The 56374-nt window shown below is 60.1% G+C and carries 58 protein-coding genes (2 of these 58 only partly in view); 27 read left to right on the top strand and 31 right to left on the bottom strand.

What is annotated here, in order from left to right:
- Positions 1 to 425: the 5' end (the start) of an AsmA-like C-terminal domain-containing protein gene (locus QD409_RS18170; RefSeq protein ID WP_430763271.1), read on the bottom strand. 2995 nt of this gene lie to the left of the window's left edge; 425 of the gene's 3420 nt are visible here — the first part of the coding sequence; it begins with the start codon at positions 423 to 425; its stop codon lies beyond the left edge, outside the window.
- Between the two features lie 130 nt (positions 426 to 555).
- Between QD409_RS18170 and QD409_RS18165 the strand changes: the two genes are divergently transcribed.
- From QD409_RS18165 to QD409_RS18145, 5 genes are all read left to right on the top strand, one after another.
- A complete protein-coding gene (locus QD409_RS18165; RefSeq protein WP_430763270.1) occupies positions 556 to 1038 on the top strand; it encodes a peroxiredoxin in 483 nt (160 codons plus the stop codon).
- A gap of 4 nt (positions 1039 to 1042) precedes the next feature.
- Positions 1043 to 1873 (top strand): ferritin-like domain-containing protein, encoded by an 831-nt coding sequence (locus QD409_RS18160; RefSeq protein WP_430763269.1) that lies wholly within the window; start codon positions 1043 to 1045, stop codon positions 1871 to 1873.
- A 115-nt stretch (positions 1874 to 1988) separates the two neighbouring features.
- Complete coding sequence (locus QD409_RS18155; protein WP_430763268.1) at positions 1989 to 3305, top strand: peptidoglycan DD-metalloendopeptidase family protein; 1317 nt, start codon at positions 1989 to 1991, stop codon at positions 3303 to 3305.
- 197 nt (positions 3306 to 3502) lie between these two features.
- Positions 3503 to 5020, top strand: coding sequence for a DEAD/DEAH box helicase (locus tag QD409_RS18150; RefSeq protein ID WP_092854006.1), 1518 nt, complete (start codon positions 3503 to 3505; stop codon positions 5018 to 5020).
- A 36-nt stretch (positions 5021 to 5056) separates the two neighbouring features.
- A complete protein-coding gene (locus QD409_RS18145) occupies positions 5057 to 5479 on the top strand; it encodes an NUDIX domain-containing protein (RefSeq protein ID WP_092853948.1) in 423 nt (140 codons plus the stop codon).
- A gap of 54 nt (positions 5480 to 5533) precedes the next feature.
- Here QD409_RS18145 and QD409_RS18140 read toward each other — a convergent pair whose 3' ends face one another.
- From QD409_RS18140 to QD409_RS18110, 7 genes are read right to left on the bottom strand one after another with little or no spacing between them, the layout of a single operon-like run.
- A complete protein-coding gene (locus QD409_RS18140; protein ID WP_092853950.1) occupies positions 5534 to 5854 on the bottom strand; it encodes a TfoX/Sxy family protein in 321 nt (106 codons plus the stop codon).
- A gap of 3 nt (positions 5855 to 5857) precedes the next feature.
- On the bottom strand, positions 5858 to 7492 hold the full coding sequence (locus tag QD409_RS18135) for an NTP transferase domain-containing protein (protein ID WP_430763267.1): 1635 nt from the start codon (positions 7490 to 7492) through the stop codon (positions 5858 to 5860).
- Positions 7489 to 8196, bottom strand: coding sequence for an XdhC family protein (locus QD409_RS18130; protein ID WP_430763266.1), 708 nt, complete (start codon positions 8194 to 8196; stop codon positions 7489 to 7491). The genes QD409_RS18135 and QD409_RS18130 overlap by 4 nt, the downstream gene beginning before the upstream one ends.
- The gene (locus tag QD409_RS18125) at positions 8196 to 8525 is read right to left on the bottom strand and encodes an XdhC family protein (protein WP_092853956.1); all 330 of its coding nucleotides are present in this window, start codon (positions 8523 to 8525) and stop codon (positions 8196 to 8198) included. The genes QD409_RS18130 and QD409_RS18125 overlap by 1 nt, the downstream gene beginning before the upstream one ends.
- A gap of 10 nt (positions 8526 to 8535) precedes the next feature.
- A complete protein-coding gene (locus QD409_RS18120) occupies positions 8536 to 9780 on the bottom strand; it encodes a vWA domain-containing protein (RefSeq protein WP_092853958.1) in 1245 nt (414 codons plus the stop codon).
- 3 nt (positions 9781 to 9783) lie between these two features.
- Positions 9784 to 10716, bottom strand: coding sequence for an AAA family ATPase (locus QD409_RS18115; RefSeq protein WP_430763265.1), 933 nt, complete (start codon positions 10714 to 10716; stop codon positions 9784 to 9786).
- 19 nt (positions 10717 to 10735) lie between these two features.
- Entirely contained in the window at positions 10736 to 11230 is a 495-nt protein-coding gene (locus QD409_RS18110) for a flavin reductase (RefSeq protein ID WP_092854007.1), read from the bottom strand.
- Positions 11231 to 11399: 169 nt separating this feature from the next.
- Here QD409_RS18110 and QD409_RS18105 point away from each other — a divergent pair, with 169 nt between their 5' ends.
- From QD409_RS18105 to purB, 4 genes are all read left to right on the top strand, one after another.
- On the top strand, positions 11400 to 12485 hold the full coding sequence (locus QD409_RS18105; protein ID WP_092853962.1) for an ABC transporter substrate-binding protein: 1086 nt from the start codon (positions 11400 to 11402) through the stop codon (positions 12483 to 12485).
- Between the two features lie 80 nt (positions 12486 to 12565).
- Positions 12566 to 13252: a ribulose-phosphate 3-epimerase gene (gene rpe, locus QD409_RS18100; protein ID WP_430763275.1), complete on the top strand. Its 687-nt coding sequence runs from the start codon at positions 12566 to 12568 to the stop codon at positions 13250 to 13252.
- Positions 13239 to 13760 carry a hypothetical protein gene (locus QD409_RS18095; protein WP_430763264.1) on the top strand — a complete coding sequence of 174 codons (522 nt, stop codon included), beginning with the start codon at positions 13239 to 13241 and terminating at the stop codon, positions 13758 to 13760. The genes rpe and QD409_RS18095 overlap by 14 nt, the downstream gene beginning before the upstream one ends.
- Before the next feature lie 102 nt (positions 13761 to 13862).
- Positions 13863 to 15164, top strand: coding sequence for an adenylosuccinate lyase (gene purB, locus QD409_RS18090; RefSeq protein WP_430763263.1), 1302 nt, complete (start codon positions 13863 to 13865; stop codon positions 15162 to 15164).
- On the opposite strand, the gene QD409_RS18085 is transcribed toward purB, so the two are convergent.
- The gene (locus QD409_RS18085) at positions 15161 to 15661 is read right to left on the bottom strand and encodes a low affinity iron permease family protein (RefSeq protein ID WP_430763274.1); all 501 of its coding nucleotides are present in this window, start codon (positions 15659 to 15661) and stop codon (positions 15161 to 15163) included. The two genes, purB and QD409_RS18085, sit on opposite strands and share 4 nt — an antisense overlap.
- Positions 15662 to 15748: 87 nt before the next feature.
- The gene (locus QD409_RS18080) at positions 15749 to 16549 is read right to left on the bottom strand and encodes a DUF2189 domain-containing protein (RefSeq protein WP_092853966.1); all 801 of its coding nucleotides are present in this window, start codon (positions 16547 to 16549) and stop codon (positions 15749 to 15751) included.
- A gap of 166 nt (positions 16550 to 16715) precedes the next feature.
- Between QD409_RS18080 and QD409_RS18075 the strand changes: the two genes are divergently transcribed.
- The 6 genes from QD409_RS18075 (at position 16716) to QD409_RS18050 (ending at position 20483) form a co-directional block, all read left to right on the top strand.
- Entirely contained in the window at positions 16716 to 17270 is a 555-nt protein-coding gene (locus QD409_RS18075; RefSeq protein ID WP_092853967.1) for an RBBP9/YdeN family alpha/beta hydrolase, read from the top strand.
- Between the two features lie 263 nt (positions 17271 to 17533).
- Positions 17534 to 18298, top strand: a complete 765-nt coding sequence (gene purC, locus QD409_RS18070) for a phosphoribosylaminoimidazolesuccinocarboxamide synthase (RefSeq protein WP_004108877.1) — start codon at positions 17534 to 17536, stop codon at positions 18296 to 18298.
- A 17-nt stretch (positions 18299 to 18315) separates the two neighbouring features.
- Positions 18316 to 18558, top strand: coding sequence for a phosphoribosylformylglycinamidine synthase subunit PurS (gene purS, locus QD409_RS18065; RefSeq protein ID WP_037202350.1), 243 nt, complete (start codon positions 18316 to 18318; stop codon positions 18556 to 18558).
- Positions 18559 to 18660: 102 nt separating this feature from the next.
- The gene (gene purQ, locus QD409_RS18060; protein WP_092853968.1) at positions 18661 to 19332 is read left to right on the top strand and encodes a phosphoribosylformylglycinamidine synthase subunit PurQ; all 672 of its coding nucleotides are present in this window, start codon (positions 18661 to 18663) and stop codon (positions 19330 to 19332) included.
- 127 nt (positions 19333 to 19459) lie between these two features.
- Positions 19460 to 19870 (top strand): hypothetical protein, encoded by a 411-nt coding sequence (locus QD409_RS18055; protein WP_092853969.1) that lies wholly within the window; start codon positions 19460 to 19462, stop codon positions 19868 to 19870.
- A 79-nt stretch (positions 19871 to 19949) separates the two neighbouring features.
- Positions 19950 to 20483, top strand: a complete 534-nt coding sequence (locus QD409_RS18050) for an AAA family ATPase (protein ID WP_092853970.1) — start codon at positions 19950 to 19952, stop codon at positions 20481 to 20483.
- 45 nt (positions 20484 to 20528) lie between these two features.
- Here QD409_RS18050 and QD409_RS18045 read toward each other — a convergent pair whose 3' ends face one another.
- Entirely contained in the window at positions 20529 to 20774 is a 246-nt protein-coding gene (locus QD409_RS18045) for a DUF1127 domain-containing protein (protein ID WP_092853971.1), read from the bottom strand.
- Positions 20775 to 20878: 104 nt separating this feature from the next.
- On the opposite strand from QD409_RS18045, the gene QD409_RS18040 reads away from it, so the two are divergent.
- Together QD409_RS18040 and QD409_RS18035 are read left to right on the top strand one after the other, a co-directional pair.
- Positions 20879 to 22297, top strand: a complete 1419-nt coding sequence (locus tag QD409_RS18040) for a PLP-dependent aminotransferase family protein (RefSeq protein WP_092853972.1) — start codon at positions 20879 to 20881, stop codon at positions 22295 to 22297.
- A gap of 118 nt (positions 22298 to 22415) precedes the next feature.
- The gene (locus QD409_RS18035) at positions 22416 to 23030 is read left to right on the top strand and encodes an acyloxyacyl hydrolase (RefSeq protein WP_245298117.1); all 615 of its coding nucleotides are present in this window, start codon (positions 22416 to 22418) and stop codon (positions 23028 to 23030) included.
- A gap of 52 nt (positions 23031 to 23082) precedes the next feature.
- Here QD409_RS18035 and QD409_RS18030 read toward each other — a convergent pair whose 3' ends face one another.
- Positions 23083 to 24072 (bottom strand): nitrilase family protein, encoded by a 990-nt coding sequence (locus QD409_RS18030; protein WP_430763262.1) that lies wholly within the window; start codon positions 24070 to 24072, stop codon positions 23083 to 23085.
- Positions 24073 to 24180: 108 nt separating this feature from the next.
- Here QD409_RS18030 and QD409_RS18025 point away from each other — a divergent pair, with 108 nt between their 5' ends.
- The 3 genes from QD409_RS18025 to QD409_RS18015 all read left to right on the top strand — a co-directional run bounded on the left by QD409_RS18025 (position 24181) and on the right by QD409_RS18015 (position 27710).
- Entirely contained in the window at positions 24181 to 25050 is an 870-nt protein-coding gene (locus QD409_RS18025) for a LysR family transcriptional regulator (protein ID WP_092853974.1), read from the top strand.
- Positions 25051 to 25226: 176 nt separating this feature from the next.
- On the top strand, positions 25227 to 27458 hold the full coding sequence (purL, locus tag QD409_RS18020) for a phosphoribosylformylglycinamidine synthase subunit PurL (RefSeq protein ID WP_092853975.1): 2232 nt from the start codon (positions 25227 to 25229) through the stop codon (positions 27456 to 27458).
- A gap of 18 nt (positions 27459 to 27476) precedes the next feature.
- Positions 27477 to 27710, top strand: a complete 234-nt coding sequence (locus tag QD409_RS18015; RefSeq protein ID WP_092853976.1) for a BolA family protein — start codon at positions 27477 to 27479, stop codon at positions 27708 to 27710.
- On the opposite strand, the gene QD409_RS18010 is transcribed toward QD409_RS18015, so the two are convergent.
- Together QD409_RS18010 and QD409_RS18005 are read right to left on the bottom strand one after the other, a co-directional pair.
- Positions 27696 to 28895, bottom strand: coding sequence for a hypothetical protein (locus tag QD409_RS18010; protein ID WP_092853977.1), 1200 nt, complete (start codon positions 28893 to 28895; stop codon positions 27696 to 27698). The two genes, QD409_RS18015 and QD409_RS18010, sit on opposite strands and share 15 nt — an antisense overlap.
- Positions 28896 to 29118: 223 nt before the next feature.
- On the bottom strand, positions 29119 to 29421 hold the full coding sequence (locus QD409_RS18005; RefSeq protein WP_092853978.1) for a hypothetical protein: 303 nt from the start codon (positions 29419 to 29421) through the stop codon (positions 29119 to 29121).
- Between the two features lie 380 nt (positions 29422 to 29801).
- Here QD409_RS18005 and grxD point away from each other — a divergent pair, with 380 nt between their 5' ends.
- The 3 genes from grxD to QD409_RS17990 all read left to right on the top strand — a co-directional run bounded on the left by grxD (position 29802) and on the right by QD409_RS17990 (position 32803).
- The gene (gene grxD / locus QD409_RS18000) at positions 29802 to 30137 is read left to right on the top strand and encodes a Grx4 family monothiol glutaredoxin (protein ID WP_092853979.1); all 336 of its coding nucleotides are present in this window, start codon (positions 29802 to 29804) and stop codon (positions 30135 to 30137) included.
- A gap of 139 nt (positions 30138 to 30276) precedes the next feature.
- Positions 30277 to 31509, top strand: a complete 1233-nt coding sequence (locus QD409_RS17995) for a multidrug effflux MFS transporter (protein ID WP_430763273.1) — start codon at positions 30277 to 30279, stop codon at positions 31507 to 31509.
- 13 nt (positions 31510 to 31522) lie between these two features.
- Positions 31523 to 32803 carry a multidrug effflux MFS transporter gene (locus QD409_RS17990; protein ID WP_092853981.1) on the top strand — a complete coding sequence of 427 codons (1281 nt, stop codon included), beginning with the start codon at positions 31523 to 31525 and terminating at the stop codon, positions 32801 to 32803.
- An 18-nt stretch (positions 32804 to 32821) separates the two neighbouring features.
- On the opposite strand, the gene QD409_RS17985 is transcribed toward QD409_RS17990, so the two are convergent.
- From QD409_RS17985 to QD409_RS17930, 12 genes are all read right to left on the bottom strand, one after another.
- Complete coding sequence (locus QD409_RS17985) at positions 32822 to 33745, bottom strand: adenylate/guanylate cyclase domain-containing protein (protein ID WP_092853982.1); 924 nt, start codon at positions 33743 to 33745, stop codon at positions 32822 to 32824.
- A 115-nt stretch (positions 33746 to 33860) separates the two neighbouring features.
- Positions 33861 to 34685, bottom strand: a complete 825-nt coding sequence (locus tag QD409_RS17980; protein WP_092853983.1) for an inositol monophosphatase family protein — start codon at positions 34683 to 34685, stop codon at positions 33861 to 33863.
- Positions 34686 to 34702: 17 nt separating this feature from the next.
- Entirely contained in the window at positions 34703 to 35530 is an 828-nt protein-coding gene (locus QD409_RS17975) for an inositol monophosphatase family protein (protein WP_092853984.1), read from the bottom strand.
- A gap of 67 nt (positions 35531 to 35597) precedes the next feature.
- Positions 35598 to 36488: a tRNA 2-thiocytidine(32) synthetase TtcA gene (gene ttcA / locus QD409_RS17970; protein WP_092853985.1), complete on the bottom strand. Its 891-nt coding sequence runs from the start codon at positions 36486 to 36488 to the stop codon at positions 35598 to 35600.
- Positions 36489 to 36647: 159 nt separating this feature from the next.
- Entirely contained in the window at positions 36648 to 37577 is a 930-nt protein-coding gene (locus tag QD409_RS17965; protein WP_092853986.1) for a glutaminase, read from the bottom strand.
- A 72-nt stretch (positions 37578 to 37649) separates the two neighbouring features.
- Positions 37650 to 38267: a 30S ribosomal protein S4 gene (gene rpsD / locus QD409_RS17960; protein WP_092853987.1), complete on the bottom strand. Its 618-nt coding sequence runs from the start codon at positions 38265 to 38267 to the stop codon at positions 37650 to 37652.
- A 231-nt stretch (positions 38268 to 38498) separates the two neighbouring features.
- Positions 38499 to 40016, bottom strand: a complete 1518-nt coding sequence (locus QD409_RS17955; RefSeq protein ID WP_430763261.1) for a helicase HerA domain-containing protein — start codon at positions 40014 to 40016, stop codon at positions 38499 to 38501.
- Between the two features lie 129 nt (positions 40017 to 40145).
- Entirely contained in the window at positions 40146 to 41291 is a 1146-nt protein-coding gene (locus QD409_RS17950; protein ID WP_430763260.1) for an alpha-hydroxy acid oxidase, read from the bottom strand.
- Positions 41292 to 41364: 73 nt separating this feature from the next.
- Complete coding sequence (locus tag QD409_RS17945; RefSeq protein ID WP_430763259.1) at positions 41365 to 41829, bottom strand: GNAT family N-acetyltransferase; 465 nt, start codon at positions 41827 to 41829, stop codon at positions 41365 to 41367.
- A gap of 2 nt (positions 41830 to 41831) precedes the next feature.
- A complete protein-coding gene (murI, locus tag QD409_RS17940) occupies positions 41832 to 42632 on the bottom strand; it encodes a glutamate racemase (RefSeq protein WP_430763258.1) in 801 nt (266 codons plus the stop codon).
- On the bottom strand, positions 42613 to 43467 hold the full coding sequence (locus QD409_RS17935; RefSeq protein ID WP_092853991.1) for an RNA methyltransferase: 855 nt from the start codon (positions 43465 to 43467) through the stop codon (positions 42613 to 42615). The genes murI and QD409_RS17935 overlap by 20 nt, the downstream gene beginning before the upstream one ends.
- 226 nt (positions 43468 to 43693) lie before the next feature.
- On the bottom strand, positions 43694 to 44296 hold the full coding sequence (locus QD409_RS17930; RefSeq protein ID WP_208858702.1) for a hypothetical protein: 603 nt from the start codon (positions 44294 to 44296) through the stop codon (positions 43694 to 43696).
- A 222-nt stretch (positions 44297 to 44518) separates the two neighbouring features.
- On the opposite strand from QD409_RS17930, the gene QD409_RS17925 reads away from it, so the two are divergent.
- Positions 44519 to 45733, top strand: coding sequence for an NADP-dependent isocitrate dehydrogenase (locus QD409_RS17925; RefSeq protein WP_092853992.1), 1215 nt, complete (start codon positions 44519 to 44521; stop codon positions 45731 to 45733).
- 120 nt (positions 45734 to 45853) lie between these two features.
- Complete coding sequence (locus QD409_RS17920; protein ID WP_092853993.1) at positions 45854 to 46480, top strand: glutathione S-transferase family protein; 627 nt, start codon at positions 45854 to 45856, stop codon at positions 46478 to 46480.
- Between the two features lie 49 nt (positions 46481 to 46529).
- Here the strand turns inward: QD409_RS17920 and QD409_RS17915 are convergent, their stop codons facing one another.
- From QD409_RS17915 to recA, 3 genes are all read right to left on the bottom strand, one after another.
- Entirely contained in the window at positions 46530 to 47381 is an 852-nt protein-coding gene (locus QD409_RS17915) for an AraC family transcriptional regulator (RefSeq protein WP_430763257.1), read from the bottom strand.
- Positions 47382 to 47518: 137 nt separating this feature from the next.
- Positions 47519 to 50179: an alanine--tRNA ligase gene (gene alaS / locus QD409_RS17910; RefSeq protein WP_092853995.1), complete on the bottom strand. Its 2661-nt coding sequence runs from the start codon at positions 50177 to 50179 to the stop codon at positions 47519 to 47521.
- 172 nt (positions 50180 to 50351) lie between these two features.
- Positions 50352 to 51437 (bottom strand): recombinase RecA, encoded by a 1086-nt coding sequence (gene recA, locus QD409_RS17905; protein ID WP_092853996.1) that lies wholly within the window; start codon positions 51435 to 51437, stop codon positions 50352 to 50354.
- 240 nt (positions 51438 to 51677) lie between these two features.
- Between recA and QD409_RS17900 the strand changes: the two genes are divergently transcribed.
- Positions 51678 to 52622 (top strand): carbohydrate kinase family protein, encoded by a 945-nt coding sequence (locus QD409_RS17900; protein WP_092853997.1) that lies wholly within the window; start codon positions 51678 to 51680, stop codon positions 52620 to 52622.
- Positions 52623 to 52668: 46 nt separating this feature from the next.
- Positions 52669 to 53595, top strand: coding sequence for a pseudouridine-5'-phosphate glycosidase (locus QD409_RS17895; protein ID WP_092853998.1), 927 nt, complete (start codon positions 52669 to 52671; stop codon positions 53593 to 53595).
- Positions 53596 to 53698: 103 nt separating this feature from the next.
- On the opposite strand, the gene trpS is transcribed toward QD409_RS17895, so the two are convergent.
- Both trpS and cckA read right to left on the bottom strand, forming a co-directional pair.
- Positions 53699 to 54718: a tryptophan--tRNA ligase gene (trpS, locus tag QD409_RS17890; RefSeq protein WP_092853999.1), complete on the bottom strand. Its 1020-nt coding sequence runs from the start codon at positions 54716 to 54718 to the stop codon at positions 53699 to 53701.
- Between the two features lie 326 nt (positions 54719 to 55044).
- On the bottom strand, positions 55045 to 56374 hold the 3' portion of the coding sequence (gene cckA / locus QD409_RS17885; RefSeq protein ID WP_092854000.1) for a cell cycle histidine kinase CckA. It continues 1289 nt past the right edge of the window; the window shows 1330 of its 2619 coding nt (coding positions 1290–2619); its start codon lies beyond the right edge, outside the window — the gene reads right to left on this strand; it ends in the stop codon at positions 55045 to 55047.

Genomic DNA, 56374 nt, shown 5'->3' with positions numbered 1-56374 from the left:
AGCGGATCGAGCTGCATATTGACAGCTGACATGGTCGACAGGTGCTTGCCGCTCTCCTGATCGACGACATTCACGTTGCGCGCCTCCAGTGCCAGTCGCAGGCCGGACGTGAAGCGAACCACGGTTGCGCCGACCTCGGCCTTGTAGCGCGGGCCGATTGCCTTATCGAGGGCCGTTTGTGCCTTCTGCGACAACGGCGTATCGAAGATGCCGCTTTCTATGGTGAAGATCACCGCTCCCAGTATTATGGCCAGGAACGCAAAGAAAACCATGGTCATGCGGCAGACGTGCCAGACATGCGAACGGCTGCGGCTGCTGCGTTCTGGCACATGCACGATAAGGGGGTCTTCGACCTGAGCGGACGGCAGATGGTCGAGTGACACGAGATCCTTTTTGCGGAATATTACCTTTTCGCCTCGGATCACTCCTGTGCGTCCCTTTCATTCTCAGCAATTTTGTTGGTGACGCCGCGTCCTATGTGGACGCCATACCCGATCAGTATATATGGCTCACCCTGTGTGTCATCTAAAAAACCGGCAAAAGAAAGGTTTTATCGTGACGGAAGTCTCCACAATTCAACTGAACCTTGGCGATAAGGCGCCGGATTTTCATCTGCCTCGCGATGGCGGCGGAGATGTGCGCCTTGCGGATTTTGCCGGGAAGGTGCTGGTCGTATATTTCTACCCCAAGGACGATACGACGGCCTGCACGACGGAATCGATTTCCTTCACGGCGCTTGCCTCCGAATTTCATAAGGCAGGCGTTGTCATCCTCGGCGTCTCGCCGGATTCTGTGAAAAGTCATGATAAATTCGTCAAGAAGCATGCGCTTTCCGTCCCGCTGGCCTCGGATGAAGAAAAGACCATGGCGATCGCCTATGGCGTCTGGCGCGAAAAAAGCATGTATGGCCGCACCTATATGGGCGTCGTTCGCTCGACCTTCCTGATCGGCGCCGATGGGCGGATCGCCAGAATCTGGGACAAGGTCAAGGTTGCCGGGCATGTGGAGGATGTTCTGGCCGCCGCGAAGGAGCTTTAACGGCATGGCGGGCAACCCCAACGCGATCATATCGCTCCGCGGTGGCGCTATCGATGCCATCCGGTCGGCCGATCTCGATCGCAAGACCGCGTTGGCCCAGGAATCGGCAACGCGCTGGTTTGCGCGCACCCTGTCTCTGCGCTCGCCGCTCGATCCGCCGCTGGCGGATCGGCCCGGTCGGCCGGAACACCCGGAGCTGGTGCCGCCCAAGCATATGGAAAAGCGCTCCCTGCATACGCTAAAGGGCCGGATCGCCTTGCTGCATGCCATTGCCCATATCGAGCTGAACGCGGTCGATCTCGCGCTCGACATCGTTGCGCGCTTCGCAACCGAGCCGGTTCCAAACTCGTTCTTCGACGGCTGGATGCAAGTTGCCTTCGAGGAGGCTAAACATTTCCGCATGGTCCGGGAAAGGTTGCGCGAACTCGGCGCGGATTATGGCGATCTACCGGCCCATGACGGCCTGTGGCAAGCGGCGCACGCGACCCGCACCGACCTGACCGCCCGCCTCGCGGTCGTGCCGTTGATCCTCGAAGCCAGAGGGTTGGATGTGACACCAGCGCTGCAGGCGAAAATGCGCAAGACCGGCGACATGGAAAGCGCGGCGGTGCTCGATGTCATCTACAACGACGAAAAGGGCCATGTTGCCGTTGGTGCCAAATGGTTTCGCTTTCTCTGCGCCCGCGAAAAGCGCGATCCGGCCCGCACGTTCCAGGAACTGGTTCGCGCAAACTTCCGCGGCTCGCTGAAGGCACCGTTCAACGACATCGCGCGCGCCGAAGCCGGGCTCACGCCCTCGTTCTATCGCTCCCTGACTTCCACAAGCAACGCATGATATACTGATAAAACTCAATTTTTCCGGTAACTACTACTGAAACGGAAAGCATTCATTAACCATAATACCGTGTACTTCCATTGGGTGCCAAAAGGCATCAATTGGGAGAGTCTCGGTGACAGCAAGGCCTCAAAACCGGGTTTTCGGCAAACAGCGGCGGCATCACACCATCATCCTCGCAAGCGGCGATATGGTGCGACATATGACCGTGCGCCCATGGATGGCGGCCCTCGCCGTCTGCATGGTCGGTATCTTTTCGATCGGTTACCTCCTGGCGACATCCTATCTCGTCCTGCGCGACGACCTGATCGGCGCGACCATGGCGCGGCAGGCTCGCATGCAATACGACTATGAAGATCGCATCGCCGCGCTGCGCGCCCAGGTCGATCGTGTCACTTCGCGGCAGCTTCTCGATCAGCAGGTTGTTGAAGAGAAGGTCGATAAGCTGATCGAGCAGCAACAGCAGCTCTCCTCGCGCGGCGGCAAGCTCAACGCGCTGCTCGACCGGGCCGAAAGCTCTGGCCTCAGCGACAAAAGCCCTCACGCGGAGGCAAATGCACCGGCCGGCAAAAACGAACACGCGCAGCTGACGGCACCGAAGGCGATCGAAAAACTTCTTTCCGGCGGCAAGCCTGCTGATGCCACTCCCGACAATTCCACCCTCGGTTATGTCCCTGCCCCCGAAACCGTTGCCGACCGCGCCGATCGCGTCTTTTCCAAGGTGACGCTGTCGCTGAAACACATCGAACAGGACCAACTGACCCGTATCCGCAATCTCACCGCCGATGCCTCCGGCACGGCGAACGAGATTCAGGTGATCATGCACGATGTCGGCGTGAAGGTTCCGAATGCGATCGCGAGCAGCGCAGTTGAGGACGCCGATGGCGGCGTGGGCGGCCCCTATGTCGCGCCGGAAAATGTCGATCAGTTCGAGCAGTCCATGGCCGATCTAGATACGGCGCTGACGCGCCTGGAGACGGTGCGAGGTACTGCCGAGAGCTTGCCCTTCCGCAATCCTGCACCAGGCAAGCTCGTCACCAGCCCCTTCGGCAACCGCAAGGACCCGTTCTTCGGCACGCTGGCCCTCCACACCGGCACCGATTTTCATTTCAGTCCCGGCGAAAAGATCAAGGCGACGGCTCCAGGCAAGGTAGTGTCGGCTGGCTGGACGGGCGGCTATGGCAACATGGTCGAGATCGATCATGGCGACGGCATATCCACGCGCTACGGCCATATGGAACAGATACTTGTCAAAGTCGGCGACAAGGTCGGCCGGGGCGGCGTGGTCGGTCTCGCCGGCAGCACCGGTCGTTCGACGGGGACGCATCTGCACTACGAAGTCCGGGAAAACGGGCATTCGGTGGACCCGATGTATTTCATTAATGCCGGCACGAAGCTCGCAAGTTACATCAGCGGATTAGGCGCAATTTAGCTGCGGAAATTGTGACAAACGCGCAACAAAGATGACACTAATCTAAAAATTGCGCCCCGAATGAACTTCGGGCCTATAGAAGCACCCACTTTCCTTGACTTCGCGGGTATTTGGTTCTATGTCGCGCTGCATTCCGGCACGTTGTTGCGTGTCGATTCATGGTGTTCGACCGAACCAAGACGGAACCAGTTTTCCCTTTGACAACATTTGCTGACCTTGGCCTGAGCCAAAAAGTCCTTTCCGCGGTTACCGACGCGGGTTACACCACACCGACTCCGATCCAGGCCGGTGCCATCCCCTTTGCGCTCCAGCGCCGTGATATCTGCGGCATCGCCCAGACGGGAACCGGCAAGACGGCCTCTTTCGTGCTGCCCATGCTGACGCTGCTCGAAAAGGGCCGCGCCCGCGCCCGCATGCCGCGCACGCTGATCCTGGAGCCGACGCGCGAGCTGGCGGCTCAGGTCGCCGAAAACTTCGAAAAGTACGGCAAGAACCATCGCCTGAACATCGCGCTGCTGATCGGCGGCGTGTCCTTCGAAGAGCAGGACCGCAAGCTCGAGCGCGGTGCCGATGTGCTGATCTGCACGCCCGGCCGCCTGCTCGACCATTTCGAGCGCGGCAAGCTCCTGATGAGCGGCGTGGAAATCTTCGTCATCGACGAGGCCGACCGCATGCTCGATATGGGCTTTATCCCGGATATCGAGCGCATCGCTAAGCTCATTCCCTTTACCCGCCAGACGCTCTTCTTCTCGGCAACGATGCCGACCGAAATCCAGAAGCTGGCCGACCGCTTCCTTCAGAATCCGGAACGCGTCGAAGTCGCAAAGCCTGCGTCGACGGCAAAGACCGTTACGCAGCGTTTCGTGGCCTCGCATGGCAAGGACTATGAGAAGCGCGCTACGCTGCGCGATCTCATCCGCGCGCAGACCGACCTGAAGAACGCCATCATCTTCTGCAACCGCAAGAAGGACGTGGCCGACCTCTTCCGTTCGCTCGAACGCCACGGCTTCTCCGTCGGCGCACTGCACGGCGACATGGACCAGCGCTCGCGCACCACGATGTTGCAGAACTTCCGTGATGGCCAGATCCAGCTTCTCGTGGCTTCCGACGTCGCGGCACGCGGCCTCGATCTTCCCGATGTCGGCCATGTCTTCAATTTCGATGTTCCGATTCACTCGGAAGATTATGTCCACCGCATTGGCCGTACCGGCCGTGCCGGCCGCTCCGGCGCCGCTTTCACCATCGTGACGAAGCGCGACACCAAGCATGTCGACGCGATCGAGAAGCTGATCGGCGAAGATGTCCAGTGGCTGAACGGCGACCTGTCGGCGCTGCCGCCGGCAGACGAGAGCGGGGACGACAATCGCTCCCCCCGCCGCCGTGATCCCAAGAGCCGAGGCCGCGACCGTGATCGCAGCCCCAGAGGCCGGAGTGCCTCGAGTCATAAATCTGATATCGATGTCGAAGATAATGACGTCGTGGCGATCGAAGCAGCACCAGCAAAGGCCGAAAGCGTGAGAAACGAGCGCAAGTCTGAGAACAACAACAAGTCCCACAACGGTTCTCGCAACAACAACCGGCCCTTCCCTGCTGCCAACGACGACAATCGCGAACGCCGTAGCCGCTATCGCGACCATGATGACGGCCCGACGCCGGTCGGCTTCGGCGACGACATTCCGGCTTTCATGCTCATCGTTGCAAATGCGAAGGCCTGATAGGCCCCATTTAGACGCACATCTCGGGATGTACGCATGGGCAAGCCCGGCATCGATTTCCCCGGATTAGGAACCGGTCTCGCAATATTGCGGGACGGGAAGGTTTTGCTCTACCGGCGCCTCAAGGCGCCGGAAGCCGGATTTTGGAGCATTGTCGGCGGCAAGGTCGACCATATGGAGCCCGCCGCCCAGGCCGCCATCCGCGAAGCGGAAGAGGAAAGCGGCCTCTCGATCGGCAAAATCGACCACCTCTGCACAGTAGAGGTGATCGTCGAGGCGGATCGCCAGCACTGGATCTCGCTGATCTATGTCTGCCGGGATTTCTCGGGTGAGCCTAGCCTGATGGAGCCCGACAAGCTCTCCGATTTCGGCTGGTTCGGCCGTGACGACTTGCCAACCCAGCTTTCCGAATTTGCCAAAGCAACCATCGCCCATTTGAGCAAAAAAGACTTCCGCTGACGCCTATAGCGTATCGCTGTCACAATTCAGCTGCGCGCCGTCGCAAGACATCTATTATTTGTCCGAGCGCAGGGCCGCCGCATAGGCCAGCCCTACCCAGCGCGCCATGATGTCAGGATCGTCGAATGCATCGTCGGGCACCGACCAATAGGGCATGTTGATGACCTTGCCCTTCTTTCCTTCGTAAGCCCAGCGCCGTGCACCAGCCGCCTCGAATTCCGCAGCGCTCACGTCATCGGCCTTCAGTAGTATTTCGTCACCCACTTCGAGCGCGAGAATCCGGCCCATATGGTAGATCCCCTTGCCGCCGAACATCCGCTTGATCGTCACCGGCCCAAGCGACTGAAACATGTCTTCGATATCGGTATTGTCCATTCCCTATCCCTTCAAGACGCCGCCGGCTGCCACGACAGCCTCGGGCGTATCCACGTCGAGATGTGCTGCTTCGCCGATCTCGACGTCAATAACAGGAAGCCCGGAAGTTTCAATAATATGCCGGGCGCCCACATCGCCCTCCAGCCGCATCACGGCATTCAACACGGACCTGGGCAGGATGACGGGATTGCCACGTTTGCCGCCCGATACCGCCCGGACGATCGCCTGACCATTCGCTTTGCGAAAAGCCGCAATCATGGTTTTCAAGTCCCCACCGGTGACACCTGGCATATCGGCAAGCATGACAAGAACGCCATCCGCCTTTTGCGCCGCGCGTGTGCCAACGCCTGCCACCAACGAGCTCGCCATGCCGGATGCGTAGTCAGGATTATACACCCGTTCGACAGCAAGATCTCCCAACGCGCGTTCGATGTCGTCGCGACGATGTCCCATCACAGTGACAACGGCGGAGCCCCCGCTTGCCATTGCGGTCAACGCCGATCGACGGACCAGCGGTATGCCGTCGAACTCGGCCAGCAGCTTGTGCGCACCGCCCTCGCCCATGCGGCTGGCTTTTCCCGCCGCCAGCAGCACGACGGCAACCGATATCAACGCCGCAGGCTTGGCGGCGATATCGCGCGGCCGCGGCCGTGACTGAATTTCCATCAGCAATCCTCCGACACCCATGCCGCAGATGTCTCGCGATGTCGGTTGTTCGCCGGCTAAGATGCGATCGAGCACCCAGTCGAAACCGTTTTCTTTCGGGCTGCGGGCGCATCCAGGCGCCCCGACGACATGAACATCGCCCACTCTTCCGAGCACCAGCAGGTTGCCGGGATCGACAGGCATGCCGACCTGAATAACCTCACCGCCGGCAAGCCGGATGGCAGCCGGAATAACGTCACCGGTATCGATGACCGCAGACGCGCCGAAAACAATCACCAGCTTCGGCAACCGGTCAGGCGCCTCCAAGGCACGACAGATCGCCTCTGCCACCGTATTCGCCCGATGAGCGACCCGCTCCTCCCGCTGGAGCGCACTGCCCGCCACTTGCAGCCGCTGCGAGAGGATACGCGCCGTCTTGTCCATGACGGTCGTCTTCAAGGACGGCAGTTCCGTAGCGACGAGCGACACAGCGTGTGGCTGGAACGGCTTGACTTCGAAGACAGTCGTTTGCCGCAGGATATCGACGCCGGCTGCAACCTTCGCCCCGGAGACAGCCAGCGGAATGATCTTGAAGGTCGCAACCATGTCGCCCGATCGCACCGGCACATGATCGGCCAGACAGGCAAGCGTGATTGCCGGATCGACACTATTGAGCCGATCGACGGCGGCTCGATTCGCGACGAAGAGACCATCGACCGCGCTATGGATATTGACGCGCCCGGTCGCAGCCTCGGAAAACGTCAGATGGTCGGGGGCAATCGCCCGCGCCAGTTGCTCGGCCGCCTCATCTTCCATGAGGTCGCCGGGCTCGATACGGGCCGCGATGACGCGGTCGATGCCGGCGGCGATCAGACGATCGATATCGCTGCGATCAAGCTTGTGCCCCTTCGAGAAGCTGCCGTCGGACAAACGAACGGAATGTGCGAGAACCGCACCCTCAGCCTCAGCCGTTTGAAACTCCCCGAAGATCATGGCGGCGCGCCTTTGGGCAACGACACATCACGCCCGCGCAGCGAAGCGATGATCTCGGCCAGAATGGCGACAGCAATCTCCGCAGGGCTTGCGGCGCCGATGGCAAGACCGATCGGTGCGTGGATGCGGCCAAGGTCCGCTTCCGTCAATCCCGCCCGCTTCATACGTTCCAGACGCCCGGCATGCGTCTTGCGGCTGCCGAGGGCGCCGACATAGAAACAGCCCGTTCTCAGTGCTTGCGCGATCGGCTCATCATCGATCTTCGGATCGTGGGTGACGGCAACCAGCGCCATATAGCTATCGAGCGAGCGCTCCTTGAAAGCGTCCACAGGCCAGTCGGCAATTAGATCGATGCCCTCAAAACGTTCCGGCGTCGCAAAGGCAGTGCGCGGGTCGATGATCGTGATATCGAATCCGGCGAGCGCGGCCATGCGTGCCAAGACCTGGCTGATATGGACAGCTCCAATGACGACGATACGCGGCGGCGGCAAATGAACATTCAGGAACAGGCTCTGTCCTTCGATCTCCACCGCCGACGACTTACCGGAACGAAACGCCGAAGCCGCCGCATCTGCCAGGGCACCGTCCATCCTGTCACCCTCGACGATCAGCCTGTCCGGCCCTCCGGCGAGATCGGTCACAAGGATCGCGGCTTGTCGCTTGCGGCGCATTTCATTCAGCCGCGCCAGTATCTGACGATCCATCAGGCGAGCCTTTCCACATAGACGCGGATTCGCCCGCCACAGGACAGGCCGACCCGCCAGGCGGTTTCGTCGGCAACGCCGAATTCCAGCATACGGGACTTGCCGGTTTCGATGACGTCGAGCGCCTCGGTGATGACGGCACCTTCGACACAGCCGCCGGAAACCGAACCATGGAAATTGCCTTCGCCGTCGATCACCAGATGACTGCCGGACGGGCGCGGCGCCGAACCCCAGGTATCGACAACGGTCGCCATGGCCACGTTGCGGCCTGCCGACACCCATTCCTCCGCAATCACGAGCGGATCCAGACTTTCGGGTATATCTGACATCGGAGCCTCATTACTTGCCGAGAAACCGGCGCGGATCATAAGTGCCCGCGCGGCCGGCGGTGAGAGCCGATACGAGATCGGCCAGAGATAATAGATTGTGAACGGGACGGAATTCGTCAACATGCGGCAGCATCGCCTTTACGCCGCGGGCACGCGCCTCGAAGCCATCGAAGCGCAGCAGTGGATTGAGCCAGATGAGCCGCCGACAGGAGCGATGCAGGCGATCCATTTCCTCGCTAAGCAATTCCACGCCTTCGCGCTCCAGCCCATCGGTGATCAAAAGCACGATCGCGCCCTGCCCCAGCACCCGACGCGCCCATAGCCGGTTGAATTCCTTCAGCGTCTCGCCGATCCGCGTCCCTCCGGACCAGTCGCGCACCGCCGCGGCACATTCGTCCAGCGCCTGATCGGGATCCTTGTGGCGCATTGCCCTGGTGACGTTGGTCAGCCGCGTGCCGAACAGGAATGTATGCACGCGCCTCCGCCGCTCGGTCAGCACATGCAGGAAATGCAGGAAGATGCGCGTGTACTGGCTCATCGAGCCCGAGATATCGGCGAGCACCACAAGCGGCGGCTGTATCTCCTTAGGTCGCCGAAAGCGCGGCAGGATCAGTGCGCCGCCGGTGCGCAAGGCAGACCGCATCGTCGCGCGCGGATCGACCTTGGCCGACGTATGCGACGGTGCAAAGCGGCGCGTACGCACGCGATCAAGCGGCAATCGCAGCTTGGCAAGCTCCTTCTTGGCGACGGCGATCTCGACTGCCGACATCTGGGCGAAATCCAGCCGGCGCAGAACCTCGCTGCCAGACGTCGTGAACCGAGCATCGATTTCGATGTCCGGCATCTCGCGTTGCGGGCGCCGGTCGTCACGATCGCCCAATAAGGCATCTCCGGCTCTCGTTTCGCCGGCCTTCGGCTTTTCCTTCTCGCGATTGTCAGGCGCGACCGGCGACATCATGGCGATCATTTTCGAAACAAGATCGCGAGAGCGCCAGAACAGCCGGAATGCCTCGTCGAAAACGGCGAGGTCCTCATGGCGCTTGACGAAGACCGAACACAGGGCGGCGTGGAATTCCTCGCGGGAGCCGATGCCAATCGCCTCGACCGCCTCGACGGCGTCGGCAATGGCCCCAGGCCCGACCTTCAGCCCGGCTTTGCGAAGCGCACGGCCAAACAGCACTATATTATCGGCAAGACGCCCGTCACCGGGCGGTGACGGCGCAATGATGATGCCGTCTTGCGCGCCGGGTTCCATGGCTCACCCCGCCGCAAGCAGTTCGGATTTCACTTCGTCCAGCACACGCTTGCCTTCGCCGCCCTGAATGCGGGCAATATCGTCCTGATACTTCAGGAGTGTCCCCAGCGTGTCGGAAATCGTCTCGGGGTCGAGTGCGAGCCGGTCGAGCTCGGTCAAGGCAGTCGCCCAGTCGATCGTCTCGGCAACGCCCGGATTCTTGTAGAGATCGAGCGTGCGCAATTTCTGCACATAAGCGACGATCTGGCGCGACAGGGCCTCGTTGCTGTCAGGCACCTTGCGGCGGATGATCTCCAGCTCCTGCTCCGCCTGCGGATAGTCGACCCAATGATAGAGACAGCGCCGTTTCAGCGCGTCATGCACTTCGCGCGTGCGGTTCGTGGTGATGATGACGATGGGCGGCTCTGCGGCGCGGATCGTCCCGAGTTCCGGCACTGTGACCTGAAAATCGGACAGCACCTCTAGAAGGAACGCTTCGAAAGCTTCGTCGGTACGGTCCAGCTCGTCGATCAGGAATACCGGTGCCCGGCCACCGACACCCGACAGCGCCTGCAGCACCGGCCGGCGGATGAGATAACGCTCGGAAAAGATATCGGCCTCTATGCGACCGCGATCTGTGAGACCCGAAGCCTCGGCAAGACGGATTTCCAGCATCTGCGCCGGATAGTTCCATTCATAGACGGCCGACGAGACATCCAGGCCTTCGTAACACTGCAGCCGGATCAGCGGCCGGTCGAGCGCCTTGGAGAGTACCTTGGCGATCTCGGTCTTGCCGACGCCGGCCTCGCCTTCCAGAAAAAGCGGCCGCTTCATTTTCAGCGCCAGGAACAGGACCGTGCCAAGCGCTCGGCCGGCCAGATAGTCATGGGCTGCGAGCAATGCCATCGTCTCTTCGATCGAGCCCGGCAGCGAAGTTGATGATTTTTGATCCGCCATGATAACTCCCCTGAAGGGGTTATAGCGCGTGATAGCCCCGGTTCATATACAGCAATGCGGGCTTCGCCTCACTGTAGCGTACGGCCATGACCTCGCCGAAAATGATGTTGTGCGTCGAGGTCTGCTTGATCTCGATCACGCGGCAATCGAAGGCTGCGAGCGCATCCGAAAGCACCGGCGCGCCCGTTGCCAGCGTTTCGAACGTGCCGAAGGCGAAGCGCTCGTCCGTCGTTAGCTGCGTCTTGCCGGAAAAGGCATCGGCGAGCGACTGATGGTGCGCACCGAGCGTATTCAGCGCGAAGATGCCGCTGTTGAAGAAGATCTCATTCTTCTCGTTGCTGTTATTGAGGCAGATCAGAACTGTCGCCGGATTGTCCGACACCGAGCATGCAGCCGTGATCGTCACGCCGCGCCGCTCGCCGCCGAGCGCCGTCGTCACCAATTGCACATGCCCCGCATAACGGCTCATGGCATCGCGATAAAGCGCCGGATCCATACGCTGCCTATCTAGCACCATCATCTCCATTATTCTGTAACACCCCGTCTTTCTCTCAATATGGCGGGCAGATGTTAGCTTTTCTACAATAGCTCAATTGAAAACAGAGCGATTCTGCTGCTTTTTCTTTGACGATCCCCTTCAGACGGATAAATAGAGCAGAAAAATTGTCCGGGATAATCAATCGATGAACGTTCTGCGTCGCCTTCCGCTTCTGTTTGTGCTGCTGTCGGCGGCCGGCAGCAGCCACGCCGCAGGAATCCGCATCGGCGTGGTAGCGCCGCAGGACGGCAATTTTGCAACGCTGGGAGCCGAGATCACTGCCGGCGCCAATTTCGAAATCCAGGCGCAGAAGGACACGGCGACCGTTGTCGACGAACCCTGCACGGAAGACGGCGGCCGTGCCGCCGCCGAAGCGTTGATCGCTGCGAAGGCGCAGATCGCTATCGGCTTCCTCTGCACCGAAACGCTGGAAGGTGCCTTGCCTCGCCTCAAGGATGCCGGCATCCCGGCCATCACCGTTTCCGTGCGTTCCCGCATATTGATGGAAGATGCTCTGAAGAACGGCTTGCCGCTGTTTCGCCTTGCGCCGATGGATAGCGCGGAGGCCGCCATGGCCATTAGCACCATCCTGAAGGATTGGGCGGGCGAACCGATGGCCCTGATCGACGACGGCACGATCCACGGCCGCGAACTGGTCGGCGCGATCCGCAATGCGCTTGAGGAAAAAGGGCTGAAACCTGTCTTCACCGATACCTATCGGCCAGGCCAGGAACAGCAGATCGCCCTCGTCCGCCGTCTCAAGAAGGCGGGCGCGACGCGTGTCTTCGTCGGCGGCGACCGCAGTGACGTCGCGGTCATCGCACGCGACGCCAAAAACGAAAACATTCCGCTGACTCTCATGGGCGGCGACGCCATGCGCGCCGCCGATCAGCCTGTGCCGCTGCTGGAGGGCGTGCAGGCAATCGCGCTCCCTGATTATGCCAGCCTGCCCGCAGCGCAATCGACCGCGCAGGCCATGCGCGCTGGCGGCATCGAACCGGACGGCTACATCCTGCCAGCCGCCGCCGCAGCGCAGGTCGCCAGCCAAGCGGCCGAAAGCGCCAAGGCGGACAGCAACAAACCGATAGCCGACAAGCTCGTCGGCGCGGCTTTCCAGACAGCCATCGGCTCGATCACCTTCGGGCAGAACCACGAACTGACCGAGAATGTCTATCGGCGGCTGGAATGGCGCGGCAACGCTTTCGCGCCGGTGACGACGCCATCGAATTAAGGCGACCAGAGCGGGCTGTTGTTTGCGTGCCGAAGCGGTGCTAATCCAGACCGAAAAATCAGATGGAGCTCAGCTATCCCATGACCCTGCCGATCCGCATTGCCCCTTCCATTCTCGCAGCCGATTTTGCCAAGCTCGGGCAGGAAGTGAAGGATGTGACCGAAGCCGGAGCCGACTGGATCCATCTGGATGTCATGGACGGGCATTTCGTGCCGAACATCTCCTTCGGCCCTGATGTCATCAAGTCGCTGCGGCCCTATACGACCGCCACCTTCGATTGCCATCTGATGATCTCGCCGGCCGATCCCTACCTCGAGGCTTTTGCCAAGGCTGGCTGCGACCGGATCACCGTCCATGCCGAAGCCGGCGTGCATCTGCATCGCTCGCTGCAGACGATCCGCCATCTCGGCAAGAAAGTCGGCGTCACCCTCAACCCCGCTACCCCGCTGTCGATACTGGAAAACGTGCTCGACGATATCGACCTGATTCTGATCATGTCAGTGAATCCGGGCTTTGGCGGCCAGAAGTTCATTCCGGCCATGGCCGACAAGATCCGCAATGCAAAGTCTCTGATCGGTGACCGGCCAATCGAACTGGAAGTCGATGGCGGTGTCTCCACGGAGACGGCCGGCCTGATCACAGCCGCCGGCGCCAATGTCCTCGTTGCCGGCTCGGCGATCTTCAAGGGAGGGTCGGTTGACGCCTACAAGCAGACGGTCGGCGATCTCAGAGCGGCGGCGGAACGAGGTCGGTTTGGAGCAAACTAATCCAACCGGCACTATCGAGGCGGTGGACCGAATTCGGGCCGCCGTTTCCTATTGCCTTGGACTTTTGCGCGACGCAGCCTTTTGGGGCCTAGCCATGGCCGCCTCGGCGCTGGTGGCGCTCTACCTGCGCAATGGCCTTCTGACGAGCCATCTGGCTGCGCTCGTTCTCGTCTACTTCCTGGGCGGCGCCCTCTCCTGGCTCGTCACGGTGCCATTCGCCAGACGCCTTGCCGGACATCGGCCGCCAACGGCGCGCTTTGCCGCGTTCTTCCTGGCGCTATCGATCGGCACCGTAGCCATAACGGCATTCCTCTTCGCGATGGATTATCGCTGGTTCTACGCGCGCTGGCATGCTCCCTTCGGCTCGCTCGTCTGGATATTTCAATTCCTGTTCACCAGCGCCAGCGCCGTTTATCAGTTCGCCGTTCTCGGCTTTACGCTGTTTCTGCCCATCGGTTTGCTTTGCCTGATCGCCGCGTCGGTCTATCTTACCCGACATATGCGTTGAGACGGATCAAAGATTGATCCGTCAAACATTGTGATTGCCGCCCGTCTTTGTTATGGGGGCGCCGAGGTTTCCTTTCCCGTTAGCCAAGAAAGCTTTGAGCCCATGATCCCGCGCTACTCCCGACCGGAAATGGTCGCCATCTGGTCGCCCGAAACCAAGTTCCGTATCTGGTTCGAGATCGAGGCCCATGCTTGTGATGCGCTGGCCGCTCTCGGCGTCATTCCGAAGTCGGCGGCAGACACCATTTGGGAAAAGGGCGGCAAGGCGACTTTCGACGTCTCCCGCATCGATGAGATCGAAGCCGTCACCAAGCACGACGTCATCGCCTTTCTCACCCATCTCGCCGAAATCGTCGGCCCGGATGCCCGCTTCGTCCACCAGGGCATGACCTCCTCCGACGTTCTCGACACGTGTTTCAACGTCCAGCTCGTTCGCGCAAGCGACCTGCTGCTCGCCGATATCGACAAGCTGCTGGAAGCGCTGAAACGCCGCGCCTTCGAGCATAAGGATACGGTTACCATCGGCCGTTCGCATGGCATCCATGCCGAACCCACGACCTTCGGCGTCAAGCTCGCGCTCGCCTATGCCGAATTCGAGCGCTGCAGGCAGCGCCTGATCGCGGCCCGCGAGGAAGTCGCCACCTGCGCCATCTCCGGCGCCGTCGGCACCTTCGCCAATATCGACCCGCGCGTTGAAGAGCATGTTGCCGCCGCGCTCGGCTTGAAGCCGGAGCCGGTCTCCACACAGGTCATCCCGCGCGACCGTCACGCGATGTTCTTCGCCACCCTCGGCGTCGTCGCTTCCTCGATCGAGCGTCTCGCGACCGAAATCCGCCATCTGCAGCGCACGGAAGTTCTGGAAGCCGAGGAATATTTCTCGCCGGGCCAGAAGGGCTCGTCGGCCATGCCGCACAAGCGTAATCCAGTGCTGACGGAAAACCTGACCGGCCTTGCCCGCATGGTCCGCTCTTACGCCATGCCGGCCATGGAGAACGTCGCTCTCTGGCATGAGCGCGATATCTCGCACTCGTCCGTCGAACGCATGATCGGCCCGGATGCGACCGTTACGCTCGATTTCGCGCTCGCCCGCATGACGAGCGTCATCGATAAGCTACTGGTCTACCCGGACAATATGATGAAGAATATGAACAAGTTCCGCGGACTTGTTCATTCGCAGCGCGTCCTGCTGGCGCTGACCCAGGCCGGCGTTTCCCGCGAAGACTCCTATCGCCTTGTCCAGCGCAACGCGATGAAGGTCTGGGAGCAAGGCAAGGACTTCCTCGAGGAACTCCTGGCGGATCAGGAAGTGCGCGCAGCGCTTTCCGAGGCAGATATCCGCGAAAAATTCGACCTCGGCTATCACACAAAACATGTCGACACGATCTTCAAGCGGGTCTTCGGCTAAGATTTGGTGTGATTGGTCTGATTTGACGTTGAGGCGGTGCGGTTGACGCGCCGCCTTTTTCTTTTGTTCGCTGGCTTGGCGACGACCACGCGATCGAGCCCGACGCTATCGCCAGCCTTGCTCTTGTGTCGTTCCTGGTGCTGCTTTGCAGCCTTTTCGACGAGCCTGTCGAGATGTTTGAGATCCTCTTCATCGAGGTTTTCGATCCCAATGAAGCGATTCTCGGCCCCGCTGGTCAGAATCAGCTCGTTGAGCTTGGCTTGGATGGCCCGCGTGTCGCGCGTCTGTGCGCTCTGAAGCAGGAAAACCATCAGAAACGTGACGATCGTCGTGCTGGTATTGATGACCAGCTGCCAGGTGTCCGAATAGTCGAAGATCGGCCCTGTAGCGCCCCACACAGTGACGACGAGCAACGCCAGTACGAAGATGGCCGGTTTGCCCGTCCAATTCGAAACCGTCACCGCAAAACGTGTGAAAATATGCGTGAGCGAAAGCATGATCCGCATCTCCATGATGATGCGGATCAACGTGGAAACTCCGTTGCGGTTCCAACGATCGCCGAGAACCGCTAAAAGCGCGAAGGTCTAGTCTTGGGCTACGACCAGTTTGCGATAGAGATGCCAGGACGCGTGACCGAGTATGGGCATCACGACAGCAAGACCCACAAAGATCGGAATCGTACCAACCACAAGCAATGCTGCCACTATCAGGCCCCAGACCGCGATCGGAACCGGATTGATCAATGTTGCCCTTATGCTGGCATCGACCGCTGCGACGACGCCGACGTCACGGTCCAGCAACAGCGGAAACGTAACGACTGTGGTCGCCAACACGACGAGGGCGAAGACGAAACCGGTCAGATTGCCCCAGAACATCATCGTCATGCCCGCACGCGTCGTCAGAACATTCGACACGAAGGACCAAAGCGTGGGCTGTACACCGTCACCGAAGAAGATGGCGTAAATGTTCTGCGCTACGAAGAGCCAGACGATGAAGAGGCCGAACAGCATCAGGCCCGCAACAACGATCGACGGCAATGCTGGCGAATGGCGCACGTCGAACGCATGGCTCCAGGACGTATCCAGTCCCTTTTCCCGCCGTCGGCTGATCTCGTAGAGACCGATCGCAGCCATCGGGCCTAGCAAGGCAAAGCCCGACATCAGCGGGAATAGTAGCGGCAAAAGGTTCTGGTCTGTGCTCCAGATTGCGAGTGCAATGCCCGCTATCGGATACATCAGGCACAGGAAGACATAATGCGATGGCTTCTCGCTGAAATCGTCCAGCCCCAGTTTCAGGGCGTCGACAAGGTCTGCAATACCAATCTTGCGGATGGCAGGGCGGGTAAATGTATGGTCCGCTCCAGCCATGACGTGAAAGGCCGTCATAATGCTCTCCTCCTCAACCGTGGCACTCGGTTGCGGTGAAAGATGGCGGCAAATTGATCGCCGACATCGTCATTCGCTACCGGCAACGGCGATGCTAGCAAATTTTGCCGCAATTGTCGCCTTTTTCCCTTGACACTTGGGTTCACCTTTTCCACATCGCGCTATCATGAAAGCCTCCGACGCAAATATCCTCATCATCCCCGGCTATACCAATTCCGGCCCCGACCACTGGCAGACACGCTGGGAGCAGAAACTCTCGACAGCGCGGCGCGTGGAGCAGGCCGAATGGTCGAAGCCCGTGCGCGATGATTGGGTTGCCCGTATTGCCGAAGAGGTGAACGCTTCGGATAAGCCTGTCGTACTCGTGGCGCACTCGCTCGGCGTCCCCTCGGTAATCCACGCGATCCCACAATTCCGCAACAAGGTCGCCGGTGCCTTCCTCGTCGCACCGCCCGATGTCGCCAATCCCGGCATCCGGCCGAAGCATCTGATGACATTCGGCCCCTATCCGCGCGATCCCCTGCCATTTCCGTCGGTTACGATTGCGAGCCGCAACGACCCATTCGGCAGCTACGAGCATGCTGACGATGTCGCCAGCAGCTGGGGCTCGCTGCTGATCGACGCCGGCGAGTCCGGCCATATCAACAGCGAATCCGGCCACGGCCCCTGGCCCGAAGGCACGATGGTTTTCGCGAAATTCCTGAGCCAACTGAAGCCGTGACAGCCGGGAAATGCAATGTGCGATGGACGCAGCCGATCTCACTAGCCTGTGAAGTACCGGCCACATTCATTCCATCGTCAGATAAAAACCTGTAAAACAGGCCCTGACAGGATCCCGATTCTCGCCTTGGCGTCCCGCCAAGGCCGGAATTCCGAGGAAGGAGGCGCTGGCGGATTGTGAATTCGCTTCTTATCCGTTATGGGACGCCCACATACGATCCACTTGCGCTATCCCATGAGCGCCAAAGACAGAGAACAATACCAATGAACCGTCGCCGCCGTATCTACGAAGGCAAGGCCAAGATCCTTTATGAGGGACCTGAGCCAGGCACGCTGATCCAGTTCTTCAAGGACGACGCTACTGCCTTCAACAAGAAGAAGCACGAAGTCATCGATGGCAAGGGTGTTCTGAACAATCGCATCTGCGAATATATCTTCAGCCATCTGAACAAGATCGGCATCCCCACCCATTTCATCCGCCGCCTCAACATGCGCGAGCAGCTGATCAAGGAAGTGGAGATGATCCCGCTCGAGATCGTCGTGCGCAACGTTGCCGCCGGCTCGCTCTCCAAGCGCCTCGGCATCGAGGAAGGCGTGGTGCTGCCGCGCTCGATCATCGAATTCTACTACAAGTCCGATGCGCTCGAAGACCCCATGGTCTCCGAAGAGCACATCACGGCTTTCGGCTGGGCCAACCCGGCGGAACTCGATGACATCATGGCGCTCGCCATCCGCGTCAACGACTTCATGACCGGCCTTTTCCTCGGCGTCGGCATCCAGCTCGTCGATTTCAAGATCGAATGCGGCCGTCTCTTCGAAGGCGACATGATGCGTATCATCCTTGCCGACGAAATCTCGCCGGACAGCTGCCGTCTATGGGATATCGAAACCCATGAGAAGATGGACAAGGATCGCTTCCGTCGCGATATGGGCGGCCTGCTGGAAGCCTATTCCGAAGTCGCTCGCCGCCTCGGCATCATCAATGAAAACGAACCCGTGCGCGGCACGGGGCCGGTTCTCGTCAAGTAAGTTCAGGAAGGACAATCGTGATCAAGGCTCGTGTAACCGTCACGCTGAAGAACGGCGTTCTCGATCCGCAGGGCAAGGCAATCGAAGGCGCGCTCGGCGCGCTCGGCTTTGACGGCGTTCATCAGGTCCGCCAGGGCAAGGTCTTCGACCTCGAGCTTGAAGGCACCGACAAGAGCAAGGCCGAGGCGGATCTCAAAGCCATGTGCGAAAAGCTCCTCGCCAACACGGTAATCGAGAACTTCAGCATTTCGATCGACTGATTGTCCTCGTCCGCGAGCCATTCTTCCTTTGCTTGAGGCAATGGAGTATGGCTCTCGAAGCTCTTCCAGCGATCATCCCTAGCCTGTTACGGGACCAGCATCATGAAATCAGCAGTCGTCCAACTCCCCGGCCTCAATCGCGATCGCGACATGATTGCGGCTCTGACCAAGATTTCCGGCCATGCGCCCGTGACCGTGTGGCAGACCGAGACCGAGATCCCGGATGTCGACCTGATCGTCATCCCTGGCGGCTTCTCCTATGGCGATTATCTGCGCTGCGGCGCGATCGCAGCTCGCATGCCGATCATGCAGGCGATCAAGGACAAGGCCGACAAGGGCGTCAAGGTTCTCGGCGTCTGCAACGGTTTCCAGATTCTGCTGGAGGCGGGCATGCTGCCCGGCGCGCTGATGCGCAACGCCTCGCTGAAATTCGTCTGCCGCGAAGTGAAGCTCGAGGTAGTGAATGCCGAAACGGAATTCACTGGCGCGTATGCCAAGGGTCAGGTCATCCGCAGCCCGGTCGCGCATCATGACGGCAACTATTTCGCCGATGCCGAGACGCTGAAGGCGATCGAGGATAATGGCCAGGTAGTCTTCCGCTATGCCGAAGGCACCAACCCCAACGGCTCGGTCAACGACATCGCCGGTGTCATCAACACCAAGGGCAATGTGCTCGGCATGATGCCGCATCCGGAAAATCTGATCGAAGCGGCCCACGGCGGCAATGACGGCCGCGGCCTCTTCGCCTCCGCACTCGGCGTTATCGCCGCCTGATAGATCGCCAAGGCCTGGCGCCGACATCATAAAATCGACGTCTTTGCGCAAAACAGCAGGGCGCCGGCAAATAATCGTTCGGCACCTTCGCAACGCCAGACCTAACCGCTTCATTGGAAAGAGATTGATGCGCCCTCGCCTCCCGACAGGACTTTATTCCGCCGCTGCCATCGCGATGCTTGGGCTTCTCATCACCTCTTGCGGCGGTCCGCGCCCTCCGAGCATCATCGCGACGGATCACAGCGCCCTGTCGACGATGGAACGCGTCATGCTCAATGCCAGCGCCTGCTGGTTCAAGTCGTCCGACCCTGCTTTCACGGGTTACCAGCTTTCTCCGGAACTCAATTCCTTCACCGGTCGCCCGCGCATCCTCGTGGTCGACAAGAAGCATCCCACCGGCCGGCCGTCGCTTGTCGTGCAGGCGGAAGGCAATCCGGCCCAATTGCAGGCCTTCGGTCCGATGATGAACGGCGCTTCCGGCGGCCGTATCACGGGCGACGTCAATCGCTGGGCTGCGGGTTCGAAGAACTGCAATTAAAGCCGATGGCCTGAACCCACCCGCATTCTCCAACACCGCAGCCGACGCATGACGTGCCCTCAACCACAGGGATATTGTCATGGATGGATTTGTCATTCTTTCAGGCTGTTCGGGCGGAGGTAAATCCACCCTGCTCGAAGCGCTCAGGCTTCGCGGACACCATGTCGTCGAGGAGCCTGGGCGGCGCATCGTTGGGCAGGAGTTGGACAATAGCGGCTCAGCGCTGCCTTGGGTGGATCTTACGGCCTTCGCACGTCGGGCGATCGACATATCGCTCTGCGACCGAGAGGCTGCAGCCGCGCATCCGGGAATCGTCTTCTTCGACAGAGGATTGATCGATGCCGCATCGGCCCTCGAACACTTAACGGGCGAACCCGCCTTGACGTCTTACGGCCAGCGTCACCGCTACAACCGGCATATCTTCCTCACGCCGCCCTGGCCGGAAATATATGTCGGCGACCGCGAGTGCAGACATGATCTGTCGGAGGCGATCGCCGAATATGAGCGGTTGAGCGCCGACTATCCCTCGCTCAGCTATGAAACTCATATCCCGCCGAAAATCGGCGTCGAGACACGCGCCGATCTCGTCCTTTCGACACTAGGCCTGCGTTGATCCTCGACCAGCCTCAATGAGGGCAGACATTGCGCATCGTCAGCCTCAATCCCAGAAAAACGATTTGCTGACCTCTGCCTTGGCCTCGCTAGGGCTAAGGCCGATGTCGCGCAACTGATCGCCCGTCAATTCCCGCAGAACCAAGCGGCCCTCGCGCTTTTGCATCCATAGAAGGAAAGAGGCCCAAAGCCGGCGCACAGGATACGACTTTGGCTGCGTCGCCCCGACTTCCACGGCCGCGGCTCGAGTCTCGCTCGCCTCCGCCGCGCACATTGTATCAATTGTACTCATCTTCAAATCCACCTAGTCGTGACAATTCACACGTATCGAGCCAAACGATACAATTGACTCATAGTATTGACTCTACCACAGAGACAATCTAGGAAATTGTCATTATGACAAATTGGCTCCCTGACATTTCCAGTGGCAACGGACCGGTCTATATCCGCGTTGCCGACAGCATCGAGAACGCGATCACGCATGGCGTCTTGCCGCCCGGCACAAAATTGCCGCCGCAACGCAATCTTGCCTATGATATCGGCGTGACGATCGGCACGGTGAGCCGCGCCTATGCGCTCGTGCACGAGCGCGGCCTCGTTGCCGGCGAAGTCGGGCGTGGCACCTATGTGCTGGAGCGTTCGAACAGCAAGCAGATCGAGCTCGTCGATCCGATCACGCAGGCGCTCGCCGGCACTCGTGGTCTGAATACGCCCGATGCGAAAATACGCTTCGATACGACCGCAGCGCCCGATATCGGCCAGGGCGTGATTATCGGAAAGCTCTTCGCCGACATCAGCAACGAACACCAATCGGAAATCTCCTCCTATTCCCGGAATTTCCCGGCAAGCTGGTTTGAGGCGGGGCAGATCTGGCTCGCCCGCAACGGCTGGCGGCCGCCAATTGAATCAGTCGTGCCGACGCTGGGTGCCCATGCCGGTGCCATAGCCGTCATTTCGGCCGTGACATCGCCCGGCGACAAGATCGTCTTTGAAAACCTGACCTACACGCAGATCAGCCGCGCCGCGCGCCTCCTTGGGCGCCGCTCGATATTGGTCGATTCCGACGAACATGGCATGATCCCAGACGATTTCGAGCGGCTGTGTCAGCAGCAGCATCCGCGCCTGGCGTTCATGATGCCGACAGCGCATAATCCCACACTGGTGACAATGCCGGAAGCAAGGCGCCGGGCCATCGCCGCCATAGCGCGCCGCCACAGTGTCTGGCTCATCGAGGACGATCTCTATGGCGGAATGACCGGCGACCAGAACCCGCTGATGGCCGCCATCGCGCCTGAGCGGACCTTTGTGGTCAGCAGCCTGGCGAAAGCAGTGACGGCCGGCGTGCGTGGCGGCTGGGTCGCCTGCCCGCCGCATTTCGCGCAGCGCATCAAGGTCACGCATAAGATGACCACCGGCGGACTGCCCTTCATTCTGGCGGAAACCTGTGCGCGGCTGGTGCTGGAAGGCCATGCGCTGGACCTGCGCCGCAAGTCGATCGAGGAAATCAGGGCGCGCGAGCAGATCGCGCAGCAGGCGCTAGCCGGATTCGAGTTCAATTCTCATCCGCACCTGCCGTTCCTTTGGCTGAAACTGCCTGAACCCTGGCTATCCGGTACCTTCAAGAATGCGGCTATTGCCGACGGCGTGCTCATCGACGACGAAGACGAATTCAAGGCCGCGCGTATGGAAAAGGTCTACCATCGCGTTCGCGTCGCTTTCTCGTCGCCCCGGCGGCGCGAGGACGTCGAAGCAGGCTTCATGACCCTGCGCCGGCTGCTGGAAAACGGCTCGTCAGGCTACGATAGTCACATTTAAGCAAGACTCTTCGTTTATCGACAGGCATTTTGCGAAATTCCAGCCGTGCCATCTCGACACCTAGCACCCTACCATTCTATGGATGTTTAGGGATTCGCCCGCCATTCAGGGGGAGTGCATGGCTATCGACAGCATTTCAGCATGCGTTTCGCGTAAGGGTTTAGTAGCGAGTTTTCTAGCAATCAGCGCCATATTTGTTGCGGAGGCATCCGCCGCAACTGCCGCTGATCAGGTAGCGGTCGCCTCTGGCCCGAAAATCTTCGACGAACTGCGTTTCGGAGCGAGCGCCTCCATCCAGGGTGGCCGTGACCACGAAAATGGCGTGTTCCCGGATGTCCAGGTGCTCTTCAATCCGTTCGGCTACAATCCGACCGACAACTGGAAAGATCAGCTGACGCATCCACGTATCCATTTGGGAACGTCGATCGGCACCGCGGGCTCCGCCACGCAGGTTTATGGCGGCCTTTCCTGGACGCTGACGAACAGCAATGGCATTTTCGCGGAAGCCGGCTTCGGCGGAACGGTTCATACCGGCAATCTCGACGATTGGCAGGACCACGGCCCGATGCTTGGCTGTCGCCTGCTCTTTCACGAATATGCAGGCCTTGGATACAATTTCGACAGTCACTGGAACATGATGGCGCAGGTTGCCCATTCGTCGCACGCCAATCTTTGCGACGGTCCGAATGGCGGCATGACGCGTGTCGGCCTCATGGTCGGCTACAAGTTCTGACGATCGGAGAGCGGCCGCAATGGCCGCGTCTCCTTTAGCTTGCTATTGACGCTTACGACGTTTCGTCTGTGCGTGAGGGCTTGCGTGTCGAGGTATCGGAGAACCGCGCGTCCATCGGCGAAAGGCCCTGCGGATTAGGCTCCGTCAGACAACCGTAAAGCTCCGGGCGACGACCGCGAATCCAGCGTTGCCCCGTGCATTTGTCGAGCAAACCAAGATCGATCTCGGTGCTCACCATCGCGTCGGCCGCCTGCCAAGTCTCGACCAGAATCCGGCCATAGGGATCGAGGATCATTGCGTTGCCTGTGCGCACTTCATCCTCGTCCTGGCCGACACCATTGCTGAAGACCAGAAACATCCCGTTGTCATGCGCGCGAGACGGCAGCCAGCGCATGAACCATTCGCGACCATTGGGACCTCGGATTTCGGCTTCGATGGCTTCGGGGTCTTCGTGACGGCGGGTCCATTTTTCGACCGGAATTCGCTTCATTCCATGCGGACTGACGGAATAACCTCCGCCAGCCTGATGAGGCGCGATCAGCATTTCCGCACCAAGCAGAGCGTTTGCGCGCGCGTTTTCGATCAGATTGTTATCCCAGCAAATCAGAATGCCTGCGCGGACGCCCCAAGGCGTATCGAAGACCGTGTAGGCGTTGCCGCTGGAAATGAGGCGATGCTCCCAGGCATGGACTTTGCGATGGCAATGAACTTGCCCGTCCGGCATGCAGACGGCATAGCTGTTGTACAAGGATTGATCCTCGGCCAGTTCCAGGAAGCCGGCGCCGATCGCAATCCCTTTCTCGCGGGCCATGGCAGCGACGTAGGAAATCGAAGGGCCGGAAAGCGGTTCGGCAAGCGCATAAAGGCCATCCCTATCCATCTTGGGGACGTGCCAATATCCGGTGATGCACATCTCGGGAAACGCGACGAGCTGGCTGCCCTCGAGAATGGCCTCATTGGTGAAATGCGCGATCCGCGAGAGATTGTAGGCCTTGTCGCTGGCTTTGTGCTGAAACTGCACGGAAGAAACTTTGAATGTCATGACCGATGCCTCTGATGACTTGTGGCGATTAAGTGCCTGGTCATAATTTGACTGCGTCGGCATCCTTTTGTAAAATGAAACTTTGGATTAAAAATATTCGGAATTGGAATGGAACTTAAGCTGCTACGATCGTTCATCGAGCTTGCGGATGCGGGTCACTACGGCAAGACCGCGGCGAAACTGTTCATCACGCAATCGACGCTGTCCAAGCAGATACAGGCATTGGAAGAGAGTGTCGGAGGAGCGCTGTTTGAGCGCGGGCGGCATGGCGCGATACTGACGCCGTTGGGAATGCTGCTGAAGCGGGAGGCGCGGGCGCTCCTGCGGCTCAGCGAGGATATCGATGTCAAGATGCGTCGCGCCAATGCCGGGCTGAACGGGCAACTGGACATCGGTTTTGGCGTTTCGACGCTCATCGTCGCGCCGGAACTGATCGCCGGATTTCGCGCGGCGACACCGGACAGCCAGATCACGCTCAATGACTTGCCGTCGCGAGAACAGCATCAGCGCCTGCTGAGCGGCCGGCTCGACGTCGGCTTTTGCAGAGCGCCGGAGGAAAGCGAGGACTTGTCTTTCATGCCGCTCGTCGAGGAGCAGTTAGCCTTGGTGCTCCCCCGCGAGGTGGAGTTCCCTGCCCCGGATCGAATGTCGACATTGAACCAACTTGGCTTCGTGGCGCTCTCGCCGTCTAGTGGGCCGGGATTGGATGGGCAGGTCAACCGCTGGTGTGCGGCGAACGGCTTCAAGCCGCGCATCGTTCAACATGCAGAAGATATTCTGACCGTGCATGCCGTGGTGGCTGCCGGGCTCGGAGCGGCATTCTTACCTTGGCACGGCGTCAATGCATTGGCTGGCCGCACCCGTCAGCAACCTCTTTCCGGCGTGGAATCCACTTGGCCGGTCGGGCTTTGCTGGCACAGGAAGCAAACAACGCCTCTGCTGGACCGATTTGTAGACCATGTATCGAAACATCAGTGAGAAGGCGCTTTCCTGGACGACCTACGGGCGTAGTTCTTGCCCAGGCCCCGTCGTGAATACCGGCGTGTTGTGAACGCGGTGATTTTCCTGTCGCACGACAGGGAGACTTGCGCTAAAGAGACCCCGATCCCTGACCGGCCTTCAAACCCTTTACAGGCAAGGACACTCGAGCGCCCATGACCATTTCCAATTCGATCCAGATCACCCCCGAACTGATTGCCGCCCACGGCCTGAAGCCGGATGAATATCAGCGCATTCTGGATCTGATCGGTCGCGAGCCGTCCTTTACCGAGCTCGGCATCTTCTCGGCCATGTGGAACGAGCACTGCTCGTACAAGTCCTCCAAGAAGTGGCTCCGCACACTGCCGACCAAGGGGGCGCGGGTCATCCAGGGCCCCGGCGAGAATGCCGGCGTTGTCGACATCGACGATGGCGACTGTGTCGTCTTCAAGATGGAGAGCCACAACCACCCGTCCTACATCGAGCCCTATCAGGGTGCGGCGACCGGCGTCGGCGGCATCCTGCGCGACGTCTTCACCATGGGCGCCCGCCCGGTCGCTGCTATGAACGCGCTGCGCTTCGGCGAACCGGACCATCCGAAGACCCGCCATCTTGTGTCCGGCGTCGTCGCCGGCGTCGGCGGTTATGGCAACTCCTTCGGCGTGCCGACGGTCGGCGGCGAAGTCGAGTTCGATGCGCGCTACAACGGCAATATCCTGGTCAACGCCTTTGCGGCCGGCCTTGCCAAGTCCAACGCCATCTTCCTGTCGGAAGCCAAGGGCGTCGGCCTGCCTGTCGTCTATCTCGGCGCCAAGACCGGCCGTGACGGCGTCGGCGGCGCAACCATGGCTTCGGCCGAATTCGACGAATCGATCGAGGAAAAGCGCCCGACCGTTCAGGTCGGTGATCCCTTCACCGAAAAGTGCCTGCTGGAAGCCTGCCTGGAACTGATGCAGACGGGCGCCGTCATCGCCATCCAGGACATGGGTGCAGCCGGCCTCACCTGCTCCGCCGTCGAAATGGGCGCCAAGGGCGACCTCGGTATCGAGCTCGATCTCGACAAGGTGCCGGTGCGCGAAGAACAGATGACGGCTTACGAAATGATGCTGTCGGAAAGCCAGGAGCGCATGCTCATGGTGCTGCAGCCGGAAAAGGAAGCCATCGCCAAGGCGATCTTCGTCAAGTGGGGCCTGGATTTCGCCATCGTCGGCAAGACGACGGACGACCTGCGCTTCCGCGTCATCCATCAGGGCGTAGAAGTCGCCAACCTGCCGATCAAGGATCTCGGCGATCAGGCACCGGAATACGACCGCCCATGGCGGGAATCCGACAAGCGCGCAGCCCTGCCCGCCAATCTCGTGGCAGCACCGGAAGATTACGGTCAGGCGCTGCTGACGCTGGTCGGCTCTGCCAATCAGTCCAGCCGCCGCTGGGTCTACGAGCAGTACGACACGCTGATCCAGGGCAATTCGCTGCAGCTTCCCGGCGGTGACGCCGGTGTCGTGCGCGTAGAAGGCCATCCGAACAAGGCGCTGGCCTTCTCCTCCGACGTCACCCCGCGTTATGTCGAAGCCGATCCGTTCGAAGGCGGCAAGCAGGCCGTGGCCGAATGCTGGCGCAACATTACGGCAACCGGCGCCGAGCCCCTGGCGGCTACCGACAACCTGAATTTCGGCAATCCGGAAAAGCCAGAGATCATGGGTCAACTCGTCGGCGCGATCAAAGGCATCGGTGAAGCCTGCCGCGCGCTCGATTTCCCGATCGTCTCGGGCAACGTCTCGCTCTACAACGAAACCAATGGTGTCGCGATCCTGCCGACGCCCACCATCGCCGGCGTCGGCCTGCTGCCGGACTGGAAGGCGATGGCCCGCATCGGCTCTGCTTCCGAAGGCGATCATGTCGTGATGATCGGTGTCGACGGCAGCCATCTCGGCTCCTCGATCTATCTCCGCGATATTCTCGGCTCGACCGATGGCCCGGCTCCGGAAGTCGATCTCTTCGCAGAGCGCCGCAACGGCGATTTCGTCCGCTCCGCCATCCGCAACGGCCAGGTCACGGCCTGCCACGATATCTCGTCTGGCGGCCTCGCGCTGGCGCTTGCCGAAATGGCGATGGCATCCCGCAAGGGTCTGCGCATCGACCTTGCAGAATGCAAGACGGTGGCGCATGCAGCGCTTTTCGGTGAAGATCAGGCCCGTTACGTCATCGCCGTTCCGGCCGATCTCGCCGATTTCGTCTGCATCAATGCCGAAAGCGCCGGCGTACCTTTCCGCCGCCTCGGCACGGTCGGAGGCGATGCGCTCGCCATCGACGGCCTGTTAACGCTTCCGGTTGAACAGTTGCGCGAAGCGCATGAATCGTGGTTTCCTGCCTTCATGGATGGCAGCGCTCTCGCTGCCGCTGAATAAGATCGAGGTATACTACCTATGCCAATGAACCCCGGCGATATCGAAGACATGATCAAGGCCGGCATCCCCGGAGCCCGGGTAACGATTCGCGACCTGGCCGGGGATGGCGATCACTATGCCGCCGAAGTTGTCGCGGAAGCCTTCCGCGGCAAGAGCCGCGTGCAACAGCACCAGATGGTCTATGATGCCCTAAAGGGCAATATGGGCGGCGTGTTGCACGCCCTTGCGCTGCAGACCTCAGCGCCCGATTGAGAGCGCCTGCGCCTCTTCGCCGGAGTTGAACGTCAGCTCCGGCAGCTTCTTCGGTGAGAACTCCGCGAAATGTGCTGCCGGTAACGGACCGGCCGTCATCAGCGTGAAGTCGAAGGAGGCCTTAACATCCGGACCGAGCACATATTGCCGGTGGACCCGCAGGAAATCGCGCTTGATCTTGGTATAGTGCTGCGACGTCAGCATATGCTTGAAGCGCACGAACAGGATCGAAGCCTGCTCGGCATCCGAATGCCCGCAAACGGCGGCAACCTTCGCCTTGTAGAAGTGGATCGCATCGGTCAGACAGTGAACGTCGAGCCAGAAGATCTCCTTGCAGCGCGCGACCAACCCCACGCGTGAGCGCAGCACCGATGCCGGGCGCATCAGCGCGCATTGCAGGATGGCGCTGCCAAGCGTCGCGAATATCACGCGCTTGCCCTGCAGCAGATCCGGCTCGCGCTCGAGCAGCAGTCCGATGACATGGGTCGCGACGGACGAGCCCATGCTATGCGAGGAAATGACGAATTCATCGACACCGGGTTCTTCCAACGCCTGGCGCACGCTGATCGCGCTCGCCTCCAGCCATTGTTCGGCGCCGAGTCCGTTCAGATCCGCCATCGCCACGGCCATTCCCCAGTCGGAAAAGAGATGCAGAGTATGCAGCTTCTCGGCCTGTGGCAGAAAGATATAGACGAAAAAGGCAACGGCCAGCGCGATGCTGCCGATATGGCTCCAGGCCGGCAGCCCAAGCAGGAATGGTGCAAAGGCAATCGAGAGGCTGATCAGCAGCCCGGCCAGCATTAGCAGAAACGGAAAGATGAAGAACAGGCCGAAACGCCATGCATGGCGAAAATAACCGACCATACCACCGGTCAGAACAACCTTTGCGGCCGCCAGATAGCCCTGCAGCAGCCGCGTGAAGAACGGTTTACCGTTCAGGGCAGCGACCAGATCGTTGTGATCGACAATGTGAATGCGGCTTTGCGTGCGCCAATCCGCCGCCGTCGCGGTAACGTCGAAATACGGCGCCCGGCCTAAATTGTTCAATTCGTCGACTGAGGCAGAAAAATCCCATACGGCCGCGCTTTGCCGCGCCGAGCGCTCGTAGCGGGCTCGATGTGCCGCAGCATCCAACGGCTCGAAGCCAGGGAAGTGGAGAACCACCCTCTTCTTGATACTATCCATATTGTCGTCAGTTCCCGGGGCGCGTCAGTACATCGATCGATACCGAAGATCGCCAACACCATGGGCTGTCGGCTTTTTCATGGCAAGCCGCCTTAAATCATCCGAAAAACAAAAAGATGGGATCAAACTCTCGGGGACTACCGATCTGTACTCGGGACCGCGTGGCTTATGGCATCCCGCCTTGTCATCGCACCGGTCGGTGACAAGGCGGGATGCAACAGTCTTAGCACTCCCGGCGCGGATAGGGGGAAACCTCAGCGCAAGAGTCCGCCGGTGGCGCGGTCATGATCTTCTCGACGATCGTAGGCGTGCCCGGTGGCGACGGCGTGGCAATCGAGGCTCGATAGCCGAAGGCGATGCTGAGAATGAGCACGATCGCACTCACAGTCACCGTGCTGCTCAGGATCGAAGCTCTCGGCGTGCGGACGTGCTCGTAATATTCCCGCTCGCCTTCGCTCGTATCCTCCGAGCTATAAAATTCTCGCTCCTCACCAACCTGCCCTTCAGAATAATGATGGTGGCTCATGGTGTCCGCTCCCTTAAAAATGCCAGTGGTATGCTCACAAGGGACCGATACGCGCCAAATCGCATCAATCGACGAACTCTAACAAACAAACCGGCCGCATGTAAATTAGATAGCAGCCTAATATTAATCGTCCCTTGCATTTAATTTATATGCGTTGTTCAGTGATCGAGTTGAAGTGGCGTTTTCAAAACGCACTGTTCAAGAAACATTGCCAATGAACGAATTTTGCCATCATCCTTAACGACAGCGCTCGGAATCATTCATGCGACGAAAAAGACGGCGCGTACGTTTTGCGGCTGGAAATCGCGCCGGTCGCTTGCTATTTAAGGAACGGATTTAACGCTGCGGATCTTGACTCCGCATGTGAAAGGAACTGGACAATGAGCGGCATTCAGGAATTCATCGCCAACGAAGTAAAGAGCAACGACGTCGTTCTCTTCATGAAAGGCACGCCCCAGTTCCCTCAGTGTGGTTTCTCAGGCCAGGTGGTTCAGATCCTCGACTATATCGGTGTCGACTATAAGGGCATCAACGTCCTTGCAGACGCCGAAATCCGTCAGGGCATCAAGGACTACTCAAACTGGCCGACCATCCCGCAGCTTTACGTCAAGGGCGAATTCATCGGCGGCTGTGACATCGTGCGCGAAATGTTCCAGGCGGGCGAGTTGCAGCAGCACTTCCAGGAAAACGGCATCAGCGTTCGCGCCGCTTCCTGATCGGTCACCGGGCTACCCGTCCGGTTTCCATAGTTCACTTCGATCGATAAGGCGCTGCCACCGAGCGGCGCCTTGATATGTTTATGGGAATAAAACCGTGACGACTTCATCCCAGGCTCTGTCCCATGGGCAATTGCCCATGGGCAAGCGCGAGTTTATCGCACTCGCGGCCTTCCTGATGGCGACCAATTCGCTTGCAATCGACATCATGCTCCCTGCATTGCAGCAGATCGGTTCCAGTCTTGGCGTTCTAAACGAGAATCACCGCCAATACGTGGTGACGGCCTATCTGATCGGCTTCGGTGCAGCGCAACTCGTCTACGGTCCCTTGTCGGACCGCTTCGGCCGCCGTATGCCGCTGTTGATCGGCCTTACGATCTACGTCGTCTCGGCTTTCGGCATCGCAATGATACCGTCCTTTGCCGGTTTGCTCGCTCTGCGCTTCATCCAGGGTCTGGGCTCGGCGGCAACGCGCGTCATCACCATTTCCATCGTCCGCGACGTCTTCGGCGGCCGCCTGATGGCCGAGGTGATGTCGTTGATCATGATGGTGTTCATGATCGTCCCGGTCATCGCGCCGGGGAGCGGCCAGATCATCATGCTGGTCAGCACCTGGCATATGATCTTCGTCTTCATCGGCGTCATGGCGATGCTCGTGGGAGCATGGATGTATTTCCGGCTTCCCGAGACGCTGAAGCCGGAAAATGTGCGCCCGCTCACCGTCAAATCCGTCGTATCCGGCTTCAAGATGGTTCTGACGAACCGTGTCGCGCTCTGTTACACCATTGCCAGCACGTTCCTGTTCGGCGCGCTGTTCGGCTTCATCAATTCCGCTCAGCAGATCTATAACAATATCTACGGCCTCGGCGTCTACACGCCGCTGGCGTTCGGCGGCGTGGCGCTGTTCATGGCCCTGTCGTCCTTCGTCAACTCGCAGTTCGTCGGCCGGTTCGGCATGCGCCGGCTGTCGCACACGGCCCTGCTCGGCTTTGTCGCCATCACCTTCTGTTGGCTGCTGGTGCAGCTTTATGGACCGTCGCCGATGCCCTTCCCGCTGTTCATGGTATTTTTCGCATTGGCCATGTTCCAGTTCGGCTGGATCGGTTCCAATTTCAACTCTCTCGCGATGGAGCCTCTCGGCCACGTTGCCGGCACGGCTTCTTCCGTGCTCGGCTTCATGAGCACGGTCGGCGGCGCATCGATCGGCGCTTGCATCGGTCAGTTCTACGACGGCACGGCAACGCCGATGGTCATCGGCTACTTCACCGTTTCCCTCATCGGCGTCTTCTTCGTGCTGATCGCCGAAAAGGGCAAGCTGTTCCGTCAGCACAATGCGCCGCCGCCGGCCGATCAATCCCTCGCTTTACATTGACAGGCAAACTCATATGACCCCGCCTCAAGACCATATGCCGGCGAAATCCGGCTCCAGCCGCATCGGCCTCGGCATCGTCGAGTTCATCATCATGATCGCACTGATGACGGCGAGCATCTCACTGGGCATCGACAGCATGCTGCCGGCGCTCCCGAACATCGGCCAGTCCCTACAAGTCGCCAACCCCAATGACACGCAGCTGGTCATCGGCGTCTACTTCCTCGGCTTCGGTATCTGCCAACTCTTCTTCGGCAGCCTGTCGGACACCTATGGCCGCCGCCGCATTCTGCTCGGTGGCCTTGCCTTCTATACAGTAACGCTGTTTGCGGCGGCCTGGAGCGGCAGTCTCTTTGCCTTGCTCACCTTGCGTTTCGCGCAGGGCGTTGGCGCCGCAGCCGTGCGCATCACCACCCTTGCCATCGTCCGCGATTGCTTCGGCGGCCGCGAAATGGCGCGCGTTATGTCCTATGTCATGATCGTCTTCATGATCATGCCGATGGTCGCGCCTTTCCTCGGTCAGGTGATCGTCGCCTATTCCAACTGGCAGTGGATCTTCATCCTTCTCGGAATCATCTGTGCCGGCCTGTTCTTCGTCGCCGTCTTCCGCATGAAGGAAACGCTTCCGGTCGAAGAGCGCTTGCCGCTTTCGGTCGCTTCCGTCCTCTCCGGCTTCAAGACGGTCCTGACGAACCGCATCACCTGCGGCTACATGATCGGCCTGACGCTCTATACCGGCGTCATTTGTGCCTACATCGTCTCCGTGCAGCAGGTTTTCGGCGAGGTCTACGGCCTGGGCGACTGGTTCCCGATCGCTTTCGCGGCGACGGCAGCCGGGACGGCGGTGGCACAGTTCGCCAACGGCTATTTCGTCCGCAGCTTCGGCATGCGGCGCATCTCCCACGCCGCCATGATCCTCTTCACCCTTCTGGGCGTTCTCGGTTACGTTGTCGGCGTGTTCGGCCAGCCGAGCTTCGCATTCATCTATGTGTTGATCTCGATCATGCTGATGATGTTTGCTGTCATTACCACCAACTGCATGGCGATCAGCCTGGAGCCGATGGGACACCTCGCAGGCACGGCAGCCGCCATCACCAGCTCAATCTCCACCACCGGCGGCGTCGTTCTCGGCGGCATTGTCGGTCAGATGTTCGATGGCACTGCCCAGCCGATGATCGCCGGCTTCACCATATTCGGCATACTGTCGATCCTGGCGACACTATGGGCCGAGCGCGGCAAGCTCTTCACCCATCCCGGCGATACGCCGGCGCTGGAACCCGGCATGGGTCACGTCTGAACGGCGTGACTCCCCGGATTACACGCGTCTGCGTGGGCGGCTGACCCAACGCACCGCAGCCGCGATGGCGAGCACGAACAAGGGCCAGATCGCCCATGGCGTTCCATGCCAGGTGAAAAGATTGATCATGACGAAGCCAACGCCGGTAATGGCAAGACCGGCAATGGCCATATCGATCTGCTTGTTGCTTCGCACGAAGCGAAGCGCAGCCACCCAGACAAGCGCGAGTATCGGCCACTTGGCCCAGAACTCTCCATGCCAGTTCAGCCCATTGAATGCCGCAAGGCCGATGGCAACGACAAATGGCACGCCGTAGCTGCGCCGCCAGTCTTGCAGCGCAGGTTCGCTGGCGGCAACATCAGGTGCCCGGACGGGTTCAGGCGCCGGCCGATAGTCCGCAGCGGTATCGGCGACCTGCACACCACCGACTCGAACCGCATAGCTCGGCACGCCGCCCTCGATATTCTTGACATCCAACTGACCGAGAAAATCGAAACCGACTGCGACCTTGTTGCGGACCTGATCGTAAACCGTGTTGGAAATGACGATGCCGCCGGCAGCCGCGCGCGATTGCAGACGGGCGGCAATATTGACGCCGTCGCCATAGAGATCATTGCCATCGGCGATGACATCGCCGAGGTTAAGACCGATGCGGAAGAGCATCTGCTTTTCGGGATCCATGGCTGCGTTGTATCCAGCCAATTCATTCTGAACGTCGATTGCCGCCCGCACCGCTTCGACAACGCTCGGAAACTCGGCAAAGACGCCGTCGCCCCAGGTGTTGATCACCCGGCCGCCATGCGCCTCTATCAGCCGCTTCATCGCATCGCGGTAACGCCGGAGGGTTTCGAGCGTGCCCTCCTCATCCTTCCCCATGAGACGAGTGTAATCCTGCACATCGGCGCAGAAAATGGTAGTCAGCTTGCGGCTTGTTTCGGACATCGACCTCATCCCCGCAGCAGGCGCCCACCAAGGCTCCCGCCTGTTGCCAAAAAGATAGCTTTCCAGATACCACTTTCCAAGTAGCAGCGGCGATTATCAGGTCGATCCGCTCACCTTAAATGGTGAAGACCTCACGCCGCAGCAACTCCCAGGTATCCTTGTCCACGGCAACCAGCAGCCCGCCATCGAGATGACGCGGCAGATAGGGCGACCCGTCGAAACGGCGCACATAGGCACCCGCTTCCTGCGAAATCAGCGATCCTGCCAGATGGTCCCAGGGCATCAGCTTGTTGTACATCAGGTAATGCACATGACCGCCGGCAAGCGTGCGATATTCATGTGCCGCGCATCGATAGCTGGTCGCGTAGCGTACCTTGGCGAGATTGCCCATGATCTCGGCACGCTTCTCCTTGGGCAGATAGCCGGTGGCTGCCATGCCGACCAACTCTTCCAGTACGACCGGCTGAGTCACGTTGAGACGCAGCATCTCGCCATCAGGCCGGCGCAGCCAGGCGCCGCTGCCGCGTTCCGCCAGCACCCAGTCGTCGCCCATCGGATCGAAGATGATGCCGGCGACGGTCTCACCCTTCGAGACGACGGAAGCCATGACGCCGAAGGCCGGGATGCCAGCCGCAAAATTGAAGGTACCGTCCACCGGGTCGACGATGATGGCGAGATCCGCATCCTGCAATTTGTTGAGGAGTGCGGGATCGGCAGCGACGGATTCCTCGCCGATAAACAGAGCTTCCGGCCAAAGCCGCGACACCTCCGCCTTCACCATGCGTTCGGCGCGCTCGTCAGCTTCGGTCACCAGATCGGTGGCTTCGCTCTTGGCGCGGACGTCATCACTGCCAAGCCTGCGGAAACGCGGCAGGATCTCCGTCTGAGCCGCACGGCGCAACACATGGGCAAGTGTAGTAACGTCAACGAGCGAAGTCATGATTTGGTCCTTTCCTGTCAGGCGCCGATGATTTCCCGGCGAATTATGTGCCAGCTATCCTCGTCCGGCGCGGAAATGATGCCGCCGGTGGTCTCACCGGGCCGGTAAGGCGTGCCGTCGAATTTCGCCGTATAACCCCCAGCCTCCTGATGTACCAGTACCCCGGCAAGATGATCCCAGGGCATCAGCTTGGAATGGCTGATAAAATGCCATTTGCCGGATGCCACCATCCAATATTCGTAGGCGGAGCAATTCAATGCGAAAGCTATGCGCGTCTTGGCGAGATTCGTCGTGATTCGGGTTCGGTCCGGCTCGTCCATGTACCCCCAGGATATCGCCCCCGTCATGGCACTCAAAGGGGCGGCGGGAGCAACTGAAAGTCGCCTCGCCTGCCCTGTTGGCCGGCGGAGAAAGGCACCAGCGCCACGCGCCGCGGTAATCGTATCCCCGAGTACGGGATCGTGGATGACACTGGCAATCGTCTGACCATTCGCAACAACGGCGACGATCGTGCCGAACACCGGGAGCCCTGCCGCGAAATTGAATGTGCCGTCCACTGGATCGATGGTAAAGGCGAGCTCTGCGTCTGCCAATGCCGGCACGACGGACTTATCGGCCTCATAGGCCTCTTCTCCGACGATCAGCGCTGTCGGAAAGCGCGCTTTTAATGCCGCGGTAATATGTTTCTCGGCAAGCAGATCGGCCTCCGTCACCAGATCGATGGCCGAGGTTTTTTCCGATATGTCGTCGGTGCTCAAATTGCGGAAACGCGGCAGGATTTCCTTAGCCGCTGCTTCGGCAACGATCGTCGTCAGGTAGTCGAAATCTGTATCGGAGAAAGTCATCGGAAGCCTTTGATTTGGAAGGGCCTCCTCTTATGCCCGATTCGATGACAGTGGTATGGCGAAATGCCTATTCGACGTCCGTTCTCCTGGCCGAAGATCCCTGAGTCATCAGGCCGGCGAAATCGAAGAGCTTCGGGTCGAGCAGATGCGACGGGTTCACATGCGCCAGTGCACGCAGCATCGTGTCCTTGCGGCCCGGCATGCGCCGCTCGATATCGGCGAGCATGTCCTTCATGGCATTGCGCTGCAATCCGTCCTGTGAGCCGCAGAGATCGCAGGGAATGATCGGAAACTGCATGGCAGTAGCGAACTTGGCGAGATCATCTTCCGCGGCATAGGCGAGCGGGCGCAGCAGCATCAGGTCGCCCTCGTCGTTCAGAAGCTTCGCCGGCATGGAGGCCAGCCGGCCGCCATGGAAAAAGTTCATGAAGAAGGTTTCGAGAATATCCTCGCGATGATGGCCAAGCACCAGGGCGTCACAACCCTCTTCACGGGCGATGCGATAGAGATTGCCGCGACGCAGGCGCGAACAGAGCGAGCAGTAGGTGGCCCCCTCGGGCACCTTCTCCTTCACGATCGAGTATGTGTCGCGATATTCGATGCGATGTGCGACGCCGATCTTGGTGAGATATTCGGGCAGTATATGTTTCGGGAAATTCGGCTGACCTTGATCGAGATTGCAGGCGATCAACTCCACCGGCAGCAGGCCCCGCCATTTCAGATCGAGCAGGAGCGAGAGCAGCCCATAGGAATCCTTGCCACCGGACAGGCCGACCAACCAGCGCTTCTGCCCCTTCAGCATCTGGAAATCCTCCAGAGCCTGACGCACCTGCCGCAACAGGCGCTTGCGAAGCTTGTTGAAGGAGACGGAGCGCGGCGCATCGGAAAACATCGGATGGACGGCAGAGCCGCCTTCCTCAACATCGATCTCGTCCGCGACAGTCGTTGCGATATTCATCTCGTAATCCCCGGCACATAACCCCTTCAATCCCACTCGATTGAAGGGGTTATGCGCAGATTAAAAGTGCTACCGCGTCCCTTGCACATCCCATAGGACGCGCGGCGCGGTAGGATCTCGCCACGCTGATAGCAGAATGCGTGGCAAGAAGACACCGTATCAATCACCAAACACCGACCAGCCGGTGCGCGCCGCCAGCATCTCCAGCGCGACCGCGCCGAGCTGCGAATTACCGACCTTGTTCAAGCCCGGCGACCAGGCGGCAATCGAGCCGATGCCCGGCGCCACGGCCAGAATGCCGCCGCCAACACCGCTCTTGCCCGGCAGGCCGACATGATAGGCGAAGTCGCCCGAGCCGTCATAGTGGCCGCATGTCAGCATCAGCGCATTGATGCGCCGCGCCCGCTTCGGCGAGACGACGGAATGCCCGGTGATCGGGTTGCTGCCGCGCGCGGCGAGATAGAGCCCAGCCTTGGCAAGCTGCTGGCAGCTCATCGCAAGCGCGCATTGATGGAAATAGACGCCGAGCACGTGCTCCACCGGATGATGGATATTGCCATAGGCACGCATGAAATTCGCCAGAGCGAAATTGCGATAACCCGTCTGCGTCTCCGAACGCGCAATCCTATCGTCGATACTGATCGTCTCGTCGTCGGCCACATAGCGTACGAAGCGCAGCAGCTCGCCAATTGCCTCCCGTGGCTCGTGCCCCGCCAATACGATATCGCTGATGGCGATCGCACCCGCATTGATGAAGGGATTGCGCGGTATGCCCTCCTCCCGCTCCAACTGAACGATGGAGTTGAACGCCGTGCCCGAAGGTTCGCGCCCCACACGCTTCCAGAGGCTTTCCCCGACCTTTCCGAGCGCCAGCGTCAGCATGAAGACCTTCGAGATACTCTGGATGGAAAAAGGAATTGCGGCATCGCCGATGCTATAGACATCGCCGTTGACCGTGGCGATCGCCATGCCGAACTGCTTCGGATCGACCTTTGCCAGCTCCGGAATGTAATCGGCGACCTTGCCCTCGCCGATGCGCGGCGAAAGCTCAGCATGAATGCCATCGAGAATTGCCTGCAAATCCGTCATGCGGCGCTCCAAAGACAAAAAAGCCGCTCGAAACGAGCGGCTTTTTCATTCATCAAGAAAGTTATCCGCTTATTAACGCGAATAGAATTCGACGACAAGATGCGGTTCCATGACAACGGCGTACGGTACGTCGCCGAGAGCCGGAACGCGAGCGAAGGTCGCAACCATCTTGTTGTGGTCGGCTTCGATGTAGTCCGGAACGTCACGCTCAGCGAGAGAAATCGATTCCAGAACGGTTACGAGCTGCTTGGACTTTTCGCGAACTTCGATAACGTCGCCAGCCTTGCAGCGGTACGAACCGATGTTGACGCGAACGCCGTTTACCGTGACGTGGCCATGGTTGACGAACTGACGAGCTGCGAAGACGGTCGGAACGAACTTGGCGCGGTAGACGATCGCGTCGAGGCGCGATTCGAGCAGGCCGATCAGGTTTTCCGAGGTGTCGCCCTTGCGACGGTCGGCTTCAGCGAAGATGGCGCGGAACTGCTTCTCGCGCAGGTCGCCGTAGTAGCCCTTCAGCTTCTGCTTGGCGCGCAGCTGCACACCGAAATCCGAGAGCTTGCCCTTGCGGCGCTGGCCGTGCTGGCCCGGACCGTATTCGCGACGGTTAACCGGGGACTTCGGACGGCCCCAGATGTTTTCGCCCATACGGCGGTCAATTTTATACTTGGACGATTCGCGCTTGCTCATCGCATTTCCTTTCAAGTGTTATGGCGGCTCGTTGCCGAACCGCGAAGGAAACACGCCCTCCTCTGAACTCCGTTTTCGAGCTCTGACAGGCTTCTCACATTAGCGAACGGAGAAAGCCACGGGACATGTCAAATGAAACACCGGACATTTCTGCCCGGCGTTGGGCGGTCTCTAAGGCGTCGTCATGAAAATGTCAACAGCGCCAAGCGCTCTTCAGCGAGAATAGGGCAGCTATTCCGCAGCTGCCTGCTCGCCGCCGTCCAGATCGGGCGCATTGGCATCGCCCGGAGCGGTCTGGCATCCCATATCAGGAAAGGCAACAATGCGCTTGCCCGAGAAATCCGTGTGGACGACGACGCTGCCCTGTTCCTCGAAATAGCTGAGGAGGCGGCGCGCGCGGCGAGCCGAATGCGTCCCGTAGGCGCGGGCGATGCGGGCGTCGGACGGGCATGGCTCACCGCTGATGGCGGCCTTCGCCAGCATCAGGAAAACGCCCTGCAGATCATCGGTGACGCTGGAGGAAAGCGAGAGCGCCGTCGCCCATTGGTCGGTCGCCATGACCGACTCGTCGGCGCCGGAGCGAACGATCGCCACGCGGCGGCGGAACTCCGACAGGCTCATTGGCGAACCGGGGACGCGGCGCATGCGCAGCCGCACGAGAAATTCCTGATAGAGCACCGAATCCGTGCGGAAGCCTGACGCTGGATCGTCAAGGATCTCGGAGAGCACGGCGCCGACCCTCGCCTCGCGATCCTCGCTCGATATTTCCGGCTGACTGGTCTTCGGCTCCGTCGTAACTGGGCCAGCCGCCGGCACGGAGCGCGAAAGCTCGGCCAGGATGTCGGTCGTCGGACGCGGCGCCGGCGTGGCGCGGCGAACGGCGGGTCGTGTAAATTCTTCGGGATCCGGCGTGAAAATCAGATCTTCCACGTCCTGCGGCGCATCCGGCAGCGGCATCAGCTTCGGGCTGGAAGAGCGCGCTGAGGTCTCTACCGTGCCAATCGCGATCGGCAGCGGCCGACGGGAGAGTGCCGGCCCGAGCGCTACGAAATTGCCGCGCTTCAGGTCGCGGAACATTTCCGCCTGCCTGCGATCCATGCCGAGAAGGTCGGCTGCGCGTGCCATATCGATATCGAGGAAGGTACGGCCCATCAGGAAATTAGAGGCCTCGGCCGCAACGTTCTTGGCGAGCTTCGCCAGGCGCTGCGTGGCGATGACGCCGGCCAGACCGCGCTTTCGGCCGCGGCACATCAGGTTGGTCATGGCGCCGAGCGACATCTTGCGCGCATCTTCCGAAACGTCGCCACCGACCGAGGGCGCGAACATCTGCGCCTCATCGACCACGACCAACACCGGATACCAGAATTCACGATCGGCATCGAACATGCCGTTCAGGAAGGCGGCGGCGGCACGCATCTGCTGCTCGATATCGAGCCCCTCCAGCGTCAGCACGCAGGAGACGCGATGCTGGCGGATGCGGTTGGCTATACCGGCAAGCTCCGCTTCCGTGCGCTCGCCATCGACGACGACGTGCCCGAACTTGTCGGCCAGCGTGACGAAATCGCCTTCGGGATCGATGATGACCTGCTGCACCCATTGTGCGGATTGCTCGAGCAGCCGTCGCAAGAGATGCGATTTTCCGGAGCCGGAATTGCCTTGTACCAGGAGACGCGTCGCCAGCAGCTCCTCGATATCGAGCTGGGCGCTGGTCCCGCCGGACGCCGTTCCCATGTCGATGCCGACCTGCAATGCACTTCCCCTATGATCAAGAATCAAACGCTGATGCGTCCCATCTTTCTGAAAGGACGCGCCTCCGTCTAGCAAAGATTTCCAAGCTTCGCGCCCGCGGATTGAAAAAACCCACAGGCGATTGTGATGTCAGCGGAACCGCAAGTTTGCCCGCGATAGCTCGCTGACCGAGGTGCAGCCCATAAGCTTCATGTCGCGTTCGACCTCGGTGCGCAGATGCCGTAGCGCGCGCTCTACGCCCGCCTGACCGGCAGCGGCCAGCGGATAGAGGTAGAAGCGGCCGAGACCAACCGCCTTGGCGCCGAGCGACAGCGCCTTCAGTACATGCGTGCCGCGCTGAATGCCGCCATCCATCATGACATCGATGCGGTGGCCGACGGCGTCGACGATCTCGGCCAGTTGATCGAATGCGGAACGCGAGCCGTCCAATTGCCGGCCGCCATGGTTCGACAAAACAATGCCAGTGCATCCGATGTCGACCGCACGCTTGGCGTCCTCAACCGACATGATGCCTTTCAAGCAGAACTGCCCGTTCCAGTGCTTCACCATTTCGGCGACGTCGTTCCAGTTCATCGACGGATCGAGCATCTCGGTGAAATACTTGCCAATCGACATGGCGCCGCCGCTCATATCCACATGCTCATCGAGCTGAGGCAGACGGAATTTCTCGTGCGTGAGATAGTTCAGCGCCCAGGCGGGCTTGATGGCGAACTGGGTGACGCCGGCCAGATTGAGCTTGAACGGAATAGAAAACCCTGTGCGAAGATCGCGCTCGCGATTACCGCCGGTGATGCTGTCGACGGTCAGCATCATCACGTTGACGCCGGCTTCCTTCGCCCGCTCCATCATCGCCCGGTTCAGCCCGCGGTCCTTATGGAAGTAGAACTGGTAGACCTGCGGTCCTGAATACTTCTTGCGGATTTCCTCGAGGCTGACGGTGCCGAGCGAGGAGACACCGAACATCGTGCCGAGCGAAGCCGCTGCGGCAGCGACCGCATTCTCCCCCTGGTGATGGAACAGCCGCTGCAGCGCAGTCGGCGAGCAATAAAAGGGCGTTGCGAGCTTTTGTCCCATGACGGTGACAGACATGTCGATCTCGCTGACACCACGCAGGACGTTGGGAACGAGATCGCAGCTTTCGAAGCTCGACGTGTTTCGCCGCAGCGTCACCTCATCGTCGGCTGCGCCGTCGATATAGTTGAAGATCGGACCCGGAAGACGCTTTTTCGCAAGGAGGCGAAAATCATGGAAGTTGTGGCACTCACGCAAACGCATGGCTGACCTCGGCACTCTCAAAAGACATCAACTATCGACCTCCCAATATCCCGCCGCTCGGTCAGATCCCGCATTACATCCGGTGCAAGCGTGCTTCCCATTTGTAAAGCACATCCGGCTCCTTTTCCTCATTGCCTGCCCCGTCCGACTCGTCAACCGCGAAGAAGCCGTGTTTCAAGTAAAAGCGGCGAGCCGGTTCATTTCTCTGGAATGTCCAGAGCGAGAGCACTGGATAGGCCGACTTGGCGACATCGAGCAGGCGACTGCCGATGCCGCGCCCCTGCGCCTCGGGCAGAACGTAAAGCTGGTCGATCCAATCATCGAGAAAGGCAATGACGCCGACGAGGCGACCGCCCTCTTCCGCGCCCCAGATCTGGCAATCCCTATAGACGACAGCACTCCAGAATCCGACATCCTCTTCCGGGGTGTGAAGTCCGGCAAGCGTCGGCAGCCGCTCATTGAAGGAAGCGCGATGAACAGCGGCTGCAGCCGACATGTCCGCGAAATCGAGTTTACGCAGCGAAATCTTATCAGTCATCATCAAGCCTTGAGCCCAAAGCCCTGCATCAGCCGGCGGGTGGGGAAATCCGGCGCACCGGAGGTGAACACTGCAAAGTCGAAATTGTCGGGATGAACCGCATCGGCTGCCTGCGGCACCAGGCTGCGTGCGCGCCTTGCGATCGCTTCTGCGGGATCCAGCCAGTCGACCGGCCACGGCGCGAGCCTGCGGAAGATATTGGACATGAAAGGATAATGCGTGCAGGCGAGCACGACGATATCGGTCTTGCGGCCATCCATCTCAACAAAGCATTGGTCGATCTCCGTCATGACAGCATCGTCGGCAATCGCATCGCCGCGAATATAACTCTCTGCCAGCCGGGCCAGGTTTTCCGAGCCGACAAGCCGGACGTGGCATTGGGTGGCGAAAGACTGGATCAGGTCGCGCGTGTAAGCACGCTTGACGGTGCCCGGCGTCGCCAGCACCGAAACCAGGCCTGAGCGCGTCCGCTCCGCAGCCGGCTTGATCGCCGGCACCGTGCCTATGAAGGTCATCTGTGGGAAAGCCGCGCGCAAATCAGCCCCGACAAGCGTGAAGGCCGTATTGCAGGCGATGATGCAGACTTCCGGATCATATTGCGCAAGCAGCTTTGCGAAGAGATCGACGATGCGTTCCTTCAGCGCTGGCTCTTCCCAGCCGCCATAAGGAAAGCCGGCATCGTCGGCGACATAGATGAAACCGCGTTCCGGCATCAGCACCCTCGCTTCCCGCAGAACAGTCAAACCGCCGATCCCTGAATCGAAGACAAGGACCGGTTTCAGCTCATTCGCCGCTGCTGTCATCGCTGGTGGTTTCCTTGGGCGCTTTGGAGGACGTCTTGCTGGGCCGGGGATGCGAGCCGCTGCCGCGCGGAGACTTCCGCGTGAATCGATCGAGGGACGAGATCACCCCGCGAAGGACGCTGATTTCCTGTTCGGTGAACGCCCGGCGCGAGAGGACGGCCCGGAGATTGTCGACCATTTTCGGCTTTTTCCCGGCAGGATGGAAATAATTGCGCGCATCCAGCGCCTCCTCCAACTGGTCGAAAAGGCCGAAAAGCTGATCCTTTGTCGAAGGCCTCTGCTCGATTGCCTGGAAAGGCACGGCACCCAGATCTTCCATGCCCGACTTCATCCACTCATAGGACATCAGCAGCACGGCCTGGGCGATGTTCAAAGACGCGAAAGCGGGATTGACCGGAAAGGTGACGATCTCGTCGGCCAAAGCCACTTCCTCGTTCGTCAGTCCCCAGCGCTCGCGCCCGAAGAGAATGCCGGTGCCCTCGCCCGCCTTGAACTTTGCGCGAAGCGTCTCGGCGGCAACGACAGGCGAACGCACCGGCTTATAACCATCACGCTCGCGCGCTGTTGTCGCATAGACGAAATTGAGGTCTGCTATCGCCTGCTCCAGCGTCTCGTAGACCTTCGTCGCCTCGATAATGTGATCCGCCTTTGAGGCCGTCGCCTGCGCCCTCTCGTTCGGCCAGCCATCACGCGGATTGACGAGACGCAGCTCGACAAGCCCGAAATTCGCCATGGCGCGAGCTACCATGCCGATATTCTCACCCATCTGCGGCTCGACCAGAATGACGGCCGGCCCCTCGGCCAGAAGTTGACGCTCGCTATTCGTGCCTGCCATGATGCCTAAATCTCCGCGCGCGAGCCCAGTCGCGCCAATTCGAGCATGATGCCGAAAAGTGCTAGCGGTTTTCGCACGACATCATGCTCTATTTTCCTGATTCCGGAGCCGGATGATTTCAGGTCTGTTCGACCTGAAATCATCCGGCTCCGGGGTCGCAATAGCGAGACAGGCCGCAATCGGCAAGGTTTTTACGCACGATGGCGGGATGAAGCGTGCCCGATTGTTACGGCTTGGCCGGCTGTTGCTGGTCCGTGGATTGCTGTTTCTGATCGGCAGGCTGTTGCTGCTGTTGCTTGACGAGATCCTGCATCACGCTCTTCAGCGAGCTCGGATTGCCGTTGTCGTCGTTCGTGACGATATCGTCGACGACTGGTCTGCCACCCTCTTCGATGACCTCGAAGCGCACCGTCGTCACCTTCTGATAGTCGGCATCGGAGCCCATGCAGGTGGACTTCTTGAAGGTCGCCAGCACCTCCGTGGCATTGTTCTTGGGCGGCTGGGCGGTGATCTTCACATCCTCCAGCGGACAGGCATCCTGCGCATTGACAATGACGTCATAGTCGAACGGAGAAATCCCATCCTCGTCCGCTGCGGGAAACTGCGCTGCCGCCTGGTATTTGGCGACGAAATCCTTGCTGTAGACATCCTTGAGCTTGTCGTCGCCGAAAATATCCTGCCAATCGCTGTCGCCGCCCGCCCAGTTCGAGACGGTTGCGTCCATGATCACCTTGACCGGCGTCGTCGCATCGGCGGCCAGCGCCATATGCGCACCGAGCGAAAACTGGAAGAGCGTGAAGGCAAGCGCGGATGCGGCAAATTTCTGCATGATATGATTCCGTTGCGATCAGCAAAACATGGGCGACATTAGACGCATCGACCACTTTGGCAATGGGCCGATCCCAAAAAGCGACAGGTGTCACGAATGATCAAAAACGCGATGCGGGAGGCTCTATCGGCTTTGCGTTCCGGGCTTGCGGTGTTATAGCGCTCGAGACTTCACTTTACCCACAGGACAATCCGGTCCCATCAGCTTAAACGAGGCAGAAGTATGAAGAAGATCAAGGTCGCTAACCCCGTTGCCGATCTCGATGGCGATGAAATGACTCGCATCATCTGGCAGTTTATCAAAGACAAACTGATCTACCCCTACCTCGATATCGATATCGACTATTATGACCTTTCCGTCGAAAACCGCGATGCGACCAACGACCAGGTGACCGTTGACGCCGCCAACGCCATCAAGAAGCACGGCGTCGGCATCAAGTGCGCGACGATCACGCCGGATGAAGATCGCGTCAAGGAATTCAACCTGAAGCAGATGTGGAAGAGCCCGAACGGCACGATCCGCAACATCCTCGGCGGCGTCATCTTCCGCGAGCCGATCATCTGCAAGAACGTACCGCGCCTCGTTCCCGGCTGGACCAAGCCGATCGTCGTTGGCCGTCATGCCTTCGGCGACCAGTACCGCGCCACCGACTTCAAGTTCCCCGGCAAGGGCAAGCTGACCATCAAGTTCGTCGGCGAAGACGGCACGGTCATTGAAAAGGACGTTTTCGACGCCCCCGGCGCCGGCGTTGCAATGGCCATGTACAACCTCGACGAGTCGATCCGCGAATTCGCCCGCGCTTCGATGATGTACGGCCTGATGCGCAAGTGGCCGGTCTACCTGTCGACCAAGAACACCATCCTCAAGGCCTATGACGGCCGCTTCAAGGACATCTTCGAAGAAGTCTATCAGAACGAGTTCAAGGCTCAGTTCGACGAAGTCGGCATCACCTATGAACATCGCCTCATCGACGACATGGTCGCCTCCGCACTGAAGTGGTCCGGCGGTTATGTTTGGGCCTGCAAGAACTACGACGGCGACGTCCAGTCCGACACGGTTGCTCAGGGCTTCGGCTCGCTCGGCCTGATGACCTCGGTTCTGCTCACGCCAGACGGTAAGACGGTCGAAGCCGAAGCCGCCCACGGCACGGTGACCCGCCATTACCGCCAGCACCAGAAGGGCCAGGAAACCTCGACGAACTCGATCGCCTCGATCTTCGCCTGGACCCGTGGTCTCGCCCATCGCGCCAAGCTCGACGACAATGCCGAGCTCGCCAAGTTCGCTTCCACGCTCGAAAAAGTCTGCGTCGATACCGTCGAAGCCGGCTTCATGACCAAGGATCTGGCGCTGCTCATCGGCCCGGATCAGCCGTGGCTCTCGACCACTGCCTTCCTCGACAAGATCGACGAAAATCTCCAGAAGGCCATGGCTGCCTAAGCCTCGCCGACAATGGACCCTTTGAGAACCCGGCCTCTGTGCCGGGTTTTCTTTTGCCCGGAAGCTTGCCGCCGCAGCCGACCGGTGGCAACAATGCGCCCGACAAAAAGGGAGAGACAGATGGCTGAAGAACTCGTTTTCTATACCAACCCGATGTCACGCGGACGCGTAGCACGCTGGATGCTCGAGGAGATCGGCCAGCCCTACCGCACCGAATATCTCGACTACGGCACGACTATGAAAGCGCCCGAATACCTGTCGATAAACCCCATGGGTAAGGTACCGGCGATCAAGCATGGCGATACCGTCGTCACCGAAGGCGCGGCCATTTGCGCCTATCTGGCAGAGACGTTCCCGCAGGCGGGCCTTGCGCCGACAGCAGCCGAGCGAGGCCGCTACTTCCGCTGGATGTTCTTCGCTGCCGGCCCGATGGAGATGGCAGTGACCAACCGCGCCCTGGGCTTCGAAATTCCCGCGGAACGCCTGCGCATGGCCGGATGCGGCAGCCTCGACCATATCTTCGACGCTCTGGAACAGGCCGTCAGCGCCTCGCCGTTCATCGCCGGCGACCGCTTTACGGCCGCCGACGTCTATGTCGGCTCGCATGTCGGCTGGGGCCTCAACTTCGGCACCATCGAGAAACGCCAGGCTTTCATCGATTATTGGAGCCGGGTCAGCGACCGCGACGCCTATCGCCGCGGCAACGAAATCGACAACGCTGCCATGCCGAAGCAGACAAACGCCTGAGAAAACAAGGCACTGAAGAAAGAACTTCAACCGACAGTACTATATGCCGCTATTGCAGCGGCATATAGATATCGGTCAGAAGCTCCGTCGGCGGCACGTCGCGCGGATTGTTGATATATTCCTCGAACATGACGGTATCGCGCAGCTGTCGCCCGGAGGCTGGCAGCCATTGCGCATATAGCCATTGATAGGCCTTGTGCATGTTTGCGTATGGCCCCTTGTGGCGCAGCACGGCATATTCGCCGCCCTCGAGCGAGCGCCGCTCCAACGGAGCATCGGCGACGACGGTCTCTCCTGCCGTGACGCAGGCATAGGAGCGCAGCTTATCCACTTTGACGACATCGGGATCGTCGAGATAGATGCCGATCATGCGCATGTCCGGCCCGGCAAGGCCACGGGCAAAAATAGTGCCGAAAAGTGTCTCAAAAGCCTGGCCGATCTGCATGTAGGAGCCGCGATGGGCGACACCGACGAGTGACATCGGGGAGATGGTGCGAAGCGTAACGTCGAACAAGACAGTAATCCTTCCTTGGGTGCTGGGTTCGAAGATCGTGTGGCTTCCCTCATTCCGATATCGCGCCGGCGGCATGCCGTAGACGGATCTGAAGATGCGGTTGAACGACTGGAGGTTAGGATAGCCCGACCGCTTTGCAATGTCGCTGACGGATAGACGGGTGTTGACGAGATCGCCGGCGGCACGATGCAGCCGCAGCCGCTTGACCGTGGCCGCCGCCGTCTCGCCATAAATTGCCCGATAGATCCTATGCCAGTGATAGCTGGACATGCAGGCGATCTCGGCGAGCTTTTCCATATCGAGCTCGTCATCCAGATGCTCGTGGATATAGGCCGAAACCCGCCGCAACCGGGTCTCGTAAAGCGTCCACGCCGTTCCACCATTCATGTCAAACCTCTTGCAAATCGATCGGCCCGACAAGACCATAACCCGATTTGACAAATCCTGCGGAGTTGGGCGCGCAAATAAAAGTGGCGAATGCCGAAGCATCCGCCACCTTTACCATCACCATAAATTGTATGTTGTTAGCCGGCGAGTGCCGCGGCAATCGCCTCGATCGCTTCGTCGGCCTTGGCGCCATCCGGGCCGCCGGCCTGAGCCATATCGGGACGGCCGCCGCCGCCCTTGCCACCGAGAGCGGCCGAGGCGATACGGACGAGATCGACGGCGCTCGCACGGCCGATCAGGTCCTCGGTGACGGCAACGACGGCGCTGGCCTTGCCGTCTTCCGAGACGCCGATCAGCGCGACCACGCCCGAGCCGAGACCTGCCTTGGCCTCATCCGCCAGACCCTTCAGATCCTTCGGATCGACGCCAGAGATCGCCTTGCCAAGGAACTTGACACCATTGACGTCGCGCACCGCGTCGGCGGAGCCGCCCTGGCCGCCGCCCATGGCCAGCTTGCGCTTGGCATCGGCCAATTCGCGCTCCAGCTTGCGGCGCTCGTCCATCAGGGCTTCGACGCGCGAAACGACTTCCGCCGGCTGAACCTTCAGCGTTGAGGCGAGGTTCTTCACGCGTTCATCCTGCTCGGAGAGATAGTCGCGTGCGGATTCGCCGGTCACAGCTTCGATGCGGCGCACACCAGCACCGACGGCGCTCTCGCCGAGAATGCGTACGAGACCGATCTGGCCCGTGGCAGACACATGCGTGCCACCGCAAAGCTCGACGGAATAGGCTTTACCGGCCTTGGCGCCGCGAACACCCTGCCCCATCGACACCACGCGGACTTCATCGCCATACTTCTCGCCGAACAGCGCCATCGCGCCTTCCGCGATCGCATCGTCGACGCTCATCAGGCGGGTCGTAACTGGCGAATTCTGCAGAACGATCTCGTTGGCCATATCCTCGACGACCTTCAGCTCCTCAGCTGACATCGGCTTCGGATGGGAAACGTCGAAGCGCAGGCGCTCAGGCGCGACCAGCGAACCCTTCTGCGCCACATGCGTTCCCAGCACTTCACGAAGAGCCTCGTGCAGCAGATGGGTGGCAGAGTGATTGGCGCGCAGGCGCGAGCGCCTGTTGTGATCGACCGTCAGGACGACGGCGTCGCCGACCTTGATCTTGCCTTCGGAGACTTCCGAGCTGTGAATGAAAAGGCCTTCGCCCTTCTTCTGGGTGTCACCGACGGCGAGCTTGCCGTGGTCGCTCGTAATCATGCCGGTATCGCCCATCTGACCACCGGATTCGCCGTAGAACGGCGTCTGGTTGACGACGATTTGCACCTTGTCACCCGCGGAGGCGCTATCGACGGCGACACCATCCTTGACGATCGCCTGGATGACGCCTTCGGCCGTTTCCGTGTCGTAGCCCAGGAATTCGGTCGCGCCGAACTTTTCCTTGAGCTCGAACCAGATGGTCTCCGTCGCCTTGTCGCCGGAGCCGGCCCAATGCGAGCGCGCTTCGGCCTTCTGGCGCTCCATGGCATCCGTGAAACTGGAGATATCGACGCCGATGCCGCGAGCGCGAAGCGCGTCCTGCGTCAGGTCGAGCGGGAAGCCGTAGGTGTCGTAAAGCTTGAAGGCGGTCTCGCCATCCAGGCTGTCGCCCTTGTGCAGCGTCGAGGTCGCGTCGTTGAGCAGCGACAGGCCGCGTTCCAGCGTCTTGCGGAAACGGGTCTCTTCGAGCTTCAGCGTCTCGGATGTGAGCGCTTCGGCACGCACCAGCTCGGGATAGGCACGGCCCATCTGCTGAACCAGCGTCGGCAGCAGCTTCCAGATCAGCGGCTCCTTGGCACCGAGCAGCTGCGCATGGCGCATGGCGCGGCGCATGATACGGCGCAGAACATAGCCACGGCCTTCGTTCGACGGCAGCACGCCGTCAGCAACCAGGAAGGCGGAGGAGCGCAGATGGTCGGCGATCACGCGATGGCTGGCGCGATGCTCACCCTCGGCCTTTACGCCGGTTGCCTCTTCCGAGGCCTCGATCAGCGCGCGGAACAGGTCGATATCGTAGTTGTCATGCTTGCCCTGCAGAACGGCGGCAACGCGCTCGAGCCCCATACCGGTATCGATCGACGGGCGCGGCAGGTCGATGCGCTGTTCCTTGGTAACCTGCTCGAACTGCATGAACACGAGGTTCCAGATCTCGATGAAGCGGTCGCCGTCTTCCTCGGGAGAGCCCGGAGGGCCGCCCCAAATGTGATCGCCATGGTCATAGAAGATCTCGGAACAGGGGCCGCAGGGGCCGGTATCGCCCATCGCCCAGAAATTGTCGCTGGTGGCGATGCGGATGATCTTGTCGTCGGAAAGGCCGGCGATCTTCTTCCACAGATTATAGGCGTCGTCGTCGGTGTGGTAGACCGTGACCAGCAGGCGCTTGGCATCGAGGCCGAATTCCTTGGTGATCAGGTTCCAGGCAAGCTCGATCGCACGCTCCTTGAAATAGTCGCCGAAGGAGAAATTGCCGAGCATCTCGAAGAAGGTGTGGTGGCGCGCGGTGTAGCCGACATTATCGAGGTCGTTGTGCTTGCCGCCGGCGCGTACGCATTTCTGCGCCGTCGAGGCCGTCGTATAGGGACGCGGCTCCAGGCCGGTAAACACGTTCTTGAACTGCACCATGCCGGCATTGGTGAACATCAATGTCGGATCGTTGCGCGGTACGAGCGGGCTCGACGGCACGATCTCGTGACCGTTTTTCTTAAAATAGTCGAGGAAGGTCGACCGGATTTCATTCACACCGCTCATAGGGGGCCCTTCAGTACTGCCGTCAACAACTTGCGTCAAAGTCAGTGGCTTTTATCGTTCGCTCCGGGCGCTGTCCAGCCGCACGAACAAAACCGGCCGCACATCCCTTGGACAATGCGGCCGGTTTCAGCTTTTAGTCTCGTATCAAGCCGGAAATTGCTCCCGGAAATCGTTACTCGCTCGCATCATCACCATCATCGGCATCCGGACCGCCATTCTGCAGGAAGCGGTCGGCGATCAGACCGGCATTCTGGCGCAGCGACAATTCGATCTCGCGGGCGAGATCCGGATTGTCGCGCAGGAAGATCTTCGCATTCTCGCGGCCCTGGCCGAGGCGCTGGCTGTTATAGGAGAACCAGGCACCGGACTTTTCGACGATGCCGGCCTTGACGCCGAGATCGACCAGCTCGCCCGTCTTAGAAACGCCTTCGCCATACATGATGTCGAACTCGACCTGCTTGAAGGGAGGTGCCATCTTGTTTTTGACGACCTTGACGCGAGTCTGGTTGCCGATCACTTCTTCGCGCTCCTTGACCGCGCCGATGCGGCGGATATCGAGGCGAACCGAGGCATAGAACTTCAGCGCATTACCGCCGGTCGTCGTTTCCGGCGAACCGAACATGACGCCGATCTTCATGCGGATCTGGTTGATGAAGATCACCATGGTTTTGGACTTCGAGATCGAAGCCGTAAGCTTGCGCAACGCCTGGCTCATCAAACGAGCCTGCAGGCCCGGCAGGCTGTCGCCCATCTCGCCCTCGATTTCGGCTCGCGGCGTCAATGCCGCAACGGAGTCGACGACGAGAACGTCGATGGCACCGGAGCGCACGAGCGTATCGGTGATTTCAAGCGCCTGCTCGCCGGTATCCGGCTGCGAGATCAACAGGTTCTGCAAATCGACGCCCAGCTTGCGGGCATAGACCGGATCGAGCGCATGTTCCGCGTCCACGAAGGCGCAGATGCCGCCCTTCTTCTGGGCCTCTGCAATGGTCTGCAGAGCCAGCGTCGTCTTACCCGAGCTTTCCGGCCCGTAGATTTCGATGATGCGTCCCTTCGGCAAGCCGCCAATGCCGAGGGCGATATCGAGGCTCAGAGAACCCGTGGAAACCGTTTCGATTTCGACCACGTTCTCGTTAGAACCGAGCTTCATGATCGAGCCCTTGCCGAACGACCGCTCAATTTGAGAGAGTGCCGCTTCAAGTGCCTTGCTTTTATCCACCGATTTGTCCTCTACAAGCCGCAAAGAATTCTGAGACATTCGATCCACCTTTAGGTTATTGAAGCCGCTCTAGCAATGTCGCCGCTGATGAGAATTCTGTACTCTATTTGTTCTCTTATCGCAAGAGCACAACAAGCGATTGAAAGAAAAAGGTAAAATGAATTTCGTTCTACTTTTGTTTTCTCCTTTCTTACCAGATACTTACATATCCGGAACCATAGGTTCCATCATGTCGACTGGCGGCTCGATTCGCTTTTTTTGATTGCTGAGGAAAACCATATGGCGAAGAAGATTCTCGTTCTCGGCGGCGCTCATGTCGATCGGCGCGGCCGCATCTTCGGCGAGACGGCGCCGGGCGCCAGCAATCCGGGAGCCTGGTTCGAAGAACCCGGCGGCGGCGGCTTCAATGCGGCCCGCAATCTCGCCCGCCTCGGCTTCGAAGTCCGGATGATCTCGCCGCGCGGCGGCGACCCCTCGGGCGAGATGGTCGCGGAGGCTGCCAGCCATGCCGGCATCGATGACAGGCCTTTTGTTTTCCTCGACCGCAAAACGCCGAGCTACACCGCGATCCTCGAACATGACGGTAACCTGGTCATCGCCCTTGCGGATATGGAACTCTACAAGCTGTTCAGCCCACGCCGTCTGGCGATTCGCGCCGTTCGCGAAGCTTTTGACGAGGCCGACCTCGTTCTCTGCGACGCCAATCTGCCGGCCGAGACTTTGGCGACGATTGCGACAAAAGCCTTCCTCTGCGGCAAGCCCGTCGCCGCCATCGCAATCTCACCGGCAAAGGTCGTGCGTTTGAAGCCAAGCCTCCCGGGCATCGACTATCTGTTCCTCAACGAGGCGGAGGCAGCCGCACTGACCGAAAACCGCCCGGAAGACCCGCGCGAATGGGTGGAAGCGTTGCGTGCCCTCGGCCTGCGCAATGGGGTAATCACCCGCGGCAAGCGCGCGCTGGTCGCTTTCTCCCATGACGCAGTGATCAGCCTGCAGCCGCCCATCGTCGATAATGTCGCCGATGTCACCGGAGCGGGCGATTCACTTGCTTCGGGCGTACTCTCGGCCCTGCTTGCCGGCCACGATCTCGGCGAAGCCGTCCGCCATGGCGCAGCCGCCGCGGCGATCACTGTGCAGTCGCCCTTTGCGACTGCAGAAAATCTCTCCCCCGAGCTGCTAAAGACGACCTTGGCCCTTGTTCCCAAGGCCGAAATTCTGTCATGAAGCCTCTTCAAAACGCCTAAATTGTTTCAGTGAATTGGAAACGACAATGACTCAGCCTATCTCGCCACTGCTTCCGATCTCCTATTCGAAGGAAGTTGCCGCCGCCAAGCTGCGCGGCGCGCCGCTTGTCGCCCTGGAATCGACCATCATCACCCATGGCATGCCCTACCCAGGCAATATCGAGATGGCTCGCAGCGTCGAGGCGATCATCCGGCAGGAAGGCGCGGTGCCGGCGACCATCGCCGTCATTCACGGCACCCTGCATATCGGTCTTGAGCCGGAAGAGCTGGAAGCCCTTGCCAAGACGGAGGGTGCAATGAAAGTTTCGCGCGCTGACCTCGCTTTTGCGATCGCCGAGCGCCGCACCGGCGCAACCACCGTCGCCGCCACCATGATCGCCGCAGCCCGCGCTGGCATCAAGGTCTTCGCCACCGGCGGCATCGGCGGCGTGCATCGCGGCGCAGAAGAGAGCTTCGATATTTCTGCCGATCTTGAAGAGCTGTCCCGCACCGGCGTCATCGTCGTCTGCGCCGGCGCCAAGGCGATCCTCGATATTCCGAAGACGCTCGAAGTGCTGGAAACCCGCGGCGTTCCGGTCGTGACTTACGACAGCACCGAATTCCCGGCCTTCTGGTCGCGCTCTTCCGGTCTGGCGAGCCCGCTGACGCTGAATAGCCCGGCCGCTATCGCCAACTTCCAGATGACGCGCGAACAGCTCGGCATCGATGGCGGCATGCTGATCGCCAATCCTGTTCCTGAAGCCGACGAAATCCCGCGCGAGGAAATGGAAATCTATATCGAGCGGGCCATCGACAGCGCCGAGCGCGACGAAGTCTCCGGCAAGGCTGTTACGCCCTATCTGCTCAGCACCATCTTCGACATCACCGAAGGCCGCAGCCTCAAGACCAACATTGCGCTCGTTGAAAACAATGCGCGCCTGGCCGCCGAAATCGCCGTCGCTCTGGCGGAATAATCAGAGCTATCACGCTATCGCGCGGCCTGTCGTTTCACCGAAACGGCAGGCCGTTTTCTTTTGCGATTCCGGGAAGGGGTAATTCCCCTTTCCAGGGGGTAGCTCAGGCCAAGGTAAACAGGCCCAGTGCAGATCGCAGTTCCACAAGCGTCGCCTCAGTCGTCTCTCTCGCCTTTCTCGTACCCTCGCGTACGATCCCCATGACATAGTCCGGCTCGGCAGCGTAGCGCGCACGGCGCTCGCGGATCGGAGCGAGCAGTGCCTGAAGGATGTCTTCAAGATGCCTCTTCAGAGTGACATCGCCGAGCCCGCCGCGACGATAATGCGCCTTCATATCATCGACCAATTGTCGATCATCGCAAAAGGCATCCAGATAGGTGAAGACGACGTTTCCCTCGACCTTGCCGGGGTCACTGACGCGCAGGTGACCCGGATCGGTATACATGCGCCGCACCGCATCTCTGATATCGTCGGGCGAGGCCGAAAGCGGGATGGCGTTGCCCTGGGATTTGCTCATCTTCGCCTTGCCGTCGACACCGGGCAAGCGCCCCACCTTTGGCACCATGGCCGCAGCCTCGACGAGAACATCGCGCCCGATCTGTCGATTGAGACGACGAACGATCTCATTGGTCTGCTCGATCAAGGGAGTTTGATCCTCGCCGACGGGAACGACCGACGCCTTGAAAGCGGTAATATCGGCCGCCTGTGAGACCGGATAGCAAAGAAAGCCAGCCGGCACATCGCGTTCGAAGCCGCGAAGCTGGATTTCCGTCTTGATCGTCGGATTGCGCTCCAGACGGCTGACCGTGACGAAGTTCAGGTAGAGCAGCGTCAATTCCGCCAGCGCCGGCAAAGCGGATTGAACGCAGATCGTCGTCAGCGCCGGGTCGATGCCGACGGCGAGATAGTCGATGGCAACCTCGAGAACGTTGCGTCGGACCTTTTCAAGACCACCGGCATTGTCGGTCAAGGCCTGGTTATCGGCCAAAAGCAGAAATTGCCGATGGCTGCGCTGAAGCGCAACGCGGCTCTTCAGGGAGCCGACATAATGGCCAAGATGGAGAGGACCGGTGGTCCGGTCGCCCGTCAGGATAACGGGACGGGTATCGATAGGAGAAAACATTTCTTTGCTCCGCAAAAGGAGCCGCCGCAATCGGGAAGGAAACTGAAATGGCGATGCCTGCCGGATCACGGCGGCAGGGTCGATTTCAACACATGACGACTGCCGCTCCTAGAAGGAGCGCCACCACATTTGGCAAATGGGCTTGGCAAGGTCGATCATGTACGGTTGATAGCACCTTTGCATTGCAATCGGCAACATCGAGAGGCGAAAATCGCCCCTCACCTAAAGCGCGTCGCGATCTTTCAGATTCGCCTCTCGCGCTTTAGGTCTTTGATTTTGCGCATGTCGTTGTCGCAAAACCGCTGCACGCTTTTGCGCGACATGCGCTAGTTCTTGTCCAGCGTCTCGCGCACGACCACGGCAAGCTGCTTCAGCGAAAACGGCTTCGGCAAGAAGCCGAATTGCGCATCGGCCGGCAGGTTGCGGGCAAAAGCATCCTCCGCATAACCCGACACAAAGATGAACTTCATATCGGGATATTTCTTGCGCAGCTCGCGCAGCAGCGACGGGCCATCCATTTCAGGCATGACGACATCGGATACGACGACATCGACCTGCCCGTCGAGCTCGTCCATGATATCGAGCGCCTCGACGCCAGAGCCGGCCTCGTAGACGGTATAGCCGCGCGTCTCGAGCATGCGCTTGCCGCCGCGACGCACCGCCTCCTCGTCCTCGACCAACAGCACCACTGCGGACTTGCCCGTCAGGTCGGCCGGCTCCTCTGCCGGAACGACCGCCGCAACGCTTTGGTCCATGGCCGCAACATCGCGGCTTTCCGGCATTTTCGCTTCGGTCACCGCAAGCATTTCGACGATGTGGCGCGGCAAGAAGATGCGGAAAGTCGTTCCCTTGCCGACTTCCGATTCCGGCTGGATGTAACCGCCGGACTGCTTGATGATGCCATAGACCATCGCAAGACCGAGGCCGGTGCCCTTGCCCACTTCCTTGGTCGTGAAGAAAGGCTCGAAGATTTTGTCCATGATTTCGGGCGCGATACCGGTGCCGGTATCGCTGACTTCGATGAGAACCATGTCCTCATGCGGCAGATAGGGATAATTGAAGGCGCTAACGTCGGCCGCAAGCAGATTGCGTGTTCGCAGCGTCAGCATGCCACCGCCCGGCATCGCGTCGCGCGCATTGACGCAGAGATTGATGATCACCTGCTCGAACTGCGAAAGATCCGTCTTCACCGGCCAGAGATCGCGGCCGTAATCGACATCCAGCTTGACATGCGTGCCCGACAGCAGCCTGTCGACCAGCATGCGCAGATCGCCGATCACATCGGTGAGGTTGAGGACTGTCGGCCGCATGGTCTGCTTGCGCGAGAAGGCGAGCAGCTGCCGCACCAGCACGGCCGCTCGATTGGCGTTGCGCTTGATTTCCATCAAATCCGCAAAGCTGGCATCGGAGGGCCGCGCCTGCAGCAGCAGATGGTCGGAAGACAAGAGGATCGCGGTCAGTACGTTGTTGAAATCGTGCGCGATGCCGCCGGCGAGCGTGCCCACAGCGTTCAGCTTCTGCGTCTGCGCCATCTGCGTCTCGAGCGCCTTCTGCTCGGTCACCTCCACGGCATAGACGATCGCAGCCTCTTCCGGCGCCTCGTCGGTCTGGTCGATAACGGCATTGATATAGAATCGGAAATGCCGCGTCTCGTCT

It is taken from the genome of Rhizobium sp. BR 315 (genome assembly GCF_050577975.1).
In the GTDB taxonomy this organism is placed as follows: domain Bacteria; phylum Pseudomonadota; class Alphaproteobacteria; order Rhizobiales; family Rhizobiaceae; genus Rhizobium; species Rhizobium miluonense.
Note: the sequence above shows the minus strand (reverse complement) of the source record. Positions and strands in the feature narration are given on the sequence as shown.

What these genes read in the sequence shown, in the direction of transcription:
- QD409_RS18030 (WP_430763262.1), bottom strand. Translation starts at nt 24,072, where the DNA reads ATGACATTCAAAGTTTCTTCCGTGCAGTTTCAGCACAAAGCCAGCGAC.
- QD409_RS18080 (WP_092853966.1), bottom strand. Translation starts at nt 16,549, where the DNA reads ATGACGGCCTTTCACGTCATGGCTGGAGCGGACCATACATTTACCCGC.
- QD409_RS17950 (WP_430763260.1), bottom strand. Translation starts at nt 41,291, where the DNA reads ATGCGTTTGCGTGAGTGCCACAACTTCCATGATTTTCGCCTCCTTGCG.
- purL (WP_092853975.1), top strand. Translation starts at nt 25,227, where the DNA reads ATGACCATTTCCAATTCGATCCAGATCACCCCCGAACTGATTGCCGCC.
- QD409_RS18085 (WP_430763274.1), bottom strand. Translation starts at nt 15,661, where the DNA reads ATGCTTTCGCTCACGCATATTTTCACACGTTTTGCGGTGACGGTTTCG.
- murI (WP_430763258.1), bottom strand. Translation starts at nt 42,632, where the DNA reads ATGACAGCAGCGGCGAATGAGCTGAAACCGGTCCTTGTCTTCGATTCA.
- QD409_RS18035 (WP_245298117.1), top strand. Translation starts at nt 22,416, where the DNA reads ATGGCTATCGACAGCATTTCAGCATGCGTTTCGCGTAAGGGTTTAGTA.
- QD409_RS17980 (WP_092853983.1), bottom strand. Translation starts at nt 34,685, where the DNA reads ATGACTTCGCTCGTTGACGTTACTACACTTGCCCATGTGTTGCGCCGT.
- QD409_RS18010 (WP_092853977.1), bottom strand. Translation starts at nt 28,895, where the DNA reads ATGGATAGTATCAAGAAGAGGGTGGTTCTCCACTTCCCTGGCTTCGAG.
- purC (WP_004108877.1), top strand. Translation starts at nt 17,534, where the DNA reads ATGAACCGTCGCCGCCGTATCTACGAAGGCAAGGCCAAGATCCTTTAT.
- QD409_RS18025 (WP_092853974.1), top strand. Translation starts at nt 24,181, where the DNA reads ATGGAACTTAAGCTGCTACGATCGTTCATCGAGCTTGCGGATGCGGGT.
- QD409_RS18105 (WP_092853962.1), top strand. Translation starts at nt 11,400, where the DNA reads ATGAACGTTCTGCGTCGCCTTCCGCTTCTGTTTGTGCTGCTGTCGGCG.
- trpS (WP_092853999.1), bottom strand. Translation starts at nt 54,718, where the DNA reads ATGTTTTCTCCTATCGATACCCGTCCCGTTATCCTGACGGGCGACCGG.
- QD409_RS18135 (WP_430763267.1), bottom strand. Translation starts at nt 7,492, where the DNA reads ATGATCTTCGGGGAGTTTCAAACGGCTGAGGCTGAGGGTGCGGTTCTC.
- grxD (WP_092853979.1), top strand. Translation starts at nt 29,802, where the DNA reads ATGAGCGGCATTCAGGAATTCATCGCCAACGAAGTAAAGAGCAACGAC.
- QD409_RS18125 (WP_092853956.1), bottom strand. Translation starts at nt 8,525, where the DNA reads ATGTCAGATATACCCGAAAGTCTGGATCCGCTCGTGATTGCGGAGGAA.
- QD409_RS18140 (WP_092853950.1), bottom strand. Translation starts at nt 5,854, where the DNA reads ATGGACAATACCGATATCGAAGACATGTTTCAGTCGCTTGGGCCGGTG.
- QD409_RS18005 (WP_092853978.1), bottom strand. Translation starts at nt 29,421, where the DNA reads ATGAGCCACCATCATTATTCTGAAGGGCAGGTTGGTGAGGAGCGAGAA.
- QD409_RS17930 (WP_208858702.1), bottom strand. Translation starts at nt 44,296, where the DNA reads ATGCAGAAATTTGCCGCATCCGCGCTTGCCTTCACGCTCTTCCAGTTT.
- QD409_RS17985 (WP_092853982.1), bottom strand. Translation starts at nt 33,745, where the DNA reads ATGTCCGAAACAAGCCGCAAGCTGACTACCATTTTCTGCGCCGATGTG.
- alaS (WP_092853995.1), bottom strand. Translation starts at nt 50,179, where the DNA reads ATGAGCGGTGTGAATGAAATCCGGTCGACCTTCCTCGACTATTTTAAG.
- purB (WP_430763263.1), top strand. Translation starts at nt 13,863, where the DNA reads ATGATCCCGCGCTACTCCCGACCGGAAATGGTCGCCATCTGGTCGCCC.
- QD409_RS18130 (WP_430763266.1), bottom strand. Translation starts at nt 8,196, where the DNA reads ATGGATCGTCAGATACTGGCGCGGCTGAATGAAATGCGCCGCAAGCGA.
- QD409_RS18015 (WP_092853976.1), top strand. Translation starts at nt 27,477, where the DNA reads ATGCCAATGAACCCCGGCGATATCGAAGACATGATCAAGGCCGGCATC.
- recA (WP_092853996.1), bottom strand. Translation starts at nt 51,437, where the DNA reads ATGTCTCAGAATTCTTTGCGGCTTGTAGAGGACAAATCGGTGGATAAA.
- QD409_RS18115 (WP_430763265.1), bottom strand. Translation starts at nt 10,716, where the DNA reads ATGGCGGATCAAAAATCATCAACTTCGCTGCCGGGCTCGATCGAAGAG.
- QD409_RS17945 (WP_430763259.1), bottom strand. Translation starts at nt 41,829, where the DNA reads ATGACTGATAAGATTTCGCTGCGTAAACTCGATTTCGCGGACATGTCG.
- QD409_RS17920 (WP_092853993.1), top strand. Translation starts at nt 45,854, where the DNA reads ATGGCTGAAGAACTCGTTTTCTATACCAACCCGATGTCACGCGGACGC.
- QD409_RS18040 (WP_092853972.1), top strand. Translation starts at nt 20,879, where the DNA reads ATGACAAATTGGCTCCCTGACATTTCCAGTGGCAACGGACCGGTCTAT.
- QD409_RS18055 (WP_092853969.1), top strand. Translation starts at nt 19,460, where the DNA reads ATGCGCCCTCGCCTCCCGACAGGACTTTATTCCGCCGCTGCCATCGCG.
- QD409_RS18120 (WP_092853958.1), bottom strand. Translation starts at nt 9,780, where the DNA reads ATGGAACCCGGCGCGCAAGACGGCATCATCATTGCGCCGTCACCGCCC.
- QD409_RS18145 (WP_092853948.1), top strand. Translation starts at nt 5,057, where the DNA reads ATGGGCAAGCCCGGCATCGATTTCCCCGGATTAGGAACCGGTCTCGCA.
- QD409_RS17995 (WP_430763273.1), top strand. Translation starts at nt 30,277, where the DNA reads ATGGGCAAGCGCGAGTTTATCGCACTCGCGGCCTTCCTGATGGCGACC.
- QD409_RS17990 (WP_092853981.1), top strand. Translation starts at nt 31,523, where the DNA reads ATGACCCCGCCTCAAGACCATATGCCGGCGAAATCCGGCTCCAGCCGC.
- QD409_RS17965 (WP_092853986.1), bottom strand. Translation starts at nt 37,577, where the DNA reads ATGACGGATTTGCAGGCAATTCTCGATGGCATTCATGCTGAGCTTTCG.
- rpsD (WP_092853987.1), bottom strand. Translation starts at nt 38,267, where the DNA reads ATGAGCAAGCGCGAATCGTCCAAGTATAAAATTGACCGCCGTATGGGC.
- QD409_RS18160 (WP_430763269.1), top strand. Translation starts at nt 1,043, where the DNA reads ATGGCGGGCAACCCCAACGCGATCATATCGCTCCGCGGTGGCGCTATC.
- QD409_RS17935 (WP_092853991.1), bottom strand. Translation starts at nt 43,467, where the DNA reads ATGGCAGGCACGAATAGCGAGCGTCAACTTCTGGCCGAGGGGCCGGCC.
- purQ (WP_092853968.1), top strand. Translation starts at nt 18,661, where the DNA reads ATGAAATCAGCAGTCGTCCAACTCCCCGGCCTCAATCGCGATCGCGAC.
- rpe (WP_430763275.1), top strand. Translation starts at nt 12,566, where the DNA reads ATGACCCTGCCGATCCGCATTGCCCCTTCCATTCTCGCAGCCGATTTT.
- QD409_RS17900 (WP_092853997.1), top strand. Translation starts at nt 51,678, where the DNA reads ATGGCGAAGAAGATTCTCGTTCTCGGCGGCGCTCATGTCGATCGGCGC.
- QD409_RS17915 (WP_430763257.1), bottom strand. Translation starts at nt 47,381, where the DNA reads ATGAATGGTGGAACGGCGTGGACGCTTTACGAGACCCGGTTGCGGCGG.
- ttcA (WP_092853985.1), bottom strand. Translation starts at nt 36,488, where the DNA reads ATGAATATCGCAACGACTGTCGCGGACGAGATCGATGTTGAGGAAGGC.
- QD409_RS17895 (WP_092853998.1), top strand. Translation starts at nt 52,669, where the DNA reads ATGACTCAGCCTATCTCGCCACTGCTTCCGATCTCCTATTCGAAGGAA.
- QD409_RS18050 (WP_092853970.1), top strand. Translation starts at nt 19,950, where the DNA reads ATGGATGGATTTGTCATTCTTTCAGGCTGTTCGGGCGGAGGTAAATCC.
- QD409_RS17925 (WP_092853992.1), top strand. Translation starts at nt 44,519, where the DNA reads ATGAAGAAGATCAAGGTCGCTAACCCCGTTGCCGATCTCGATGGCGAT.
- QD409_RS17975 (WP_092853984.1), bottom strand. Translation starts at nt 35,530, where the DNA reads ATGACTTTCTCCGATACAGATTTCGACTACCTGACGACGATCGTTGCC.
- QD409_RS18045 (WP_092853971.1), bottom strand. Translation starts at nt 20,774, where the DNA reads ATGAGTACAATTGATACAATGTGCGCGGCGGAGGCGAGCGAGACTCGA.
- QD409_RS18075 (WP_092853967.1), top strand. Translation starts at nt 16,716, where the DNA reads ATGAAAGCCTCCGACGCAAATATCCTCATCATCCCCGGCTATACCAAT.